The sequence below is a fragment of the Flectobacillus longus genome, from assembly GCF_030056705.1.
Taxonomy (GTDB): Bacteria; Bacteroidota; Bacteroidia; order Cytophagales; family Spirosomataceae; genus Flectobacillus; species Flectobacillus longus.
Genome location: NZ_JASHIC010000026.1, coordinates 1 through 57,671 on the forward strand (window position 1 = coordinate 1; position 57,671 = coordinate 57,671).

The window sequence follows — 57,671 nt, forward strand, 5'->3', positions numbered from 1 at the left end:
AGGAGAAAATACGCCTAAGAACCAGTCAAATCCTAGATCGAATCATGGATATTGCTGTTGGATTACATAATCTTAGAGTTACTTTCAGAACAATAAATAATAAACCGTGATAAAGTTTAATGCCTGATATTCTTTTGCCCAAATATTTTTAAAAAGTATTATTTAAGTATGAAGAGGTCTTAAATCAATAGTATATCTGAGATACAATTTGACTACAATCTTTTGATGATAGGTGTACTCTAATAACTAGTCTACGATTAACTAATAACGTCCTCTTATATCTGACTTTATTCAAATTTAACTTGAAATAGGATAGCGATTTATCCCTAAAAAACAATTGAAATGACACTTGGCGTTATTATTGGAAACAGAGATTTTTTCCCAGACAGTTTAGTCGAAAAAGCAAGAACTGAAATTATTGAGGTATTCAATAGTCTTAAAATTAAGCCTATTTTGTTGGATACCAACGATACAAAATTAGGAGGAGTAGAGACTTTTAGAGAAGCTCAAAAATGTGCAGATTTGTTCAAAGCCCATCGTGAGGAGATTGCAGGGATTTTGGTATTATTGCCAAACTTTGGGGACGAAAAAGGCGTAGCAGATACTCTCAAACTAGCCAATCTTAACGTGCCAGTATTGATTCAGGCGTACCCTGATGATTTGAGCAAAATGAACGTGGTCAATCGCCGTGACTCGTGGTGTGGTAAGATTTCGGTTTGTAATAACCTTTATCAATATGGCATTAAATATACACTGACTAGTCAGCATGTTTCGGCTCCGTCTGATCCAAATTTCCAAAGAGATTTACTAGATTTTGTGTCGGTTTGTCGAGTGGTAAAAGGCTTAAAAAGTGTTCGTATTGGTGCTATTGGCGCTCGTCCAAGGGCATTTAACACAGTTCGTTATTCCGAAAAAATCCTTCAAAGAAACGGTATCACAGTAACGACATTTGACTTGTCAGAAATTTTGGGACGTGCCAATAAATTAACAGGCAATGACGACAAAGTAAAACAGCATTTGGAATCTATCAACGCTTATGCGTCTAAAGGCAGAACGCCAAACGAAGCCATGATTCAGATTGCCAAATTGGATGTGGTTTTGAAAGAAATCATGGAGGAAAATGTCCTAGATGCGACTGCTATTCAATGCTGGACTTCTTTACAACAAAACTACGGTTGCAACGTATGTACTAGCATGAGTATCATGTCTGAAAATATGTTGCCTTCTGCCTGCGAAGTGGACGTTACAGGTACGCTTTCAATGTATGCGATGCAATTGGCATCAGGCTCGCCAAGTGCATTGGTTGACTGGAATAATAACTATGCTAATGACGAAGACAAATGTGTGTTGTTCCACTGCGGTAACTGGGCAAAATCATTCTTGCCAGATATTCAAATTAGCAATGCCCCAATTTTAGGAACTTCGGTAGGCGTCGAAAATACCTATGGTGCTTTGGACGGACGTACTCCTGCTATGCCATTGACCTATGGAAGAATTAGCACCGACGACCCTAAAGGTATTATCAAAGCTTATATTGGTGAAGGTGAGTTGACTAATGACCCATTAGAAACATTTGGTAACCGTGCAGTAGCTCAAATTCCTGATTTACAAGGACTCATGAAATATATTTGCCGTAATGGATTTGAACACCACGTAGTAATGAATGCTTCAAAAACAGCTTCAATTTTGGAAGAGGCATTAGGAAACTATATGGGCTGGGAAATCTACAAGCATTAGAAATAAGCGCTTACTGAGATTTGAAGTTTTATGGCAAGGTAGTATAAGTAATTGGGAGGAAAGGAAGAGGTAAGTACTTAAACTACCTTGATTGTTTACAGTGAATTATTTATCCAAAAACCAATTATACAATCTATCAAGATGTGCTCAAAAATCGGCTGTTTAAAACTAGCGAAGCTTTTCTGCTTGGCTATCCTAATGAATCTTGGCTTTCTATCGGTGAAAGTTGTAGCTCAAATTTCATCTAAAAAGGAAAAACCTAGAATCATTATAACAGCCGATCCAGAGCTTGACGACAACAATTCATTGATTCGTTTTTTGTTGTACAGCGACAATCTTGACATTGAAGGGTTGATTTATGCCAGCAGCGGATTCCACTGGAAGGGTGACGGAAAAGGTACTAAATGGTCTGTGCCGGGTAGAGAATATGTTCGTTTTGGCTTAAATCTTTGTCCATGCGAATCATGGCGATGGGCAAAAGATGAAAAGTTTATCCATGATATCGTGGGTGCTTACGAAAAAGCATACCCTAATCTTAAAGTACATAGCCCTGAATATCCTGCGCCAGCCACGCTGAAGTCTAAAATTAGATATGGCAATGTCGAGTTTGATGGTGATATATCCAAAGATTCAGAAGGCTCAAATTTGATTAAAACACTTATTTTGGATGATAAACCTGGGCAATTATTCATAACTGCTTGGGGCGGGCAAAGCACCATTGCAAGAGCCTTAAAATCAATTGAAGAACAATATCAGTACACCACGCAATGGGAAGCTATTCAGAAAAAAATTGTTAAAAAGGTAGTTTTATTACCTTCTGGCGACCAAGATGATACTTACGCCACCTATATCAAACCACATTGGCCTAATATCGAATATCGCCAATTTAAGGATGTTCCCAATTATGGGTATGGCGCTCAATTGAACGCTAAGGCAGAAGATGCTTCATTTTTGACTGCCAAATGGATGAACGAAAATGTAAGCAGTCGTGGTCCTTTAGGAGCTTTGTATCGTGTTTGGGGTGATGGAAAACAAATGGTAAAAGGAGATATCCTTGACTATTTTGGTTTTTCGGGCTTAACTAATGAAGAACTCAAGAAGAAAGGATATGCCGTTTGGATGCCTGTACAAGAAAAAGGTTCATGGTTGGGCGAAGGCGATGACCATACCTTTATGAATATGTTGGGTAACGGACTACGTGCTTACGAAGATGGCATTTATGGAGGATGGGGTGGTCGTTCGATTGCTAAAACGGAGACTTCCAATAATTTCTTTATGCTCTCAGATACTAGTGCAAACGCAATGGCAAACGTTTTGAGTAATGCCAACAAGCAAGCCAAAGAAAACACATTTCCTAACTTTTTTCCTCAGGCACAAAAAGACTTTTCGGCAAGAATGCAATGGTCAGTAACGCCAAAATTTACTAATGCCAACCATCAGCCGATTGTAAGAGTAGAGGGACCATTACAAATAATGGCTTCGGGTGGCGATAAAATTCGACTGAATGGATTTGTATCTGACCCCGACGGAAATGCTGTTCAGACAAAGTGGTGGCAAATGAATGTAGGAGCTTACACGGGTAAAATTGTGATTTCGAATCCTAATAGTACTCAAACTGAAATACAGATTCCAAAAGAGGTACAGGCAGGGCAAACCATCCACCTAATATTGGAAGCAACAGATAACGGGAAACCAGAGTTGACTAGTTATCAAAGAATTATCATTACCATTAGAGCAGCAAAATAATTAGCTGATACTTAAACGATATTCATTTCAAGAAGCTCAAACACTATGAACATCAAAGAATTAGAAGAGAAATCCAAAGCATATCGCAAAAAGATTCTCAAATATATCTACAATGCGAAGGCAGGACATACAGGAGGCAGCCTCTCGATTATTGACATTTTGAATGTGCTTTACAATAAGGTATTGAATGTTTCTCCTGAAAATTTTAATTCACCTGAAAAAGACATTTATATCCAAAGCAAAGGGCATTGTGTAGAAGCTTTGTATGTGGTCTTGGCCGACAAAGGCTTTTTTCCTGAAGATGATTTATTGACGCTTTGCCAGTATCAATCGCCCTACATTGGTCACCCAACCAAGAAAATTAAAGGAATGGAGCAGAACACTGGTGGTCTCGGACATGGTTTGTCTATTTGCTGTGGGAGTGCTTTGGCTGCCAAAAAAGATCAATCAGACGTGAAAGTTTACACCGTATTGGGCGATGGCGAAATGGCAGAAGGCTCTAACTGGGAAGCATTTATGTTTGCAGCGCATTACAAGCTCGATAACCTTTGTGCTATTTTGGATTATAACAAACTCCAAATTACCGCTCCGAATGCTGATGTAATGGGCTTGGAGCCACTCGATAAAAAACTAGAAGCTTTTGGCTGGGCGGTTCGACATGTTGATGGCAATGACGTAGAATCCTTGGTAAATACCTTTGATGCACTTCCCTTTGAGGCAGGAAAGCCTTCATTTATCATTGCTCATACGACCAAAGGAAAGGGCGTGAGTTATATGGAAAATGTCTTGAAATGGCATCATGGCGTACCAACAGCCGAGCAATACGAGTTAGCCTTGGCTGATATAGATGGCTAGATGACGTATAGTAGAATGAGTTAATAAGTAAAGGTCAGTGCTGAGTAAGTTTCAACTATTGCAGATATGGGATTTCTGATTTCGGAGTAAAGAGCGGTTTTAAAATATGAGCCTCAAAGTGGCTATACTTCCGAAATCCAACATCCGAAATGGCAACCGCAAGGGTTGCAGCTACACCCCAAAAAAACAATAAATAAGAACTCTGTTGAACAAAATAAAAACCTTCGTACAGCTCTAACTTACCATTCAAAATTATTACCTATTCGATGTCAATTTAGAGCATGTCTAAATTTTATAACTTATTAAAAATAAAAAAGTTTGTATTTGTTTTTCTGAAATCCTGTTGTTTGAGCCGCAGGCGAGTTTAGGATTTCTTGACTTTCTTTTGTTACTTTTCTTGTGTCAAGACAAGAAAAGTAAGGTGTGGCGAAGGGAAATTTTGTTTTTATAACAAATGCCAAATAAAATTTTTAAAAATACTCTAGTTAGCATTAAATATATCAAACACATAATAAGTAAATTTATGGGTCAAGAAATAACCAATATTCCGAAAGGAGTAGGGCTTGCCAATTTGGAGGTCTTCGCTTCAACCTTGGAATCACTCGCCCAAGCAGATAAAACTGTTTTTGCAGTAACCAGTGACTCTAGAGGCTCAGGTAAATTAGTGGCATTTGGACAAAAACTTCCAGAGCAAATTGTAGAAGTGGGTATTGCTGAGCAAAATTTAGTTGGCGTAGCCACAGGTTTGGCGAGTATGCGTAAGAAAGTTTTTGCGGTTTCACCAGCTTGTTTTTTGACGGCAAGAGCCTTGGAGCAAATCAAAAATGACGTTTGCTATTCTGACAATCCTGTCAAACTTATCGGTATTTCAGCAGGAGTAAGTTATGGTGCATTGGGAAGTACACACCATAGTTTGCACGACTACGCAGTTTTGAGAGCCATCAACAATATTACGATTATTGCACCAGCGGATAACTTCGAAACTGCTGAGGCTATTCGCCAAGCCGCTGCTATGGATTCGCCTGTTTATCTTCGTTTTGGGAAAAAGAATATGCCCGAAAAAATCGAAGAGGTTGAGCATGCGACAAGCTTCGAAGTGGGCAAAGGGCGTGTAGTAAAAGAGGGGTCAGATTTGACCTTTATCGCTACTGGTGAGGCCGTTTGGCCATGTCTAAAAGCCGCTCAAAAGTTGGCTGAAGAGCATCAAATTTCGGCTACAGTGGTAAGTATGCATACAATTAAACCCTTGGATCAAAGACTGATTTTGCAATTAGCTTCACAAAATACACCAATCATTACGGTAGAGGAGCATTCTGTGTATGGTGGACTCGGTGAGGCTGTTGGCTCGGTGCTTTTACAAAATGGTTGCCATAACAAATTCAAAATCGTAGGCTTACCAGATGAGCATACCGTTTCGGGTTCTCAAGGTGAGATTTTTGAACATTATGGAATTTCAGAAAAAGGATTGACACAATCAGCTTTAAACATTTTAGGCTAATATGAAAAAATACATCCTCATAACGGCATCGCTGATTTTAGGAGTTTTTCTGGTAAGTGCTTGTTCAAAAAGCCAGTCGAATGAAAAGAAAAAAGTAGCGGTAGTTATTTCTACGCTCAACAATCCTTGGTTTGTAATCTTAGCTGAATCGGCTGCCGAAAATGCTAGAAAACTAGGTTATGAAGCCAAGATATTTGATTCTCAGAATAGTCCTGCCGTAGAGTCAGACAATTTTGAAAACCTTATTTCTTCTGAGTTCGATGCGATTCTTTTCAACCCAACTGATGCCGATGGGTCGGTTTCCAACGTGCTTCGTGCCAAGGCTGCTGGTATTCCAGTGTTTTGTATGGACCGTGAAATCAATAACGATGATGCTGCTACCAGTCAAATTTTGTCAGATAACTATTCTGGTTGTGTCGAGGTAGGCATTGAGTTTGTAAAAGCCTTGAAAGAGAAAGGTACGTATGTCGAGATACTTGGTTTGGTGGGAGACAACAATACTTGGGCACGCTCAAAAGGCTTTCATTCGGTTGTTGACAAATTTTCTAATCTCAAAATGGTAGCTCAACAAAGTGGTGATTTTGACCGCAATAAAGCCATGGAGGTTTTGGAAACCATCATGCAAGCACATCCTAACATCGATGCAGTTTTTTGTGGCAACGATGCTATGGCACTCGGGGCGTATCAGGCATTGCAAGCCGCAGGGAAAGCCAATGTAAAAGTATTTGGTTTTGATGGTGCTTCGGAAGTCATCGAAAAGATAAAGGAAGGTAAAATCGTCGCAACAGGTATGCAGTACCCAAAAATTATGGCAAAAACTGCTGCCCAATATGCCGACGAGTATTTGAAAGGTAAGCGTGACTTTCCACAAAGAGTACCTGTGGAAGTAGAACTTGTGAATACTGCCAATGCGAAAAATTACAAGTAGCAACGGATTAGGTTAGTGGGCAAAATTAAAAGAATTTTACCCGCTTTAAGCACTAGGCTTTATACTGTAGGCTATAAGTTGAAAAGTATTTCTCATGAAATAATTTAAGCTTTTCGCCTAATGCTTACGGCTTACAACCTAAAGCATATTAACTACCAATATTTTACATTCACTGTTCAGCATTCAACCTTAATTAAGTCATTAAACCACATTATCGTGTTAGGTGGCTGTTCTCTCAAGAAACTTATAACTATGAAAAAAATTATCATTTCTTCTGTCTTGGCAGTTGTGGCTATCTACAACTCCATCTACATAGAAAGTTTAGATGATTTGAAGCAAAAAAAGGATTCGAATTTTGATTTTGCTAAATATTCACAAGACTTATATCAACAAATACTCGCCAAATCACAAGCGGTTGAGCTGTCGCAGTTGTTATCGTCCTTTGCTGAAAATGACCATGCCAACATTGCCAAATACGGCAATAGGTTAGGCATAGGAAGTTCGGCGTATTATCTGGTCAAATGCCAAGCCAAAATTTTGGAGGTTCAGGGAGATAGATTGAAAGTATTGGCAGCAGGCAACAGACTATTAGATATAGATACAAAGTTCATTTTTGGAAATGCCATTCGTGATGCTTCGGGTTTGGTAAAATTGACTGATTTCAAAACGACGGCTGAGTTCAACAAGATTTCAGAAAGCTTAAATACGATTATTCGTGAAAAAGCTATTCCTGAAGAACTCAAAACCGTGAAAGCAGGCGATACCATTGACATAGTTGGCGCAGTAAAGCTGGGAGAAAAGCAACATGACTTGTTGAATTTGAGTGTATTGCCCATTAAGATTTCTAAAATATAAGCGTTTCCACAAAACCATTCGCACGTGCTACAAGCAGTCAATATTTCAAAATCATTCCCTGGTGTGAAAGCATTGAAGGGCGTAAACTTGAATTTTTATCCTGCCAAAGTCAACGCCATTTTAGGAGAAAATGGGGCAGGGAAGTCAACGCTCTTGAAAATCCTCACAGGCGTATATCCCGATTACGAAGGCGAAATACATTTGAATGGACAAGTTGTAAAATTTAATCATATCAAAGATGCTCAAAAAGCTGGAATTTCGATTATTCATCAAGAACTAAACTTAATTCCTACTTTGACCATCGCTGAGAATATTTTTTTAGGTCAAGAAATTGAAAATCAGTGGGGAATGCTCGATTATTCAGGTATGAAAAAAGTTACGAATCAACTACTTCAAAGATTAGAACTGAAGCTTTCGCCTGATACTTTGGTACAAAACTTAAAAGTTGGTGAGCAACAACTCATCGAAATTGCCAAGGCTCTATTGATTGACGCACAGGTGATTTTGATGGACGAACCCACTTCGGCGCTGACTAATGCCGAGATTGATAACCTCCACCGTATTATTGCTGAACTCAAAAAAGAGGGTAAAACGATTGTGTATATTTCGCACAAGATGGATGAGCTTTTTCGAATTGCCGAAAAATACACCGTTATGCGTGACGGCTGTAGCGTAGCAGAAGGCGATATGTTCGATACTACAGAGCATGCATTGATTCGTCAAATGGTGGGTCGTGAGGTGACGATTGAGAAAAAAGCTAAAACTCAAATCTCTCAAGAGGTAATATTAAACATTCAAAATTTTACTCTTCCTCATCCTAAACTCAAGAATCGTAACTTATTAGACGATATTTCATTAAATCTTCACCAAGGCGAAATCTTAGGGATTTTTGGTTTGATGGGCGCAGGACGTACCGAATTGCTTGAAAGTATTTTTGGACTAAATAGTACTGCCCTGAAAGGTTCGATGGTCATACACCAAAAGCCTGTAAAAATTCAATCGCCCAAAGATGCCATTGCTAATGGGATAGCTTTTGTAACGGAAGACCGCAAAACAGAAGGCTTAGTACTGGGAATGAATATTGCCTCCAATATATCACTTACTACACTAGCTAGCGACAAATTGCTTGATACTCGACAAGAGCAACAAAATGCGCAAAGCTATATCGATTCGTTGGCAATTAAAACCCCTTCTTCACTACAACTTTGTTTGAATTTGAGTGGAGGAAATCAACAAAAGGTGGTTCTTGCCAAATGGCTGGCGACTAACCCTAGTATTTTGATGCTCGACGAACCCACCAGAGGAATTGATATTAATGCCAAAAACGAGATTTATGAATTAATCAAAAAACTTTCGCAAGAAGGGAAAAGCTTTATTGTAGTCTCTTCCGAAATCCCCGAACTACTAGCTTTGGCCGATCGATTTTTGGTTATGTCTGGCGGACGTATTACTGCTGAGTTGAGTGCAGAGGAGGCCAACGAAGATAAATTGTTGAAGGCTGCAATTTTATAAATTATCTTATTCGATTCTTTTTCAAATAGTTATAAAAATACAATGAACAAAGAACTATTAAAAAAATCACAATCACTGATTGCACTTCTGTTGCTCTGTATTGTCATAAGTATTCTTTCTGATAAATTTCTTTCTGCCAATAATATCTGGAATGTACTGCGTCAGATTTCGGTAAACGTCTGTATTTCCACAGGTATGACCTTAGTTGTCTTGATGGCAGGAATCGACTTGTCGGTTGGTTCTGTGTTGGCGTTTACTTCGGTGATTTGTGCAGGTTTGCTCAAAGACGGAATCACCATTGGAGCTCTGAATATTCATGTAGGTTTTACCATTTTTGGCGGTATTTTGGCCGCTATTATTGTAGGCTTGTTGATTGGACTTTTCAATGGTTTGGTGATTACCAAATTCTCCTTGCCACCCTTTGTGGCTACGCTTGCGATGCTCACCATAGCCCGTGGTGCAACCATGCTTTATACCCAAGGGATTCCTATTTCTAACCTAGGTCCCAAATTTGAATATATTGGTTCTGGTTGGTTGATTGGTATTCCTGTACCTGTCTGGATTTCGATTTTATTGGTATTATTGGTGGTGTTTATCAGTCAGAAAACGGCTTTCGGACGTCATATCTATGCGATTGGAGGTAATGAAAAAGCAGCTTTTCTGTCTGGAATCAATATACAAGTTACTAAACTTATCGTGTATGGTATTTCAGGAATGATGGCAGCAGTGGGAGGAATCATGGTTACTTCTCGACTTAATTCTGCACAGCCAAATGCGGGTGCAAGCTACGAACTCGACTCTATTGCAGCAGTAGTAATTGGTGGTACTTCGCTATCAGGAGGAATTGGCACAGTGACTGGCACTGTGATTGGTGCAGCGATTATTGGGGTGCTCAACAACGGCTTGGTGCTTTTGAATGTATCACCGTTTTGGCAACAAGTAGTAAAAGGTTTGGTGATTTTATTAGCCGTAATTATTGACCGTAAGAGTAAAAAATAATGAAATATATTTTAGCCATTGACCAAGGTACAAGCAGTACTAAATCTATAATTTTTGATAACCAAGGAAAAGTTATCAGTAAAGGTCATGCCGATTTACATACCAATTATTTCGATAATGGTTTTGTGGAACAAGACCCAGAAGAGATTTTTCAAAATGTATTAACTTCTGTGAGTCTGTGTTTAGAGGATTTTCAGCAAAAAGGATACAATCCCAAGGATATTGCTTCGTGTGGCATTAGCAATCAGCGAGAAACTTTTGTGCTTTGGGACAAAACTGGAAAAGCACTGTCGCCAGCCGTGGTTTGGGCTTGCAAAAGGTCTACGCAGGTTTGTGAAAATCTCATTAACCAAGGACAAAATGAGTTGATAAAACAACATACAGGTTTGATAATTGACCCATATTTTTCAGGAACCAAATTACTATGGTTACTGGAAAATAACCCTGATTTAAAGACTCAACTCGATCAAGGAGAGGTATATTTTGGTACAGTAGATTGCTGGCTTTTATACAAACTTACCGAAGGTAAATCGTATAAAACTGACCATACCAATGCGCACAGAACCCTTTTGCTCAATATCCATTCTTTGACTTGGGATAAAGAAATTTTAGCACTTTGGGGACTCGAAAAACTTCATTTACCAGAAGTACATCCTTCTTCTTACGATTATGGCAACTGGACTTATTCCGATGAAAAATCTGCTGTTGGAGTTTTAGCACAAAATCAATTGCCTATTACTGCTCTCATTGGCGATTCTCATGCGGCAACATTTGGGGAAGGCTGTTTCGAAAAAGGAACTGCCAAAGCAACACTAGGCACTGGCTGTTCGATTATGTCCAACATTGGTAGTGAACCATTAATCTCCTCAAATGGCATGTTAACCACCGTTTGCTGGAGTGTAGAGGGAAGAGTAGATTATGCGTTTGAAGGAGCTATTGTTTCATGTGGCTCAACGATTGAGTGGTTAAAAAACGAATTAAAATTTTTCACTCATCCTGCTGAAACCGATGATTTAGCCCAAAAAGTAAAAGATAATGCTGGCGTATATCTGATTCCTGCCTTTAGTGGCTTAGGTGCACCACATTGGCAAATGAGCCGAAAAGCTTCCATTCAGGGTATTACTTTTGGTACAAGCATCCATCACATTGTTCGTGCAGCCTTAGAAAGTATTCCTTACCAAATCAAAGATGTACTCGATGCTATGAGTAAGGATATGGGCAAAGACTTTAGTTCGATTTCAATCAATGGAGGTATTAGTCACAACAAATTTGTTACTACTTTCTTGGCTGATTTACTGGGTTTTTCCATCAAAAAACAAGCAAATCATGATATATCGGCATTAGGTGCTGCGTATTTGGCAGGTCTTAAAAGCGGTGTTTATCAGAGCATTGATACTTTGTCAGAACTTTGCAAAGCCAATATTACCAGCATCGAACCTGCTGACAATACCCTTGTACGGACCTATTATGAAGGTTGGCAAAAAGCTTTAAATGGATAAGAAATGAACTCTACGGAATAACGATATTTTTCTGTCAGGGTACGACAGAAGTATTGATACAGAATTATGAATGTATTTTTTTAATTATCAATATATTACATTCACTATTGATAAAATATTATTTTGCTTTAGTATATTATTTATATCCAAACAGAAACAAACACACCTTTCTTAACACCTCACTTTACAAAAGCTCCCATTAATTGACAATTGAGTTGCAACGTAAAATAAAGATTGAGTTGATTAGTATTTAGTATGCTGATTACGAGAATCTTATATTTAAAATTTGCGACTCACTATCCATCATTAATACTCACTATCCATGAAACACATTTTATTAACGATGACACTGCTGTTTGGAATGTTGCAAACGGGTGTAGCTCAAAATAAACCTCGTACTATCGTCACCACAGATGGAGAGATAGATGATGTTGATTCGTTTATTCGAATGCTATTGTATAGCAACGAATTCAATCTCGAAGGACTCATTTATAGTAGTTCGCAGTGGCATTATAAAGGTGATGGAAAAGGAACGGTTTTTACTTCAGAAATGGAAATGACCGCCAAGTTGTATGGTGCTAAAACGTCGCTTCGTTGGCCAGGAACGCAATGGATTCAAGATTTATTGAAAGAATATTCGAAAGTATATCCCAATCTGTTGAAGCATGATAAAGCATATCCAAGTCCAGCTTACCTGACAAAACTTATTCGTGTAGGAAACATAGATTTTGAAGGTGAAATGGAAAAGGATACAGAGGGGTCAAACTTTATCAAAGCCAAATTGCTAGATAATGACATGAGTCCTTTGTTTTTACAGATTTGGGGTGGTACCAACACCATTGCAAGAGCATTAAAGTCTATTGAGGATGAATATGGAAAAACTCCTCAATGGAAATCAATTTATGAGAAAGTTTGTAAAAAAACGGTACTTTATGCTGTACTTGACCAAGACGCTACCTATCGCAAGTACGTTTCTGTTAAATGGCCTGATATTAAAATTTTCTATAACTCGAATCAATTTTGGTGTTTTGCATATCCTTGGCCACGTGTAGTTCCTGAGGCATTGCAGCCGTATTTGAGGGGAGCATTTATGGGTAAAAATATTATCAAAAATCATGGTCCATTGTTAGAAAAATACTATTCATGGGGCGATGGACAAAAGCAAGAAGGCGACGACGATCATAAACATGGTACATTGGAGGAAATGAATAAACAGAAGATGACCCAATATGACTTTATTTCAGAAGGAGATTCGCCTGCGTATTTTCAACTGATTGATGTAGGTTTAATGAACAAAAATAACCCTGAGTATGGTGGTTGGGGTGGAAGAATGGTTCAATCTACCTCAAATCCACATCGTTGGGAAGATGGCAATCATGTAAAAGATTATAATCCTTATACCAAAAAAGAAGATACGGCTTTTCCACAAACTCGTTGGGTGGAAGCGCTGCAATTAGATTTTGCTGCTCGTGCAGATTGGTGTATCAAACCTTATGCTGAAGCCAACCATGCACCAAAATTGAGCCTCAAAAATGGAAACTTCAAGAAGGTAAAAGCTGGACAAAGTATCTTGTTGGAAGCAAGTGCTAAAGACCCCGACAAAAATCAAGTGGCTTTTACTTTTTGGCAGTATCCCGAAGCAGGTACATATCCTCAGTCTGTAACGATTAGTCCTGAGGGAAATAATAAAGTTAAAGTAGCTATTCCATCAGATGCCCAAAAGGGACAAACAATTCATATTATTGTAGAAGGTCGTGACAATGGAACTCCCTCTATTATTCGCTATCAAAGAGCAATTTTAAAAGTGGAATAATTCTTTATTTACGCTTAAAGTATTCTGTTTTATCCCCTAGTGCTGAGTTTATTAGCTCCACTAGGGGATTTTTGTAATTGGTAGATTGCCTTCATTTTTAGGAAGCTATCTTGAATATTTTTCTTGAAATAGATTCAAAAAAAGTGCGTACATTCAGCTATGACTTTTTATTGATAAAAGTAAATTAAGAAGCCTGAGGAGCTTATTTTTATAGGAGTGTCCAGAAAAAAACTCACATAAAAGCTTTGCAATTTTAAATAGTCCTATAGTTTTGTAAATCGAATTTATGAGAACTAATCATTAATAATTCTATTTAAGCCCATCAAAAACGCGCCAACACATAGCGATATAGAACTTTTTTCACTTCTTCAGGAAGGAAAATCAATGGCCTTTGACGAAATATATGAGCGTTACTGGTCAAAACTATATGCCTATGCCTACAATCGCTTGCGTGATAAAGAAACCTGTGAAGAAATCATCCAAGAAGTATTCGTGAGTTTGTGGGCCAATCGCAAAACGACCAAAATCGAAAGCTCTGTTTCTGGCTATCTCTATCAGGCGGTTAAGTTTCAGATGCTGAATTTTATGAAATCAGCAGAAGTTAGAAATAACTATCTAGCGCAATTTACCCATTTCCGAGAACAACTTTTTGACGATTCCAACAACGAGAGTATTGCCTTCAATGAACTTCGTATGATGCTGGAAAAAAGCATGAGCGACTTACCCGAAAAATGCCAAGAAGTATTTCGCATGAGTCGTGTGCAACATTTGAGCATTCAAGAAATTGCCCAGCAATTAAATATTTCACACAAAACCGTCGAAAACCACTTAACAAAAGCTCTCAAACATCTTCGTGAAGATTTAGGAGATTTCTTGATTTTGATGGTTGTATTTGGAATAATGGGATAGGAGTAGATGGACTTTCTTCAAAATTGAGAAATAATCACTTATTCACTCAATCAACAACCCCTCAATATCTAAGCATTTTTACTCAAAAATAAATTTTTATTAAATTTTTTTCTTTTGGAGTAGGTGTAATTGCATCTTCAATTTACTTCACTATTAGAAAGGAGTAAAATCATATTTGGTGTTTTTCGAAAATGTCCAAATATTCTTTGAGTCCTTTTATAGACTATCATAAATATATGCAAGACCGTAAATTATTAATTCTGTTTGAAAAATATCAGCAAGGAAAGTGTTCGACTGCTGAGAAAATCTTGATTGAACAATGGTTAGATTCATTGACTGAAAACACGGATGAATCGCTAGAAAAGGAAATCGCTAAAGAAGGTGCTTTGAAGAGGAAAATGTATCAACAAATTCAAGCACGTTTGAGCGAGGAAACCCCTGCTAGAATAATACCATTTGGATTCAATAAGATTGCCAGAATTGCTGCGTCTGTACTATTGGTAATGGGCGGTGTGTTTGCTTTGAGCCCAATGGGTTATGATACGTTTGATTTAAAAAATGAAACTTTTCAAGCCTTTTCGGTTGGTAAAACTAAAAAGGTGATATTGGAAGATGGCAGTATTATTTGGTTAAAGGGGAACAGTTCATTGACATATCCTGAGCATTTTGTGAATGCTACCCGTGAAGTAAATTTGATTGGAGAGGCGCTATTTGAGGTTGCCAAAGATGCAAGTCATCCTTTTATCGTTCACTCCAATGGCATGAATACCAAGGTGTTGGGGACAAGTTTTAATATTAGACCAGTTGGCAATCACGTGGAGGTGGTAGTATTTACGGGCAAAGTGGCAGTTTCGTTGGCAAACAGTAGTAAGCATATTTTGGTACTTCCATCAGAAAAGGCCATTTGTATGCCACAAGAAAAGGAGATTAAAGCAGCAACAGCAGAAAATACTGCTTCGTATTTGCTTAATACTGAGTATAATATGAGTTTTGAAGACGCTCGTATGTCGGATGTATTAGAAAAAATATCGACCAAGTTTGATGTAGATTTCGAACTTACTAATAATACGATAGGTAACTGTTTAATCACCGCAGATTTTACAGACCAGTCATTGGATAAAACCATGACGATTCTTTGTCAGATTATGAATGGCAGTTGTGTGATTGAGGGGAATAAAGTTTTTTTGAAAGCAGAAGGGTGTAGGTAAATTGTTGATTTTTGAGTTGGGGACAAGGATTTTTGGTTTGTGAATAAAACAATCTGTAAGATTGAAAAAGTTATAAAAGTATTTTGAATATGAGGGGCTCCTTAGAATATGTTTAAATTTTATAAGTCATTAAAAATGTTGTATTTGGTTTAATGAAATCCTATTGTTTGAGCCGCAGGCGAGGTGGGTCGCCACTTCGATTAGGATTTCTTGACTTTCTTTTGCGGCCGCCGCTGCGGTTACTTTTCTTGTGTTAGACGGGCACGCCTAGTGAAGAAAAGTAAGGAGTGGCGAAGGGAAATTTTGTTTTTTCGACAAATGCTTAATGGTTTTTTCAAACACGCTCCAATAACAGATATACCATTAACAAATAACATTCAACTACAGAATATTTTAATAAAGAATAATCAATCATTTAGACTAGTTCCAGTAGTCAAGATGAGAAGTTAGATAAATAGAAAGAATCATCGTTTTGATCTGAAAGAGATTCTTCCAGAATGAATTAGTGCAAAATAAGATTGTATCAATTTTTAATGTAAAATGCTAATAATTCAAAATTTACAATCACAACTCAGCACTAAAATTTTTATCACTCTAAAAATTAAATTTCCTTAACTAATTCGTCAACCCTTAAAGCCAAAACGTCAAATGAAAAAAATCCAAGCATAAAAAAAGACAAGAGTGGTTCCAGCACTCTTGCCCTCGAATTTATTTGTTTCGTCACACCGCTCGGCAGCGGTGGCGAGAAAATATTGTCTTATCCCTCCATTTCAAAAAAGAATAAAACCCAATCAAAGGTATGACAGAAAATTATCGAATCAAAGAATTAATCCTTCGAATTATGCGGTTTACGATGTGTCAGGCCATCATAATTATGGTGTTCACAGGAATTATTCACGCCCATGTAAATCTTGCACAAGGTGTTCTAAATCAGAATATTGCCGTCAAGGTAGAGAACGTGAAATTAAAGGCTGCTTTAACGCAACTAGAGAAAGAAGCGAAAGTGAAGTTTGTATATAGCAGTAGCCAAATCAATATCAATCAAATTGTTTCTATTAACTCTTCAAAAGAAACCTTAGGGAGTGCTTTAGAGGTACTTTTAAAACCTCTAGGTATCAAATTTTCGGTTCAAGACAATCGTATGATTATTTTGTCGAAGGTAGTAGACAACAATTTGAATTTATTAAAGGCAAACGGTTTACCCAACGCCCAAGCCGAAAGTAGCCAAGGAGAGGAAGTTACAGGAACCGTGGTCGCTGCGGAATCTGGTGAGCCACTTATTGGGGTTTCGGTGACAGCCAAAGGCACGCCTTTTGGAACAATTACTGATGAAAAAGGTAGATTTAGAGTCATGGCGAAAAAAGGCTATGTGCTACTATTTACCTACGTAGGCTACGAATCGTATAGTGTTACCGTTGGAAACGCGACCAATATCAAAGTTTCGTTGAAACAAGCACTTCGTTCACTAGACGAGGTAGTGGTAATTGGTTATGGTACTTCTTCAAAAAGAATCAATACTGGTTCGGTGACGTCGATTACTTCTGCAGAAATCGGCAAACAGCCAGTATCAAACGTATTAGCTGCTTTGCCAGGTCGTATTGCTGGTGCTCAGATTGCTCAAAACAATGGTTTACCAGGAAGTGCTGTCCAAATTCAAATTCGTGGTCAGGGGTCATTGTCATCAGGAACAATTCCTTTGTACGTGATTGATGGTGTTCCGTTTACCAATTTTAATGGTGGTAGCCCCGCAACTGATAACCTCAATGCTTTCGGTATTTCAGGTGCTAATGGCGGTATTAGTCCATTTAGCATGATTAATCCCAACGATATTGAGCGAATTGATATTTTGAAAGATGCCGATGCAACGGCTATTTATGGTTCTCGTGGAGCGAACGGTGTGGTATTGATTACGACTAAAAGAGGACAATCTGGCAAAACAAAATTTGATGTAAACGCTTCAAGTGGTTTTACAGAATTGAACCGCTTTATTCCGATGTTGAGCCCTGATCAATATTACGACCTCAGAACACAGGCATTCAAAAACGACGGTGTTACGCCCAATACCAGCAATGCCCCAGACTTGACAGTGTGGGACAGAACCAAAACTACCGACTGGCAAAAGTATTTCTTGGGAGGTACTGGTAAAGTTAACGATGTCCAAACGTCATTGTCTGGTGGTGATGCTTTTACCAAATTTATGTTCAATTTGGGATACCGCAACGAAACTACAATTTTCCCTGGTGATTACTCAAGCACAAGATTTTCGAGTAGATTGAATCTCGACCATAGTACCAGAAATAAGAAATTGAATTTTACCTTAGCGTTAAGTTATTCTAAAGATAAAACAAATTTGCCTCAAAGTGATTTGACTTCGGTGTATAACCTTCCTCCGAATTTACCTTTGTACGACGCCAATGGAAAGATGTTTTGGTCGAACAACTTCACCAATCCACTCTCAACTTTGATGCGTCAGAACAATGCTAACACGTCTAATTTGATTAGTAATGCAACCGTTCGTTATAATGTTACAAAAGGCTTAAACTTAAAGGCAAATTTTGGATATACTATTACTGATTTAGAGCAGAAAAACTTGACGCCAGCCTCGGTGTTGAATCCATCGTCGAACCCAACCAGTACTTTAAACTTTGCGGACAATAAGGCTCAAAACTATATTATTGAACCTACAGCGGAGTATGTGAAAGAAATTGGTAAAGGCAAACTTTTGGCAGTAGTGGGTGCAAGCTGGCAACATAATACCTCAAACGGGTTTTCGTTAACTGCAACTAACTATAGTACAGAGGCGTTGTTGAATACCCTTTCGGGTGCTGGATTAGTAACGGTAAACTACAACAATATTGTTGAGTACAAGTACAATGCAATTTTTGGACGTGTAAATTATGATTGGCAAGGCAAATATTTTGTCAATGCTACCTTCCGTCGTGATGGTTCTTCTCGTTTTGGGCCAAATAATCGCTTTGGTAATTTTGGCGCTTTGGGTGCTGCTTGGGTATTCTCACAAGAAGATTTTGCTAAAAGTATCCCAGCTTTGAGCTTTGGTAAACTACGTGCGAGTTATGGTACAAACGGTAACGACCAAATTTCTAACTATTTGTATTTGCCATTGTATAGTACTTCGACAACCTATTTGAGCAATCCTTCGTTGGTGCCAACAACCTTACCAAATGCAGATATTCAATGGGAAACAACTAAAAAGTTTGAAGCAGCTTTAGAATTAGGTTTCTTGAAAGACAAAGTTTTGTTTACCGCAGAATATTACAACAACCGTTCAGGAAATCAAATTGCTTATTTGAGACTACCAACGCAAAGTGGTTATAATGCTATTCAAGCTAACTTACCAGCGTTGATTGAAAATAGTGGTTGGGAATTTGAAGTAAATACGACCAATATCTCTCGTGGTGATTGGAAATGGACAACTACTTTCAACATTACTTTACCACAAAACAAATTGTTGAAATTTGATGGCTTGGAAAATACTTTTTCGAGTAGCTCGTATATTATTGGTCAGCCTATCAACTTTACCCGAGTATTGCATTATTTAGGCGTAGATCCTAAAACGGGAGCGGCTCAGTACGAAGACATCAATAAAGACGGTGTTGTTGATTTTAACGACAGATATGTAGCCAAAATCGGAACCCCATATTATGGAGGTTTGGGTAACTCTGTATCATACAAAGGATTCCAATTTGATATTTTCTTCCAATTCAACCATCGTTTCGGACAAACCAATATCATCAATACAAGACCAGGGGCGTTGACTAACCAAAATGCTTCGTATTTGAATATTTGGAAACAAGAAGGAGACATTACTACTATTCCAGGTGCATCGGCTACTGCTGGAACTGCTATTGCCAACTCTTACAATTTCTTTAGTTCGTCGGATGCTTTTTGGGGAGATGCTTCTTATTTGAAAATGCGCTCTGCAAGTGTTTCATACCAGTTTCCGAGTCAAATAGCCAAAGCTATTGGTATGACCAACTTTCGTGTGTTTGTTCAAGGACAAAACTTGTTTACTTGGTCAAAAAACAAATATATTTTGGATACAGAAACACAAGTTTCGGGTGGACCGACTGGTTTGGGAACAGGAACAATTGGGCAAGTATTGCCTCCACTTAGAACCATCATGTTAGGACTTAACTGCTCATTTTAATTGAATTTACTATGATTAATATACATAAATTTAAAAGTGGATTTTGGGCATCAGCCATCGCTATTTCGACTTTGTTTAGCTCATGCGAGTCGTTTGTCGATTTGGGTGCGCCACCGACACAAGTGGTATCGCAGGATGTTTTCAAAGCCGATGCCACAGCTACCAGTGCAGTACTAGGTTTGTATTCAATCGGTAACATGACAAGCTTTGTGCAGGCAAGCACTTTTTACCCAGGCTTATCAGCAGATGATATTCAGTACAATACCGTGAATGCGTCTTATGATGAATTTGAAAATAATGCTTTAACCAATACCAATTCTCTGGTAGAAAACTCGATTTGGTATATTGCGTATCAACAAATCAAAAATACCAATAATGCAATTTACGGATTGAATCAATCTCAAACGTTGACGCCATCCTTGAAAGACCAATTGTTGGGAGAAGCAAAGTTTGTTCGTGCTTTGACTTATTTCTACCTAGTCAATTTGTTCGGAGATGTGCCAATGCCATTAACTCCTGACGCAGATTATGCAACGAATGCGACTTTGCCTAGAACGCCTGCGGCTGATGTTTGGAAACAAATTATTACCGATTTGAAAGAAGCACAAGCGCAACTTCCTGCCACTTATGCTGGAACGTTTAAGGCTAGAGCCAATAAATATGCCGCTTCGACTTTGCTGGCAAGAGCGTATTTGTACACAAAAGACTGGGCAAATGCGGAAACTAGCGCTACCTCGGTGATTAGTTCACAAGCCTATACATTGCCAGCTTTGGCAGATGTATTTGTGAATACGAGTAACGAAATTATTTGGCAACAGGCTAATGCTTCAGGAGTATCAACTTTCGGAGGCAATTTCTTGGCTGCTTCTGGTGTGATTCCAGCTTTTACTTTAGTAGATACTCTGTATAAGTCTTTTGAGGATGTCGATTTAAGAAAAACTAACTGGACAGGTGTTACGACTGTTGGTGGTGTAAAATATTACTTTATCAATAAGTACAAAGTAAGAACAGGTACAGGAAATGAATACAACGTAGGTTTGCGTTTTGCAGAATTGTATTTAATTGATGCGGAGGCTAAAGCGCAACAAGGTAAAATCGCTGAAGCAAAAGCCGACGTAGATATTATTCGTAAAAGAGCAGGATTAGCCGCTTTGACGAGTACTATTACCAAAGACCAATTGTTATTGGCAATTGAAAAAGAGAGAAAGTTAGAGTTATTTGGTGAATGGGGACATCGTTGGCTTGATTTGAAACGTACAGGTCGTGCTGATGCTGTTTTGGGAGGAATTAGAAAAAGTACTTGGAAATCGACCGCAGTATTGTACCCAATTCCAGAAAACCAGCGTGCTGCCAACAAAAACCTAACTCAAAACCCAGGGTACTAGGTGCTGATGTAGAATGGTGAGTTAGTAGTATATCCATTTCGGATATCGGATGTTGGATTGCGGAAGTATAACCTACTTTTTTTACCCCAAAAAATGAAGGTACTTTCAGTATTTCCGCAATCAACAATCCTAAATCCGCAATTGTTTGTAACCTTTCAAATAGGTCTAACTCACAATTCCGCACTAATATTCCATGATACCTATTCTTGTTTCAGAGATGTTTTGTAATTTTCTTTTTGAAACAAGAATAGGATTTATGAAAAATTTTGGAAATGCTTTGTTGTGGCTACTTTGGGTCAGTTCAACCGTTTTGGGACAGAAACAACATGAACAAACCCCAAAGTATCAGATTAGTGGTAAAATAGAAGGGCTCAAAAAACGAAAAGTCTTTTTAAAAAGCTATTTCCACGAAAAGGAAATCATTGACTCTGTTTTCTCACAAGATGGAAGTTTTCGCTTTCAAGGAAAATTAGCATATCCTCAAACTTTCACACTATATCTTAGTCCCATGACGGACGAACGAAAAATAGTGGTACAGGCTGGGAATATGCTGGTAACCGCAAAAGCAGGCGATTTGGAACATGCTCAAATACAAGGTTCAAGTGCCAATGATGACATGGATATTTATCAAGAACAGATAAAACTGGGACGAAAATTTGCCAAAGGAGTCAGCGCAGTGGAGTCAGATAATACGCTGACATCCACCGAAAAGCAAAGAAAGATATATGGCATTTTTACCAAAGTGGAATCTTTTTATGACAGCGTGACTACCGAATTTGTAAAATCTCATCCCAATTCGATCGTAAGTGCGATGGTTATCAAGTCTAGGTTTATACAGGCAAATAATGAAGCCAAAGCCCGTGAGAGTTTTGAGGTTTTGACAGATGTTGTGAAGAAATCATTTTATGGAAAAACGATTCAATCTTATTTGTATGAAAATGAAAAAGTGAGTGTTGGCAAAATAGCCGCTGAAATTACGATACGGGATGTAAACGGAAATCCATTCCAATTATCGTCGTTGCAAGGAAAGTTTGTGCTCATTGACTTTTGGGCTAGTTGGTGCGGACCTTGTCGCCAAGAAAACCCCAATTTGGTACAAATGTATCAAGCGTTCAGAGAAAAGGATTTTGAGATTGTTGGCGTTTCGATTGATGATAACATAAAGAGTTGGACAAAGGCCATAGAGACGGATTCGCTCGAATGGAAACAGGTTTGCGATGGAAATGGGATGGAAGGAGAAGTAGCTAAACGCTATTTCATCTCGGCGATTCCTACTAACTTTTTGCTAGATAAAAGGGGCAAAATTATTGCCAAAAATTTAAGAGGCGAAGAGCTCAAAAAAGCATTAGATTATTTTATTAAATAGACAAAATTATGAAGTTGGGGCGATACTATTAGGTAGGAGTGCTGAAACTGTTTATTTGGGATATCGGATTTTGGATTTCGGAAGTGTAAGCTTCTATATTTCCGAAATCAGAAATCCCAAATCTGAAATTGTTTGAAATCCTTCGTACACTACTAACTCACAACTCATAATTCATCATTTTCAAAGTTTAACCAATTCTTTTATGAAAAAAATAGTATTGGCAATGAGCATCAGTATGCTCGCTGTCACAGGGCTTTTTGCGCAAAAAAAAGCTGTAGCTACCGAAAAATACCATATTTCTGGTAAAATCTCAGGTCTTAAAAATGAGAAAGTGTATTTGTCTACTTACAACGGGAAAGGCTTTGACATAGATTCATTGATTAGCCCAGATGGAACTTTTACCTTTCAAGGAGAAATCAAACACCCTGCGATTTACAATCTATATCTAGTTCCTAAAAAAGAGAGTGCTCGAATTTTTGTTCAAAGTGGAAAGATTACGGTTGTTGCCCAAAAAGACTCTATTGGTAAAGCCACGGTAAAAGGATCAAAAATTCATGAAGATTGGATGATTCACCGTAAACAAATGGAAGGCGCTCATGCATTAATGGGTAAGGCTGATAAAATGTTTTGGGAAACAAGACAAAACAAAACGCCTGATAGTTTGGCTATTAGAGAAAAAGCTAGCAAACTCTTCCGTCAAGGTGAAAGTTACGCTGACAGTGTTTGTAAGCAATATATTACTACTCGCCCCACTTCATTGATTAGTCCTTTTATTATTTACAGCTATTTTACAAGACCAGGTTCAGAGGAAAAAGCCAAAGAATATTTTAATTATTTAGCGAAAAATGCGAAGGATTCCTTTTACGGACAAGAAGTAAAAACCTTTTTGGATAAAGCAGCCAAAGTAGATGTGGGTCGTATGGCACCTGTGTTTACCATGGCAGATTCAACAGGTAAAGCCTTCAATTTAGCGTCTTTGAAAGGTAAATATGTGCTGGTAGACTTCTGGGCTAGCTGGTGTGGACCATGTCGTAAAGAGAACCCGAATGTTGTGAAGGCGTATAACCAATACCGTGATAAAAACTTTGAAATCGTAGGGGTTTCTTTAGACGATAAAAAAGCCAATTGGATGAAAGCAATTGATGCCGATAAACTCACATGGATTCATGTTTCTGACCTAAAAGGCTGGCAAAATGAGGCGGCTAAAATGTATGCAGTAGCAGCAGTACCAATGAATTTTTTGCTAGATAAAAACGGTAAAATTATCGCCAAAAACTTACGTGGTGAAGATTTAGAGAAAAAACTAGCTGAGTTAGTGAAAGAATAAAACTAAAAAGGTAAAGTGTTGTAAGTCAAGTATTAGGTGCTCATATACAATGCTTTATCCCTTTTTTTAAACCGTATGCAATAGGTGCTTGATTGGACGAACCTGACAATTAATCCTCTAAAATCAGATGAATAACACATTTGAGAAGTTTATTCATTGTACTGTTGCTACGGTTTAAGAGCATGTTTAAATTTTCTAGGTCATTAAAAATAAAAAAGTTTGTATTTATTTTTCTGAAATCCTGTTGTTTGAGCCGCAGGCGAGTTTAGGATTTCTTGACTTTCTTTTGTTACTTTTCTTGTGTCAAGACAAGAAAAGTAAGGGGTGGCAAATCGAAATGTCTTTTTTAAAAGATAATAAATAATGTTTTAAAGCATAGTTTGAGATTATGAAGCTGTTTAAACTTTTCAAAAAACATATTTTATTGATTAATTCTTCGTCTTACTTTTTGTCTTGATACAAAAAGTAACAAAAAAATCAAGAATTTATAAACTCGCTTCGCTCAAACAGTATAAATTCATTGCTTACGCGAGCAAGTTTATGAAAGTTTAAACAGCTTCAGCTTCTAAATTAAAATAGACTATCATTTTCGATAAATTATCTGATATTACCCCAGTGCAACTATTCTTCTCATTACCTTTTTGAATTATGCTTCCATCAACAATCAATCCTGCTATTAGTAAGGATTTACAAGAAAAATTTAATCACCTTTGGCATTTGGTGGGCAATACCCCCATGCTGGAGATTTTTTATACCTACAAAGGACAAAAACGCTCTTTGTATGTAAAATGTGAACAATACAATCTCACAGGAAGTATCAAAGACCGAATGGCTTTGTATATCCTGCAAAAATCTTATGAGGAAGGCAAAATCAACCCTGACGACATTATTGTAGAAGCCACAAGCGGTAGTACAGGTATTTCATTTTGTGCTATTGGTCGAAGTCTCGGACATCCCGTACAAATCATTATGCCAGATTGGTTGAGTAAAGAACGAATGGATATTATTGCCAGTTTTGGAGCAGAAATCACCTTGATTTCGAAGGAAGAAGGAGGTTTTTTGGGCAGTATTCGACTTTCTGAAAAAATGGCAGCCTTGAACGATTCGGTGTTTTTACCAAGGCAATTTGCTAATACATACAATGCAGATGCGCATCAAATGACCACAGGGAAAGAGATTTGGTTACAACTGCAAAGCATAGATGTATCACCCGATGCCTTTGTGGCGGGCGTAGGTACTGGAGGTACTGTCATGGGAGTGGGTAGGTATCTAAAATCTCGAAATAGACATATCAAAGTACATCCTCTCGAACCTGCCGAGTCGCCAACACTTTCGGTGGGACGCAAAATTGGGTCACATCGTATTCAAGGAATTTCGGATGAGTTTATTCCCGATATTATTCGATTCGAAGAACTCGATGAACCCGTTCAGGCTAGTGATGGCGACTCGATTATTTTGGCGCAAAAGTTGGCTCGCCAACTAGGTTTGGCGGTAGGTATATCGTCGGGTGCTAACTTGATTGGCGCTATTAAGGTGCAAGATGAACTAGGAGAGGAGGCAAGAGTAGTAACGATTCTTTGTGATGATAACAAAAAGTATTTGAGCACAGATTTGATGCGTGAAGAACCCGTGAAAGATGGATACTTGTCGCCCGAAATAGAGTTTGTCAACTATCGCCCTATCAGTAGGTTGGCATTTCCTTCTCCACGAATGGGTTAACTAGCTTTTCTGAAAAAAAATCACTAAATCGTTCATTGATAAACCTTTATACACAATGAAAAAAATCTTCACCTTGTTTTTGCTCTGTCTAGCTTTTGTAGCGGAGGCGCAAATCAAAAAGCCCGTAAAGTGGTTATTTAAAGCTACTTCTTTGTCAAATAAGGAGGTTCAGTTGACCTTCATCGCCACTATCGACAAGCATTGGCATATTTACTCGCAACACATTGCAGAGGGCGGTCCTGTACCCACAAAGTTCAAATTAACGCCTTCGCCAGATTTTGAACTGATAGGTGGGGTTTCGGACGATAGTAAAGTAGTAAAAGCGTTTGACCAAACTTTTGGCATGGACTTACTGTGGTTTGAAAAATCAGCGAAGTTTTCTCAAAAGATTAAGGTCAAAAGTACAACGACGACCGTCAAAGGTTCGGTGGAGTTTATGGTGTGTGACGACACCCAATGTCTTCCTCCCGATGAGTTGGAGTTTTCGATTCCTGTGAAAGTAGAGGAAGAAAAAAGTACGAAGAAAGACACGAGTCTTGTACCAACTCCTCAAAAAGATACAGTTATTCAAGAAGCTAGTACTGCGACTCTTCCTGTTGCCAGTGTAGATACAGCCAGTAAGGTACAAAGCATTTCAGTAACATCGCCTCCCAAACAAGAGCAACAAGCCTTGTGGTTAACCTTTTTAGCTGGTTTATTAGGTGGTTTTGCCGCTTTGTTGATGCCTTGTATTTTTCCGATGTTGCCTATGACAGTAAGTTTTTTTACCAAACAAGCCAGTTCAAAATCAAATGGCATTACCAAATCATTGGTTTATGGGCTGTCAATTATTGTGATATATGTTGCCTTGGGATTATTGATCACTGTATTTTTTGGTGCAGATGCCTTAAATGATTTATCTACCAATGGAATCTTTAACCTCGTATTTTTTGTGATGTTGATTGTTTTTGCAGCTTCATTTTTTGGGGCATTCGAAATCATGTTACCAGCATCATGGCTCAACGCTTCGGATAAAGGTGCTGATAAAGGAGGCTATTTAGGTATTTTCTTTATGGCAACAACGCTAGCCTTAGTTTCATTTTCATGTACAGGACCTATCATCGGAACGCTATTGGTACAAGCAGCCACAATGGGTCAATTATTAGGACCAGCCATCGGAATGTTTGGGTTTGCCTTGGCTTTGGCATTGCCATTTACCTTGTTTGCGATGTTTCCAGCATGGATGAACGCTTTGCCTAAATCAGGGGGATGGCTAAATTCTGTCAAAATTGTTTTAGGCTTTTTGGAGATAGCCTTAGCCTTGAAATTTTTGTCAAATGTTGACTTAGCCTATCATTGGCAATGGTTCGACCGTGAAATATTTCTGACACTCTGGATTACTATTTTTGCTTTATTGACGCTCTATCTTTTGGGCAAAATTCAATTTTCTCACGATTCACCTGTGGCGTATTTATCAGTGCCACGCTTGTTTTTGGCTATTATTTCTCTAGCATTTACGGTTTATATGGTGCCAGGTTTGTGGGGTGCGCCACTTGACTCGATTGCCGCATTTTTGCCACCACAGCATACCCAAGACTTTGATTTATATACACAAAAAATTGGTGCAGGTAATCCACAAACGAACCAACATCCAGCTCGAAAATATGGTGAAATTTTTCATGCGCCACTCAATCTTGACACTTTCTTCGATTATGAGGAAGGAATGGCGTATGCAAAAGCCAATCATAAGCCTGTTATGATAGATTTTACGGGTCATGCTTGTGTCAACTGTCGTAAAATGGAGGCAACAGTCTGGTCAAAACCTTCGGTACTGAACCGACTACAAAATGACTATGTGATTATTCAGTTATATGTAGATGACAAAACCGAATTGGCGAAGTCAGAGCAGTATTTTTCTACTTATAGCCAAAAACAAATTACGACTATTGGTAAAAAATGGAGCGAAATGCAGGCAAAGCAGTTCAATACTAATTCTCAACCTTATTATGTCTTGCTAGACAACGAAGGAAAGACATTGGTAAAACCACAAGGTGCTAATTATGACGAAAACAACTTTTTATCTTTTCTTGAAAGTGGTTTAAAAGCTTTTAAAAAATAATATTAGTCCAATGAAAAAACACATCGTTTTAGCACTATTTGCTTTTGCAAGTAGTCAGATAACTATTGCCCAAACTAAACTCGTAGAAAAGATTACAAAGAAAGGCAATGAGTTGGTGATTCCTTACGAAAAATACAAACTTCCAAATGGGTTAACTTTAATTATCCATGAAGACCATTCAGATCCGATAGTCCATGTAGATGTCACCTATCATGTAGGTTCTGCGAGAGAGGAAATTGGAAAATCTGGTTTTGCTCACTTTTTTGAACACATGATGTTTCAAGGTTCAGACCATGTCAAGGATGAGGAGCATTTTAAATTAGTCACCGAAGCTGGCGGAACGATGAACGGCACCACTAATCGTGACCGAACCAATTATTTTGAAACCATTCCAAGCAACCAGCTTGAAAGAGCTTTGTGGTTAGAAGCCGACAGAATGGGCTTTTTGTTGGATGCAGTTACTCAACAAAAGTTTGAAGTACAGCGTGCGACAGTCAAAAACGAAAAAGGACAAAACTACGATAATCGACCTTATGCGGCTGGTGCTGAGTATGTTGCACGTACACTGTATCCTTATGGACATCCTTATTCTTGGCTTACAATTGGCTACGTTGAAGACCTCAATAGGGTAGAAGTGAGCGATTTAAAGAACTTTTTCCTTCGTTGGTATGGACCAAACAATGCCATTCTGACGATTGGAGGAGATGTAAATCCGAAAGAGGTAATCAAACTTGTGGAAAAATACTTTGGTTCTATTCCCAAAGGTCCTGGGGTATCTCCAACCGTTTTGGCGCCATTTTCTATCAACAAAGATAGATATGTGAGTTATGAAGACAATATTCGTTTTCCTATGTTGCAAATGGTATTTCCGACAGTACCATCTTTTCACAAAGACGAGCCAGCCTTGGATGTTTTAGCGGAGATTTTAGGCGGAGGAGCTACTTCTTTATTCTACAAAAATTTTGTAAAAGCACAAAAGGGCATACAAGCTGGCGTGTATAACTCCACTTCTGAATTATCAGGGGAGTTTACCATGACCGTGCTTGGATTACCTAACACTCCTTTGAACCAACTTGAACAGATGGTCAGACAAACCCTTGAGGAGTTTGAAAAAAGAGGGGTAACAGAAGACGATTTAAAACAATTCAAGGCGAGATACGAATCGAATGTTGTAAAATCACTTTCGAGTGTGTCTGGAAAAGCTTCACAATTAGCCCATTGCCAGACGCTGGGAGGCGATGCCAATTTGTTAACCAAAGAACATAAGGCTGTTTTGGCGGTGACAAAAGAGGATGTTTTGAGAGTATATCAACAATATCTGAAAGGTAAGTATGGAGTTATTTTAAGTGTTTATCCCAAAGGCAAAAAAGAGCTGATAGCGGCACCAGATAATTACACAGCTTCTCATGAAAAGTATCAAGCACCCGATTATGGATACAAAGGCTTGAAATATGTAAAAGCAAAAGATACGTTCGATAGAAGCAAAAAACCTGAAGCTGGCGCAAATCCGTCTTTAAAGATTCCTGCATTTTGGAAAGAAAAACTCTCCAATGGAATCAAAGTTATTGGTAGTTATTCCAATGAGATTCCTTCGGTAACACTATCGTTTTCTATCAAAGGAGGACATACGATTTCGGCAACTGATTTGTCTAAAGTCGGAGTTGTACCGTTGGCGGTGGCGATGATGAACGAGGCTACGCAAAAACATACTGCTGAGCAATTGGATGGCATGTTGAGAAAATTAGGAAGTTCGGTGTCGTTCAATGCAGGTGCTGAGGCGATTTATGTCCAAGTGAGTTCATTGACCAAAAATCTCGATGAAACCTTAGCCATTTTACAAGAAAAATTGTTTGAACCCAAATTTGCTCCAGAGGATTTTGAGCGTTTGAAAAAACAACAACTAGAAAGTATTGCTAATCAAAGTACTCAGCCTGCTGCTATTGCAGATAAAGCTTACGGTAAAATTTTGTTCGGCTCCGAAAGCATCCAGTCATATCCTTTAAGTGGAACAGTTGAAACGGTGAAAAATGTCACGTTAGAGGATGTTAAAGCACTTTATCAGCAATATTTTGCTCCAAACGTAACGAGTTTGGTTGTGGTCGGAGATATGACAGAAAAAGAGTTTTTACCGAAAATACAATTTTTAGAAAACTGGAAATCAAAAATATTCAATTTGCCAAAGATTGCTCCAAAGCCTAATACCTTGAAGCCTACTTTGTATTTGGTCGACAAAGAGAAAGCTCCTCAATCCGAAATTCGCATAGGTTATCTCACAGACTTTGCTTACACACCCGTAGGAACATATTATGCTGCTGAAGTAATGAATTATGTTTTGGGAGGAGCATTTAACAGTCGCATCAATTTGAATTTACGTGAAGAAAAAGGATACACTTATGGCGCACGTTCGGGCTTTGGTAATTCTAGAATCGCCAGCAATTTTACCGCACAAGCTAGTGTAAAAGCAACGGCAACCGATAGTTCAATTGTTGAATTTATCAAAGAAATCAAGCAATACGCAGATAAAGGGATTACGGATGAGGAATTGACTTTTACCAAAAAATCTATCGGTCAAAGTGATGCCCTTAAATATGAAACACAGGCACAAAAAGCTTCCTTTTTAGGTTTGGCACTGGAGTTTGAAGAAATGGGAGATTTTGCAGAAAAAAGAAAGCAATTATTAACCAGCCTGTCAGCCTCTGAGATTAATGTGCTTGCCAAAAAATACTTACCCTACAACAATATGATTATTGTGGTGGTGGGTGATAAAAAAAGTCTAAAACCTAGTTTAGAAAAATTAGGCTATCCAATCATTGAATTAGACAAGTAAATTTTAAAGGTAATTTAGTTAAGTTTAGATGAAGCAAAAAGCTACTGCTATGATATAGTGTAGCTTTTTTTTATGCAAAAGTTTTAAAAATGAGTTACTCTAATGAGTGGTAATTTTTAATATGAAATTTACTTGTAGAGACGCAATGCTTTGTGTCAAAAGAGGTGTTATTATAAAATATAGTACTAAAAAGGGCGGTCGAAAAACTAATTTCGACCGCCTTCTTGATTAACTGTCAATACTCTTATCTTCTTAGCAAGTTTTAGCTACTTACTTTGTATTTTCTTTGACGATTTTTAAGATTTCTTCAAACCTATATACGGCAATACTGCCATCACTAATTTGAAGCTTAATATAATTATTTGGGATTTGCTCAATAATTATTCCTTTGACAGTACTCCCATCTTTGAGATATACAACATCAATGAGTGTTTGTGGATTAGAAATAATTTCATCCTGATGGAAATTCTGACAAGCACCATAATTAACCGTATAAACATACGTTTTATAATCCATCTTACTAACGCCAGGTTCATGCTCATCAGGCTTATATAGGGCTCCAGAAGCAAGGTCGATTACAAGACCATAAGGAATAGGGATTCCTGCTATACCTGTAAAAAATACTAGTGAGGAGGCAAAAGCCCAGCCTCTAAGTTTCCGCCCTTTAAATGGGATATGTTTAGTGTCACAACCATCCGCTTTAAGAGAAATAACGACGTTATTAGCGTTTTTTCGGCTCATTTTTATGATTCCTTGACCCCGACCAGCATATACATCACTCACAAAAATTTGAGCATTAGGATTATCTACAACACGGATATGAGCGGTGTATTTGGATGAGCCAATGATAGATGCGCAACTAGATAATAAAGATTGAGCAATAACTAAGGTAGAAAAGAGATAAATTGTAGATTTTTTCATGTTTTTTAAAATTGTGGTATGTTGTAGCAGAGGCTGAACAAGAGCAGAACACTAAAACATAGATGATTTATGTAAAAGCAAATAGCGTTTTAATAGATGTTTGAAATTAGTAAAAAAGAAATATTAAATAGAATAACTATGATAAATATTTAGGTATAGAATAAGAAATAATTTTGCACATATCAATGACGATTTTTCAAAGATGAACCTCGCACAATTAATTCTGAACGAACAACTAAGGTGCTGATTTGGTTAATTTTTGTATCTTCTGCTAATTGCTCAATCAAACTTTTGGCGGCAATTTCTCCCATGTCTATGCCAGGGTAATCTATCGTGGTAAGTTGTGGCTCAATAATTTTGCCGACGGCATCATTATTAAAGCCAACAATCGCAATATCTTCAGGAATATTAACGCCGTTTTCCTTAAGCGTTTTCATACACACTGCTGCAGAAAAATCATTGGTAATAAATGCTCCATCGGGGCGAGGATTCATTTGTAAGATATACTCTGCTGCTTCAACGCCACATTGTTCACTCAAATCTTTAATCAAAACATTGCTCTCAGAAAATGGTAAGCCCGCTTCATCAAGTGCATCTCGATAGCCTTTATAACGTTGTTGGTAAACGTTGCGTGTTAAACTGGCGGTTACCAGCACAATGTTTTTGCAACCCTGTTCTATCAGATGTTTAGTTGCTTGATAGCCACATTTATGATTATCGATAATCACTTTGGCGCTATCCGAACGCTCTTCGACACGGTCAAAAAAGATGACTGGAATATGTTTGTCGTGATATTGTTTATAATGATTGAGATTGGTCGTGTTAAGTGCCAATGAAGCTATTAATCCATCTACTCTTTTGTGAAAAAGGTTTGTAGCATTGGCAACCTCCTTTTCATAACTCTCATAAGAGTGCGCAATAATCAAATCGTAGCCTGCTTCAGTGGTGATTTTTTCAATTCCTGCCAATACCGAAGTGATAAAGTTGCTATTTAGCTCGTGCACAATCACGCCAATCGTATTGGTTTTTTGTCTGCGAAGATTACTAGCAATAATATTTCTGCGGTATCCCAATTCGATGGCTGTCTCCAAAATCTTCTTTCGAGTCTCCTTTTTAATCGCTGGATGATCTTGCAATCCACGACTAACAGTCGCCGATGAAATGTTCAATTTTTGGGCAATATCGTATATAGTTGTTTCTTTCTTTGTGTTCTTCATATCGCAAACGTTTGCGTAAAAATACTAAAAAAAATCTTTTCTCTATGGAAGACTCAGGATAAGTCATTCTACCTAATTTTGAAATAACTTTTTTTAAGTTTAAAAACTCTATTTTTGATGTAATGCTCTGATTGTTAAATTGTTATATATTGGTTTTGGTTATTTTTTTATTGTAGAGATAGAAAATGTATCCGATTGCATAAAATTGTACTGAATTTTTCATTTTTACTTAAATAATGAGGATTTGAATATAAGAATAGTCCAAATGTAATATACTCTTATTTTGACTTTTTAGAGGAATTAATAAAATTAATCTCTTAATAATTATCAATAATCAGACTTTTTTAGGGATTAATCAAGAAAATAGTAAAATTTAAAAATTTATGCAATCGGTTGTATTTTTGTGGTTTTTATTTAATTTTGCATTCGTTGGTTTTGTACAATTTTGAAAATTCACGTTTTCTCAGTGCCTTTTACAAAATCTATCAAGAATTGTTTTCTAAACTTGGATTTATGACTTTGAAAATATGTTGGCTTCGAGCTGCCTTTAGCTCTATGCTATTGAGTTTGCGGTCTTCTATTTCATCTTTTGCTCAAACCTCAGAGCGATATTTTGAGAGGTTCGAAACGTCACATGGTGATGTTCATCTCAATGTCTTCAAAGTATATTCACTGAATATATTGACGATTTTGTTCCCAACTAAAAATCCACAGAGTCTCTAATTGTGAAAGGTGTTGAATTTTAAATCTATCATTATGTCAAATATTGTTAAATGCCTTTTGGGAATAAGTTTGTGTTTGTTTACTCAGTTGAGTTTTGCGCAAAATATGTTTGTGTCCAAATCTGGTTTTCCCCTCACTCAGTCAGTCATATATGTAGATAATTCAGAAACGGAGTTAGTAAAAACGTCTGCTTCTTTGTTACAAAAAGATATTGAAGCAGTTACAGGTAAAAAACTCGAAATAGTTTCGGATTTTAAAGGCATCAAAACCAACGCTGTTGTCATTGGTACTTTTGACAATTCGGCCTTTCTAAAAACGCTTATGGCGAAGAAATCGCTGAAGCCTCATTCGATTGCCCAACAATGGGAGGGAAGTTTGATTCAGACGATGCAAAACCCACAAATGGGAATATCAAATGCACTGATATTGGCTGGAAATGACCGCCGTGGAGTGGCTTATGCCGTTTTTGAACTGTCTAAACAAATGGGTATTTCGCCTTGGAATTGGTGGGCGGATGTACCTGTTGTGAAGAAAAAGGAACTGTATTTCAAAACACAATTTATACAGACAGATGCACCAAAGGTAAAATACAGAGGTATTTTCTTGAATGACGAAGCACCTGCACTTTCGGGATGGGCGAAAGAAAAGTTCGGAGGATTTAATCATCATTTTTATGAAAAAGTATTTGAACTTCTACTACGTTTGAAAGCCAATTATATTTGGACTGCCATGTGGGGAAATGCTTTTTATGCGGATGATTCTTTAAATATCAAAACGGCAGATAAGTATGGAATAGTCATCGGAACTTCACATCATGAGCCATTGATGCGTGCGCACGATGAGTGGCGTAGATTTGGTTCAGGACCTTGGAATTATGAAGCCAATGCTGAGAAATTAAGAGCATTTTGGAAAGAAGGGATGAAGCGTGCTTGGAACGAAAAAATTGTGAGTATCGGAATGCGTGGTGATGGAGATGAACCTATGTCGAGAGAAACGGCTACGGCTTTGTTAGAAAAAATCGTAGCAGATCAGCGCAATATCCTTGCTGATGCTACTGGAAAACCTGCCCAAGAAACGCCACAGCTTTGGGCTATTTATAAAGAAGTTCAGGAGTATTATGATAAAGGTATGCGAGTACCAGATGATGTGACATTGCTATTTTGTGACGACAACTGGGGGAATTTACGCAAACTTCCTAAGCTTACCGACGCACCCAGAAAAGGTGGTTACGGGATATATTACCATTTTGACTATGTAGGCGGACCTCGTAATTATAAGTGGTTAAATACCAATGCTATTCCTCGTATTTGGGAGCAAATGCATTTAGCTTGGGAACATCAAGCAAGAAATATATGGATAGTGAATGTAGGTGACCTAAAACCGATGGAATATCCTATTTCGTTCTTTTTGGACTATGCTTGGAATCCTGAAAAAATACAGGAAAATGACTTGACTAAATATGCCAAAAACTGGGCTAGTCAACAGTTTGGTCAAGAAAATGCTCAAGAAATTGCGGAACTTTTGAGACTATATACCAAGTATAATGCTCGTCGCAAACCAGAATTGTTGGACGATAAAACCTATTCATTAGAGACTGGTGAATGGGCAAGTGTAAATCAGGAATATCAACATTTGCTGTCTCGCGCGGAGATTGTGAAAAGTAAACTTTCTCAACCGTATCAGGATGCTTATTTTCAATTGGTTTTGCACCCGATTAAAGCCTGTGCCAATTTATATGAAATGTATTTTCAGGTAGCATTAAACAAAAAAGCTTTTGCCGAAAAATCCATTAAAGCAAACCAATATGCTGACAAGGTAAAAGAACTATTTGCCAAAGATTCATTGATTACCAACGAATATCATGGATTGAATCAGGGTAAATGGAATCATTTGATGAGTCAAACACATATTGGATATACCTATTGGCAACAGCCCGAAAAACAAAAAATGCCTGAGGTTAAATACCTTAATGTAAATGAAGCTTTGCCAGAAAAGCCACTTGAAAATAGTTTACAGACAAGAACACAAGTTATTTTAGAGGCAAATCAATTTTCAAAATTGATAAATACAAAAGAAGTTACTTGGAAAATTTTGCCTGACCATGGTCGGACAGGCTCAGCTATTACGACTTTTCCTGTAACAGCAACAACACAAAGTTTGAGTGCTAATTCTCCTCATGTAGAATATGAGATAGAAACTCAACAAGCAGGAGAAGCTATTGTAAAAGCCTATTTCTCACCAACGTTGAACTTTCATGCAACGGAAGAAGGACTTCAATATGCAATTTCAATAGACGATGAAACTCCCCAAATTGTGAGTCTTAACAAAGAAGATAAAACAAGTGATAAAGGTATCTGGAATAAATGGGCTGCCGAAAATATCAATATCAAGACAACAAATCATAGCATACTAAAAGCTGGTAAACATACTATCAAATATTGGATGATTAGTTCAGGAGTGGTTTTACAAAAAATTACCCTAGATTTTGGAAATACACCGAAGACTTATTTAGGAAATTGATTGTTAACACTTTCTAAGTCTCGAACTAGGCATAAAATAATTTCAATCTATCACGAATTTTAAATAAATAATTGAAAATTAGATAATTAAAATGAACTGTCTCAAGAAGAAATAAATTTCACTCTGTGCCTCTGTGCCTCTGTGCCTCTGTGCCTCTGTGCCTCTGTGCCTCTGTGCCTCTGTGCCTCTGTGCCTCTGTGCCACAACCCTGTACCCCGAAAAGCAAACTTATTTAACTATGAACCAACAATCATCAGAAAAACTATCTGTTCTCGAAAAAATTGGATACAGTCTTGGAGACTTAGCTGCCAATTTAATTTTCCAAACCTTAATGGCTTTTTTAGCCTTTTTTTACACAGATATTTATAAAATTCCTGCTTCCAAAGCGAGTTTGGTTATGCTAACAGGCGGTATCGTTGGTGCGATATTCAACTTGGCAATGGGCGCTATTGCTGACCGCACCGTTACCCGTTGGGGGAAATTTCGTCCTTGGGTATTATGGACAGCCATTCCATTTGGAGTGATGGCATTGTTAGCATTCTCAACACCAGATTTAGGCGATTCTGGGAAGTTTTTATATGCCCTTATTACCTATATTTTTTTGGTGGTTATTTATTCAGCCAACAATTTACCTTATTCTGCTTTGAGTGGCGTAATGACAGGCGATATGAAAGAACGTAATAGTCTTTCTTCTTATCGTTTTGTGGCGGTAATGTTGGCACAATTCATTATTCAAGTGATTTTGCTTCCTGCCGCTATTGCTGTAGGACATGGCGACAAAGCCGTTGGATTTGAAAAAGTTATGTTGATTTTTGCTATCACAGGTGTCCTTTGTTTTTTAGTAACATTTTTTACCACTAGAGAAAGAATTGTACCTGATGTAACGCAAAAAACGCCAATAGCCGAGGATTTAAACGATTTGCTTAACAACCGACCTTGGATTATCATGTTGGTACTTACGGTATTGGTATTCATTACTTTAGCCTTGAAAGGTGGAATGAATATTTACTTTTTTAGATATTACCTTACAGAAAGTAGTCAAGTGACATTTTTAGAAACGGTAGGTTTTCCTTCTTGGATTAAACAGTTGAGTGAAATTTTTGGAGCAGAGGCTTTCTCAGAATTTAGCCAATCTAATAGCGCTCCCTATGCAACCTCTAGTATTATCAATGCCTCTAGTACGATTGCGATGATTGTGGGTATTTTCTTCTCGAAACCACTTGCTGACAGATTTGGCAAACGTAATATTTTTGCTATGTTCTTATGTCTTTCAGCACTTTGCTTGTTGTCCCTTTACATGTTATCCAATGAATCAGTATCAGCAGTTTTTATGATTCAAACTTTACATGGTTTGTTGTATGGAGTGACTATTCCATTGTTATGGGCTATGATTGCAGACGTAGCTGATTACAGCGAATGGAAAAATAACCGTCGTGCTACTGCGATTATTTTCTCTGCCATGATTTTTGGGCTAAAAGTTGGTTTAAGTGTTGGAGGTGCTATTTCAACTTGGATGCTAAGTATCTTTGGCTATAATGCCGATGCTCAGCTGCAGACAGAGAGTGCCATCAATGGTATTAAATTACTCGTAAGTGTAATTCCTGGAGGATTATTTATCGTAGGAGCAACCTTGTTATTGGGATATATGATTGATAAAACTATGGAATTAACCATCGAAGCAGATTTGAAGGAAAGAAGAAAGTAAGTAGGAGTGCTGAGTTTTGAATGTAAAGCATTGATATTTAAAAATCTAAATTCACAACTCATACTTCAGTTAGTAGGTAAAATTAAAATAATTCTACCTACCATAGATATTATGCTAAAAGTGTTTCTAATAAAACCATAAATACATTTTTGCCTAAGGCTTACAGCCTAGAGTGCATGAATACCATTTTATTAAAAAACTATTGTCATGCCAGAAAAACCAATAGATCATATCGATTTTGATACGATAGATTCAAAAGCAATCTCACAACCTTTAGTAAAGCATATTTATACTGCCGATCCTTCGGCGCATGTTTTCAACGGGAAGATTTATATTTATCCATCGCACGACATTGAAGCAGGCATTCCTTTTGATGACTTAGGGAGTCATTTTGCCATGGAAGATTACCATGTGATTTCTTTGGATAATCCTGATGCGGATGCAGTAGACAATGGCATTGCGTTGCACGTAAACGATGTGCCTTGGGCAAAAAAGCAAATGTGGGCACCCGACGCAGCAGAGAAAGACGGGAAGTATTACCTGTATTTCCCAGCCAAAAATCAAGAGGATATTTTCCAGATTGGAGTAGCCGTAAGCGATTCTCCAGTTGGACCTTTTGTAGCACAACCAGCGCCAATCAAAAATAGCTATTCGATTGACCCAGCTGTTTTTGTTGATGAGGATGGTTCGGCTTATATGTATTTCGGCGGTATTTGGGGAGGGCAATTGCAGTCTTATCGCAATAACACTTATAGCCCAGAAAACCTCGAACCTACAGCAAATGAAATTGCGTTGGGGCCAAGAGTTGCCAAATTGACCAATGATATGTTGGAGTTTGCTGAAGAAGTTCAAGAGATTTTTATTTTGGACGAAAACGGTGAAAAACTGTTAGCTGGCGACAACGATCGAAGATTTTTTGAAGCAAGCTGGGTCCATAAATATCAAGGGAAATACTATTTTTCCTATTCGACTGGCGACACGCATTTCTTGTGTTATGGCATTGGCGATAACCCTTACGGTCCATTCACCTATGCAGGACGCATCATGAATCCTGTAATTGGCTGGACAACGCATCATTCTATTTGCGAATACGAAGGAAAATGGTATCTGTTTTACCATGATTCTACTCTATCAAAAGGAGTAACGCATTTAAGAAGTATCAAAATGACAGAGATTCATTACGATGAAAATGGGTTGATTCAACTAATAGAACCATATCATATTTAACTTACTAGAGGCGTCTATTGGGCGTCTCTATCGCTTTATTTACTATGAAAAAAGTCTTTTTTCTGCTATTTTTTGTGAGTTTTTACTTAAAAATAAATGCTCAATTACGCTTACCCAAATTAGTAAGTGACGGTATGATTTTGCAAAGACAAACGCCTCTTAAAGTTTGGGGTTGGGACAACGAAGGAGCAAAAATTCAAGTAAAGTTTCAGAATAAAATATACAAAACAGCTACTTCTAAGTCTGGTAATTGGCAATTGACTTTACCAACTTTTGAAGCTGGTGGACCCTATCAGATGGAAGTGAGTGATGCTAAAACTAAAATTACCATCAATGACGTGTTAATCGGTGATGTTTGGTTTTGTAGTGGTCAAAGTAATATGGTGCATCAGCTCAATATTCATGATGTAACCTATGCCAAAGAAATTGCGGAGGCAAATTTCCCACAAATCAGACAATTTTGGGTACCGACCTTAACCAATACTGTTTCAGCACAAGAAGATATTCCTAATGGTCAATGGAAAAAGGCCGTAGGCGAGGAGGTAAGACCGTTTTCGGCAGTGGCATATTTTTTTGCAAAAAAGCTTCATCAGAAATATCAAATTCCTATTGGCATCATCAATGCAAGTGTTGGAGGGACGCCAATTGAAGCTTGGATTAGTGAAGGTGGTTTGCCCGAAATTCCCAATATTAAAGAATTGGTAAACAAGAATAAGGATACTTCCCGAATCAATGAAATCAATCGTAAAAGTCAGGAATATAGTCGCTCGTTGCCACTACCAAGCGATGAAGGTATGATGGGTAAGTGGTACGAAACGACTTACGTACCCAAGAACTGGAAAAATATCAATGTCCCAGGGTATTGGGAAGACCAAGGTATTCGAAATCTAGATGGTATTGTTTGGTATAGAAAAGAGGTAAATATCCCAGCTTCTATGATTGGGAAAAAGGCTAAGGTATTTCTAGGAAGAATTGTCGATGCAGATGAATTGTATATCAATGGGAAAAAAGTGGGCTCGACAGGTTATATGTATCCACAGCGGAGATATGCAGTAGCATCGGATATTTTGAAAGAAGGAGTAAATACCTTTGTAGTTAGAGTAACCAACAATGGCGGAAAAGGCGGTTTTGTACCAGATAAACCTTATTGTATTTTTTCAGAAAAGGATACCGTTGATTTGAAAGGAACTTGGCAATATAAAGTTGGGGTAGTATTTCAAAGACAAAATAACCCCAATGCTGTCTCGCCAATAAGTCTACAAAATCAACCAACAGCCTTGTATAATGCCATGGTGGCACACGCTATTCCATACGCTATAAAAGGAATTTGTTGGTATCAAGGTGAGACTAATACAGGGAAATCTGTCGAATACGCACAACTATTACCAGCCTTAATCAAAGATTGGCGCCAAAAATGGAATAATACTTCATTACCATTTTTGTATGTACAATTGCCTGGCTTCATGGATTACGACTACCTTCCTTCCGAAAGTAGCTGGGCAGTATTAAGAGAGTCACAAGCCAAAGCCCTATCTGTTCCAAATACTGCGATGACCGTTGCCATCGACCTTGGCGAATGGAACGATATTCATCCAGATAATAAAAAGGATGTGGGAGAACGACTAGCTTTATCAGCCTTGAAATTGGCGTATCATGAAAATGTTATTCATTCTGGTCCGAGTTTACTTTCTTCAGAAATAAAAGATCAACAGATTATCCTAACATTTGATAACATTGGTAGTGGATTAAAAACGAAGGATGGCGAGCCAATCGGAGATTTAGCGATTGCGGGTGCGGACAAGAAATTTGTATGGGCAAAGTCTAGAATAGAAGGAAACAAAATAATTATTTGGGCTGAAAGTATTTCAAATCCCAAATTTGTGAGATACGCTTGGTCTGATAATCCTATCAATCCAAATTTAGTAAACGCTGAAGGATTACCAGCGTCACCATTTAGAACGGATAATTAGGGTGTTTGACGCTATTTCAAATTGAGTGATTTGTGATTAAGTGCTTATGTTAAAATTTGTACATTACCAGTCTAAAGATGTGTTCTCCAATATGGTAGTATCAAAAAAAGTGCCTGTAAAGTAATTTTCAAACGCTTTTTTATGTGAAATTTTAATAATAACCCTACCATCAAGGTTGGGATAACTTAAGTAATAAAGCAAAATAAAATTGTATTATTCTACTTTAGAATATATGCCGTAGGCATTAGGCAAAAAAGCTTCTATTATTTCATAAGAAAAACTTTTTAACTTTTAGCCTACGGCATAAAGCCTAGTGCTTAAAGCGGATAAAATTATTTTAATTTTGCCCGATAATCTAAGTATTAATACAAAATTAAGTCGAACGAGTAACGAGAAAAGGTATTAGTAATCAAGATTTATACTCACAATTCAGCATTCACATGTAATGTTTCCTTACCGAACTTTGCCTAGTCATTAATTCTGTTTCCAGAATCACCTCGTTGATTTTAGGGATACCATTATTTTTTCGAATATCGTCAAAATAAACACGGGCTGCTCTGATGCCTAATTCCTTACTTTTTTGGTCAACTGAGGATAAGGATGGATTCATGATGGCAGTGAAAGTTTCGTTGGCAAAACCAAAAATACCTAAATCTTGGGGTACTCTAATACCCATTGATTCAGCTTTTTGTAAAACAGCTACTGATTGATGATCAGATACGGTAAAAATAGCATCTGGTCTATTTGCATCCCGTAAAAGTTGGTCGATAACTTCGGTAACAATACTCAAATCAAAAACATCATCAAATAATAAGGGTGTTCTATTTGAAAAGGCAGAATCTTCCCAAGCCTGTAAAAAACCATCTCTACGTTGTTTGAAGGTCGTTAAATGAGTGGGACCACCCAAAAAAGCAATGCGTTCATAACCTTGTCCAAAAAGACTTTGCATGACATCGTAAGCTGCTTTTTTGTTGTCATTCAGGACTTTACAACTATTTAATTGGTCGAGATAACGGTCAATTTGAATTAATGGAATGTTATGTTGCGCTATGCTCTCTAAATGTTCAGTTGTGGTAGTTTCGGCGGCTACAGAGAGAATAATACAATCTACATTTTGACGTACCAAGGTATCTACAGCCAAACATTCCCTTTGAAAAGATTCATGTGTTTGACAAATAATAAGGCTGTGATTATGTTCGAAACAGATTTCTTCAATTCCTGCAATAATTTCAGAGAAAAAACTCTGATTGATATGTGGTACAATTACACCAAGGGTTTTGGACGAACCTTGGCGCAAATTAGCGGCATGAGAATTAAGCTTAAAATTCAATTCCTTCGCTTTTTTCTTTACCGCTGCGACTACTTCTGGGTTAATGGAAGGGTGTTCGTTTAGAGCTCTCGACACATAAGATGCCGAAATACCCATGGCTCTCGCCAAATCATATATGGTTATTCTTCTTTGACTCATTTTCTAAAATAACAGATTTGTGGACTGTTAGAGGGATAGTTATTCAGTAAAGTTACGCTTTATTAATATCTACCTAATACTTTTTAGTTATCAGACAAAAAGATAATAAAATATATGAATAATAATATTTCAAATTGTTTGTTTAATCTTGATTACATTATTAACTTTGTTACATATCAAGTAACAACTTTGGGCTGTCTATGACTTGCCTTTTATTTTACCTCTAAAAGTGTCAAATTGACACATTGTAAAAACTGACTTATGTTAAAAAAAATTATTACCTCTTTTTTCCTATTTACGAGCTTCTGGACTGAAGCACAAAGTGAAAAAGCGCAAAATCCAATCATTTTTGCAGATGTGCCCGACATGTCGATGATTCGGGTAGGTGATACCTACTACATGAGTAGTACTACTATGCACATGGTACCAAACGTACCGATTATGAAATCCAAAGACTTAGTGAATTGGCAATTGGTGAGTTATCCTATAGATACACTTGCAACTATTGATGAGCTGAATTTAACAAATGGAAAAAGTACCTACGGACGTGGTTCTTGGGCAAGTAGTTTAAGATTTCACCAAGGTACCTATTATGTAACTACATTTGCTCAAACTACCAATAAAACTTACGTTTTTACTACGAAAAACATAGAAAAAGGACCTTGGAAAGTTCATTCTTTTTCGCCTTCTTACCATGATCATACCTTATTCTTTGATGATGACAAGGTGTATTTAATTTACGGTGGAGGAAAATTAAACATTATTGAACTTAAAAGTGACGCTTCTGGCGTGAAAGAAGGGGCTGTTCCTCAGGTTTTGATTGAAAATGCAAGTGCACCAGCAGGTACATTGGGCTTACCATCTGAGGGTTCTCAGTTATTCAAAGTAAATGGGAAATACTATTTGTTTAATATTGCTTGGCCAAGAGGTGGTATGCGTACTGTTGTAGTTCACCGTGCTGATAAAATTACAGGACCATGGGAGGGCAAAGTAGCATTTCAAGACAAAGGCGTTGCACAAGGTGGTTTGATTGATACCCCAGATGGAAGATGGTTTTCTTATTTGTTTAGAGACTACGGCGCTGTCGGACGTATTCCTTATTGGGTACCTGTAACATGGGAAAATGGCTGGCCTGTATTGGGCGAAAATGGTAAAGTTCCTGCCACACTCGATTTGCCAGCAAGCAAGGGATTAATTCCTCATTTGGTAAACTCAGATGAGTTTACACGTAAAAAAGGAGAACCCTCGTTTCTGTTAGTTTGGCAATGGAATCACAACCCTGATAACCAACTCTGGAGCTTGACTGAAAGAAAAGGATTTTTACGTCTCAAAACTGCTCGTATAGATACTTCGTATTTACAGGCAAAAAATACTTTGACACAAAGAACTTTCGGGCCGACTTGCTCAGGAGAAGTTTTAGTTGATGTTTCTCAGTTGAAAGAAGGAGATTTTGCTGGATTAAGTCTTTTACAAAAGATATATGGTCAAGTGGGAGTAAAGATTAAAAATGGCAAGAAAGTCATCTCTATGGTTAGTGCTAATACTGGCAAACCTGTAGTAATAGAGGAGGTTGTATTGACTCAAAATCAAGTTTACTTAAAAGCGAGTTGTGATTTTACAGAATTAAAAGATACCGCAGCGTTCTTTTATAGTTTAGATGGAAAAAGTTGGACTAAGATAGGTGAGCCTCTCAAAATGAAATATACCTTGCCACATTTTATGGGATATCGTTTTGGCTTATTCAATTATGCCACCAAAGAAACAGGAGGTTATGCTGATTTTGACTATTTCAGAATTAGTAAAGACCTATAAAAATATGATTGAAAAAGAGTTTTGATGCAAGCAATTGCGGAATGGAGGATTTTTGATTTCGGAAATTGAATTTTACTGTAAAATATCTATAATCGAAATTCAAAACTCATGATTCAACACTCTTAACTAAAACAGTGTATTAATTATTTTGGATAGATAATGAATAGTTAAGATATGCTCCAAGAATTTCTTGGAGCATACTTTTTATAAAGGATTATAATGTCATCTTTAGTTGAATGAAATAGGTTATTACCCAAAGCTCCCAATGATTCGGGAAAAGTGTTCTTAAAGTAGTCATCGACTTTTGTAAATGATTGGATACAGATTGCTTGTTAATATTCATCAAATCTGCAATTTCATCATGACTAAGCCCTTGATAAAATTTCAAAAAAAGCACTTCTCTTTGGCGTTTAGGTAATAATTCTAGGGCTTTTCTAATGCGTTGCTCATTTTGAGAGTATATTTCTGTCGAAATCCACTGGTCTTCAACATTGGTTTCGTCTGCAATATTTGCTTCTTCCAAATCGACATCAGTACTAAATTCTTGCCATTTATTTTTGCGCATCTGATAAAGTAAATTGTTGCGCAAAGCTCTTATCAAATAAATACTCATGACATTGATAGTACCAATGGTATTTCTTTTTTCCCATAATTGAAGAAACAAGTCTTGAATAGCATCCTTAATCGCTTCTCTGTCTGTAGTGAAGTTCACCGCATAATTGAACAATAGACGATAATGTGCCTCGCACAATTTACTAAACGCTGCACGATCACCTAGCTGAGTTTGTTCCCACAAGGATACATACAACTCATTGTTTTTTGATAGAGAAGCTGACTTCATCATAAGTTTGCTTAATTGATTAAGCAAATGTAACAAAAAAAATAAATAATGATATATTTTTATGAAAAAACTTTGTGAATTATATAGGATATAAAGAATCTTAAAGACATTTAGAGTACAGTACCGAGAAAAGATTAAACGTTTAATTAGTGGTTCTTACTGCCTCCAGAGATATTGTCTTTTCAAATAGTTTGGATATATGTAGACTTTCTTTTTAAAAAAGTTTTAAAAAAAGAGTATCTCAGGAGTATTCTTACATCTTATGATTGAATAATAAAAAAAGTGCAATAAATCCTATGCAAGATTATAGACAATATAAGCCAATAGATTTTATTTCGGATGATTCTTTCCGAGCATGTGTTTTGGAAAACTCGGAAGAAGAAACGGCCTTTTGGGAACAGTGGATGCTATTGAATCCAGATAAAAGAGCTGATATTTTGGAAAGTAAAGGCATTTTATTTTCGATTTACAAAGCTTTTGACAACGTGAGTGATACAGAAGTAGCTTTTGAAATAGAAAAACTCAATGCCCAATTGGATGAATCTGAGACGCAACATAATGTAGTTCGCTGGCCATGGAACAAAATTTTCTATGCTGCTGCTTCTATATTGCTCATCATAGGAATAATCTGGTTGAATCAGCGCCATGAAGCCTCGCAACAAATAGAAAATAGGATTGCTTTGGCACAAGGCTCAGCATTGAAATGGATTACCAAGGAAAATACCACAAACAATCAAATGACTGTTAACTTGGAAGATGGAAGTACAATTGTTTTACAAAAAAAGAGTAAGATTCTTTATCCAGAAAAGTTTGAAAAAGAACAACGGAAGGTAATTTTGATAGGAGAGGCATTCTTTGAAGTCGCCAAAAATCCATCAAGACCATTTTATGTTTTTGCCAATAAATTAGTAACTAAAGTGCTGGGTACAAGTTTTTTAATACAAGCAAATGACGCAGATAAAATAGTAAAAGTGGTTGTTAAAACAGGGAAAGTATCAGTTTTTGAAAATACAGAAACTAATCTAGATGAGCATACTACCCATAAAAAATTACAAGGATTGGTACTAACACCCAACCAACAAGTGGTGTTTGATGAAACCGATAGGAGAATGATCAGAAGTCTGGTGGATTCTCCTAATTTACTGAAGGTACCTATTCAGAATCAGGTATTTGAATTTAATAATGTGCCTATTTCTGAAGTTTTCAAAACCTTAGAAAAAGCTTATGGAATCAATATTGTGTATGATGCTGAAGTCATGAAAAACTGTTATTTGACCGCTTCTTTAGATGATGAACCACTTTTTGAGAAACTTAACTTAATCTGTAAAACAATTGATGCCAAATACGAACAAGTTGATGCGCAGATTGTGATATACTCTAACGGTTGTTATTAAACGTCGAAGGTTGTCAATTTTAGTATTAAAAAAGTAAACCTTATTATTATGTAAAAAACTTGGCTTCTAGCCACAAAAAAAGAAGCGAAGGTGTTCCCGCACCCTCGCTTCAGAACTCCCTATCTTCTTTGGCAATGATGATTCACACTCAAAAAGTGTGCTGGGGGAGTATTTGCCGATTCGAATACGACAAATCAAACAAAAGTATGAAAAACAAAGTACTATTTCAAAAAACAATCCTAAAAGTCATGAGGATAAGTTTCTATCAGGTGCTTATTGCGATGATCTGTACAACCATAGCCGAAGCCAGAGAAGGCGTGGCTCAAAGTGCATTAAATCAGAGACTAAGTGTTCAAAGCAATAACCAATCGGTTGTAAGCATTTTACATAAATTAGAAAAATTGTCGGATGTACGATTTATGTACAATCCACAAATCTTTGGTGGTGATGCCACCTCAAGCATTTCGGCAAAAAATGAAACACTAGATAATGTTTTGGCACATTTGCTTAAACCTTTAAGGGTTGATTATGAGATGGTTGGCAATAAAATTATTCTGAAAAAGAATATGATGTTATCGACTATTTCTAACCTCGAAACTCGCATCAATACGACAATTATACTCGGTGACCAAACTGTAAAAGGAAAGGTTGTGGACGAAAACGGACAGCCTATTCCTGGCGCCAGTGTCATCATCAAGGGTACAACGAAGGGGACTACCTCTGACGAAAAAGGAGAATTTAGTATTGTTGCACCAGAATCTGGAGCACTTATTATTTCGTCGGTAGGTTTCAACAAAAAAGAAATCAATATTACCAAACGTGTATCTATCAACGTTACTCTCGAATCAGACGTAAAGTCCCTCAATGAAGTCGTTGTTGTAGGTTATGGTACTGCCAAAAAGGCTACCTTGACGGGTTCGGTGGCTACTGTATCTGCTCAAACTTTTAAAGATCGTGGACCTGTATCGAGTCCCTTAGCTGCCTTACAAGGTCAGGTTCCAGGAGTGACAGTTACCCGCAACTCAGCACAGTCGGGGCGTGAAGGTTGGAATTTTCAAATTCGTGGTGCAGCTTCAGTCAACTCTACCGAACCTTTGGTAATTGTAGATGGGGTGCCAGTGCCAAGTGTAGGTACATTGAACTCTTTTAACCCAAATGATATTGACAATATCTCTTTCTTGAAAGATGGTGCTGCGGCAATTTATGGTTCTAGAGCTGCGGGTGGAGTTGTATTGATTACCACAAAAAGAGGTAAATCAGGTAAAGTGGTGATTGATTATAATGGTTCAACGTCCATCAAACGAGTAGGTTTATTGCCTAAATTGGTTGATATCAACGGCTGGGCTCCGCTTGTGAAAGAGGCTCGTGCTACAGATGGTTTTCCTGTAACAGATATTTGGTATAACTACGGCTATGTGGCCGAAAAAGCGTTGGCGGCAGGAAAACAATGGTTGACCAAAGCTGAATACGATGCTATGAGTACCACAGGTTCGGGTTTGTTTGGCGACGTAAAAGACTTTACTTTTTTCAATGGTACTGAGCAAGATATGCTTTGGGGTAATGCTACTTCTACCGAGCATCAACTAAGTATTTCGGGAAGTTCAGAGAAATCTGGCTATCGAATTTCAATGGGGTATTTGAGCGATGGAAGTTTATTAAAAGTAGGAAATAATTATTCTAACCGTTATAACTTTCGTTTGACACACGACTATAAGTTCTCAAGCAAATTGGCTTTGGCAACTAACTTTTCCTACGAAAAACAAGATATTATTCAACCTACTTATTTAGGAGATGTGTTGAATAATGGAAATCAGCCTGGAAAGCCACTCAACGGAGAAACTATCAACGGAAAACCTTACGTTTGGGGCTCAGGACTTGGAAATGCTTCGGTCAACAAAATTGCTGATTTGGGCGGAGATAATAAAGAATACAACAATCGCTTGAATACCAACTTTAATTTAACATATACTTTTAGCCCGAAACTCAAGGCTGTTGGTTATGCGGGATATTACAACTTGAATACAGATATTCGTACGCAAGGCAACTCGATTGGCTGGTATGATTATTCGGGTACAGTGCTAATTTCGAATTTACCTTCAAGAAGCTTCTATCAACGTTCTTCTCGTTTAGAAACCAATTACAATCTAAATGGATACTTAGAATACGAAAATGAACTGTTGAAAGACCATCATTTTAAAGCAGTGCTAGGGGCGCAGTACGAACGTTACGAAAACAATATTTATATCGCCAAGACCTTTGATGTATTAGCTAATGTTCCGCCTTCATTGTCGTTAAGTACTGGCGATCCAACCTCTAAAACGGTCACCGAAAGTCAAACACACACGGCATTAGGAGGGTATTTTGCTCGTTTGAACTACAATATTGCAGACAAGTATTTTGTTGAAGGAAATGCAAGATATGATGGCTCGTCAAAATTTAGACCTGAAGACCGCTGGAAATTGTTCTATGGAATCTCTGGTGGTTGGAGAATTGGTCAAGAGAATTTTATCAAAGACTTAAACATTTTTGATGAACTAAAATTAAGAGGTTCTTATGGTGTAATGGGTAATCAAAGCGGTATTTCGAACTATGATTATATCCAATTTTTGAATCTTGCTTATTCTACCAGCTCAACAGATGCCAGCTATCCGATTATCGGAACAAGTCCAGTGGTGAGAGTATCACCTACCAGTACACTCGTGGCGTATGACCGTTCTTGGGAGCGCCTAGAAGCCAAAAATTTAGGACTTGATTTTACGGTTCTCAACCGAAGATTATCAGGTACTTTTGAATATTTCTGGAAACGCAACGGCAATATGTTACTTAGCCGTACTTACTCGGCAGTAATGGGAGCAAATGCACCGACTGGGAACAATGGAGATTTGAAAGTTTGGGGTTGGGATTTCTCTTTAAACTGGCGTGATAAAATTGGCGAACTAACATACAATGTTGGTTTTAACCTTTCAGATAACCAAAATAAACTGGTCAATTTTGGAGGACAAACTTTGATTAGTAGCAACAACAGAGGTTTCAATGGAGCTGTTGAGGGTTATCCTATCAACTCATACTTTGGTTTGGTGTATGACGGTCGAATCCAAACACAGGAGCAATTGACCGCCTATCGCAAGTATATCACTGGAAATAATATTGGAATGCCATCTGGAGCCGAAAATGCACAAGCCAACAACCGCTTAGCCCTTGGCGATAATATGTATAAAGATGTGAATGGTGATGGCAAAATTACTTTTCCAGAAGATGCCGTTTATTTGGGTACAGACAACCCTCGCTATACTTATTCGTTCAACGCAGGTATTCAGTTTAAGGGTTTTGATTTTAATGCTATTTTCCAAGGTGTAGGGAAAAGAACTATTATTCGTGATGGCAACTGGCGAATTCCAGCGGCGGTTATTTTCCAAGCGCAAAACTCAGCATTCCTAAATCAATGGTGGACTCCTGACCATACAGATGCTCGTTTACCACGTATTTCGTCTACAGGTACGATCAACAACTATAACTATTTCCCTTCTGACTGGGTAGCAGAGGATGGTTCTTACTTAAGGTTGAAAAATTTAGTGATTGGATACACCATTCCAAAAGCAATTACACAAAGAGCTAAGATAGAAAGACTTCGTGTGTATTTTTCAGGAAATGACTTGTTTGAATTTACTAAAATCAACGATGGCTGGGATCCTGAAGCACCAAGAACAGTATCAAATGCAGGCGATTCGAACAACCTGAATGTGAGTACTACAAGTCAAAGATTCCCTTTCTATCGCTATTTTACATTTGGGGTAAATTTAACTTTTTAATGAATGTTTTCATTGTGTAGAGTGCAATTATTTGATTATCAAGAATGTATAAAATTGAAAATTGTACTTATTTAAAATAGATAAAGAAAATGAAAAGTAAAAAGATATATATCAAAATAGCCCTAGTGGCGCTTTTATTTACGGGAGTAAGTTGCAACGACCTCGTAGATATGAAACCAATCAATGAGATTTCGGATGCGGATTATTGGAAAACACCAGACCAATTTAGGCTAGCAGCCAACGAGTTTTATACTTACTTAAGAAGCTTCTCAGATATTTTGAACGACATGCCACATGCCGATCGTCGTTCCGACATTATGTATGTATCTGGAGGTTCTACTTTTAGTAATGGCTCAAACACTGTTCCTTCTTCGGATGGCAATTGGAATACAGCTTATACTCGTATTAGAGCAACCAATTATCTTATCGAAAAGGCTAGTTCATATTCGCAACCTAATGATATTAAGACCTTTGTTGCCGAAGCGAAGTTTTTTAGAGCGTACACTTACTTTGATTTGTTACAACAATTTGGAGAAGTGCCAATTGTTACCAAAACGTTGACGACAACCTCCTCAGAACTAACATCTCCACAAAATTCTAGAGAAGAAGTAGTCAACCTAATCGTTCAAGACCTTGAAGCGGCTATTACAGATTTACCTCTTGAGAATGCGATTGCCGCTTCGGATAAAGGTAGAATTAGCAAAGGTGCAGCACAAGCTTTTTTGAGTAGAGTAGCTTTATATGAAGGTACTTGGCAAAAGTTTCGTGGAAATACCGCTAGAGCAAATACCTTGTTGGATAAGGCTATTTCGAGTGCTGATGAGGTAATCAAAAGTACACAATATGAACTTTTTGCGCCTACAGCCTTGGGCGACTCGGCGCAGAAATATATGTTTATCCTAGAAAACCAACAATCCAATCCTGCAAATATTACCAAAGCGGCTAACAAAGAATATATTTTAGCCAACCGTTATGACTTTAACTTGCGTCAAATTCGTATGAACGTGACCAAAGCAACGCTCAATAATGTTTACTGGGTAACGCGCAAATTTGCCAGTATGTACCTTTGTTCTGATGGTTTACCAATAGAAAAATCTCCACAATTTCAAGGATTCAAAACCACTACTTCTGAATATCAAAATCGTGATAATCGTATGCAATATACAATGATGGTCGATGGACGATATTATTGGAATAACCAAAACCCTGGGGCTCGTGTTACTTGGAAAGGAGATGCAATTGATATTGCCAATTCTAATGGTAAATACAAATCGAATTCAAACACAGGTTATGCTACCCAAAAATGGGCTACCGAAAGACGTCTTGATGATAACCAAGAAGCCTATGATTATCCAGTAATCAGATATGCAGAAGTGCTTCTAAACTATGCAGAGGCAGTTTATGAAAGAAATGGGACAATTTCAGACTTAGATTTAAACCGCTCTTTGAATGTAGTGCGAAACCGTGTCAATAAATCAATGCCTAAACTTAGCAATGCTTTTGTAGCCACAAATGGTTTGGATATGCGTACCGAAATCCGTCGTGAAAGAACCATTGAGCTATATTTTGAAGGATTTAGAAGAGATGATTTGATTCGTTGGAAAACTGCCGAAATAGAGATGCCTATCGACATTCAAGGGATTCAATGGACAGGAACAGCCTACGAAACTTATTGGCCAAGCATCAAAAACAATGTGGTAAATGGTGTTTACAGAATAGAAACAGGCAGAAAATGGCAAGAAAAAAACTATTTATTGCCTATTCCTTCTCAACAAATACAATTGAATCCTAATTTGAAGCAGAACGCAGGGTGGTAAGGTTTATTTTAATTGTTGATGTCTCGAATCGAGTAGTAAAATCATAACCTTTACTTTTGTACTATGAAGATAGCATTTGCTGGGTTTGCCCAGCTAATCCTTCAAAATAGATCAGGTTTTTACGGATTCGAGAGTCTTTTTGAGGCTCTCGAATTTTATTTTATAGTTTCCAGTGTCTCTCGAAATACTTGCTTACGAGCTTAACTTTTACCCTGTAAAAACTTTTTACTTATTTTTCCTCATAAAAGGGTATCAAATTCAAAAAGTGGCATCTTTTTATTGTGGACTGCTTAGAAATTGTACTAAGAGTATATGATTCATTATAAAATCAATAATATTTCATAGATTTTTAAGAAAAAGTAGAAATACAGTCTGTGGAGAGGATGGATGTTTTTTCAAAAACTAGGTTTTTATATGAGAATAATCGTTTAACTTGTATTTTACTTCCCCAAAAACTTTAAACGATTGTGTTTGTAGATGAAAAAAATGTCTATTAAAGAAGTAGCAAGTGCGCTTCAAATTTCTACTGCTACGGTTTCATATATCCTAAATGGAAAAGCCAAAGAAAAACGAATTAGTCCTGAATTAACCAAAAAAGTAACAGCTTTTATTGAAGAAAATAACTTCAGACCTAATCATTTGGCGAAAAGTCTTCGTACAGGTAAAACGAATGTGATTGGCTTGATTGTAGAAGATATTGCCGATCCGTTTTTTGCTAGTGTTGCAGGACATATCGAAAATGTGGCTTACGAAAATGGTTACAAAATTATTTATAGCAGTACCAAAAACGACCCAAAGAAAGCCAAAGAACTTATTGACACTTTTAGAGATCGTAACGTGGACGGGTATATCATTACCCCCACAGAAGGCATTGATAAGGAAATTAAACATCTGATTGATAGTAAGTTGCCAGTGGTTTTGTTTGATAGAAATTGCAACGATTTGGATGTTAGTTATGTGGGAATGAACAATTTTGAAAGCGCCTATCAAGCAGCGAAATACCTCATTTCTCAAGAGTATAAAAATATCGCATTTGTGACGCTCGACTCTGTCCAGCCGCAAATGATAGACCGTTTGTTAGGCTATGAAAGAGCGATTTATGAAAACCGTTTGACTTCTTATGTCAAAAAAGTAGAGTATCGTGCCGCTAAAGAGCATTTGATTATGGCGGAAATCGAGAATATGCTAAAAACAGAACCTCATATTGATGCATTATTTTTTGCGACTAACTATCTAGCAATCACAGGAATAGAATTGCTAAATCGTATGGGTGTAAAAATAGGAGAGGAGCTAGGGATGATGGTTTTTGATGATAACGATTTGTTCCGTATTCATCAGCCTTCTATCTCGGCGATTGCTCAACCGATTCAGGAAATGTCCCAGCAATTAATTAATGACCTGTTGGAGCACATGCAAGATACTAACGAATATGCCAATAGAATAACCGTTTTACCTGCTCATCTTATTATCAGAGATTCATCGAGCAAAATGCGCAAAAATGCTTAAAGGAATACTGAAGTTGTAGATAGAAATTAATAAAACAAGGCTGTAAACATTATCGCTTAAGGCTTACAGCCTACAGTCCTCGAATATAGATCCCTTTTTTTAAAAGCAAGCTTAATCCTTTAAGCTTGTGAATTTACTATGAAAAAAATACTTACTACTTGCTTATTTATTTGTTTAGTTTGGTCGGTCCATGCACAATTTAACCCTCAAAAAGAGATTGACTATTGTGCCAAACAAGCTCTTAAAACAATCAACTCTTTACCACCCGATGGTCAAGGGAGCAATATTCCAAGAAGTATCGATAAGGATAAAACAGCTTGGCGTTTAGTCGATTACAAAGATTGGTGCAGTGGTTTTTGGTCTGGTGCTTTGTGGTATTTGTACGAGGGAACCAAGAATCCTGTCTTTAAAGTACAAGCAGAAAGATTCGATAAACAACTAAAACCTCTATCCCAAGAAAAGGCCTACGATCACGACCTTGGGTTTCAGATTTTTTGTAGTTATGGTAATGGTTATCGATTGACCAATAACCCCTCTTATAAAAACGTGATTTTAGCCACTGCTGATACATTGGCAACGCTTTATAACCCCAAAGTAGGGACGATATTGTCATGGCCAAGAGAAGTGAAAAAGTTTGGTGCGCATAATACCATCATCGACAATGTGATTAACCTAGAGTTGTTGTTTTGGGCTGCTAAAAATGGTAAGAATAAAAATCTGTATAAGATAGCCGAGCAACATGCGCTAACTACGATGAAAAATCATTTTAGAGACGATTATACCTCTTATCATGTGGTGTTGTATGACACTTTAACAGGACAGAAAATCAAAGGAATAACGCATCAGGGATACGCTGATAACACGATGTGGGCTAGAGGTCAGTCATGGGCAATTTATGGTTTTACGATGTGTTATCGTTTTACAAAAAATCCTCAATTTTTGGATTTTGCACAGAAAGTGACGGATGTGTATTTGAAAAATTTACCCGATGATTCCTTGATTCCTTACTGGGATTTCAATACGCCAGAAATTCCAAATACAACTAGAGATGCCTCCGCTGCTGCTGTGACAGCATCTGCTTTATTTGAATTGTCAAATTATGTAAAAAATCCAAAAACAAAAGCGCGATATATCAGCAAAGCAAAGAAAATGTTAGAAAGTCTTTCTTCGTCAGTGTATCAGAGTCGAGAGATAAATGATGCCTTTTTGTTGCATTCGACAGGAAATCGCCCTATCAATGGCGAAGTAGATGCCTCGATTATTTATGGAGATTATTATTATATCGAAGCATTGTTGAAATACAAGAAATTGCTCAAAATGAAATAACACATTTGGTCATATCAACCATCTTAAATTAGTTCAACTCTAAATGTTTAGTATTTAACACAATTTCACAATGAAAAATCTTATGCTTATTCTTTGGATGATACTTTGTAATGGAGCTGCTTTTGCCCAGAAAGGACTCATTCCAGAAACGCTACAAACCGTTAAATCGCCAGACGGAAATTTGGTATGCCAACTTTATCAAAAATTAGATAAAAAAGGACATAAAGCCATTTTCTATACCTTGACCTATAAAAATTCGCCAATCATTTTGGAGTCAGAGCTTGACATTCAGTTAGACAATCATTTGTCTGAACTAGCCATGGCCTTAAAAGTTGATAAAACTACCAAATGGTGTGAGGATTTGGAATTTCTCAAAGCGAGTACATCGGAAGTAGATTCAGTTTGGAAACCTTTGTATGGTGAACGTTCTGTTATAAAAAATCGCTATTCATCAGCTACGCTCTCTTTTCAAAAGAGTAGTAATCATGATTATAAAATGGATATTCAGGTGAGATTGTATAACGAAGGTTTGGCTTTTCGCTATTATTTTCTTGAAAATCCCAAAGGTTCTTATTATCAAATTACTGCTGAGAATACAGAGTTTACTTTACCTACAGGAACAACTGCTTTTTATACACAATGGGCACAAGGTAAATATCAAGAACTTCCTTTAAAAGATTGGGTTGATTCGGGAGAAAGACCAATGCCATTAAGACTTGCAAATGGTTTGTGGGCGTGTTTGGCAGAAGCCGAAATGGTTAATTATGCACGTGGTAAATTTACGTTGAGCAAAACCAAGAAAAATACAATTCAAACAAGTTTGTATGGAGGAGTAGATGCTATTACCTATTTTGGTACACCTTGGCGGGTTATCATGGTAGCGAAATCGGAAGGACAACTCATTGAAAATAATGATATTCTTTTGAACCTAAATCCTGCCAATAAAATTGCCAAAACAGATTGGATTAAGCCAGGGAAAATTATTCGTGAAATGACCCTAACTACACAAGGTGCCAAAGATGCGATTGATTTTGCAGCCAAAAATAACCTTCAATATATTCTTTTCGATTGGAAATGGTATGGACCAGCATTGACTTGGGATACTGATGCGTCTAAAGTGGTAGCACCAATAGATATGCCTGCTGTAGTGGAATACGGAAAGCAAAAGGGTGTGGGTATTTGGTTGTATGTAAATCTTCAATCTTTGGTTAAACAAGCTGATGAGATTTTCCCACTTTACAAAAAATGGGGTATCAAAGGAATCAAGTTTGGTTTTGTACAAGTTGGCTCTCAACATTGGACAAATTGGGTTGAGGAGGCTATCAAGAAATGTGCAGCCAATGACTTAATGGTAAATATACACGACGATTGGCGTCCAACGGGTGAAATGCGAACCTATCCCAACCTCATGACTGCCGAGGGTATAAGAGGAAACGAAGAAATGCCTGATGCAACACATAATGTCACGTTACCATTTACCAGATATATAGGTGGCGCTGCTGACTATACGATTTGTTATTTTACCAATAGAATTAAAACTACTCATACACATCAGTTAGCGATGGCGGCCGTGTATTATAGTCCGATTCAGACCTTGTTTTGGTACGACAAACCATCTCAAAGTAAAGATGAATCAGAACTAGAATTTTGGCAAAAAATTCCAACCACTTGGGATGAAACAAAAGTGGTAAATGGTAAAATTGGCGAATATGTCACTATCGCACGTAAATCAGGGAATGACTGGTTTTTGGGATGTATGACCAATAACGATGCACGCAAGCTGACGATAGACTTTAGTTTTTTAACAACGGGTAAAAAGTATAAGGCTCATTTGTACTACGATGATCCAAGCGTAAATACTGCCACCAAAGTAGGGATGAAAACTATTAACGTGGATTATACAAGTAAGTTGGATGTAGATTTGTTGGCATCAGGCGGATACGCCATTTGGTTTGAGGAGGAAAAATAGTAAAGAGAAACATGGTAATTATGAAACATATAGGAGTTGATATTGGGGGCTCGCATATTACGGCTGCTCAAGTGGATTTGAATGCGGGAAAAGTTATTCCCTCTACAGTTGTCAGAGCAAAGGTGTATCCTCATGGTAATGCCGAGGAGATTTTGGGTACATGGGCAAAAACTATTGCTGAGGCTTGTGGAGAAGTGATAGATTGTCAATTGGGTATTGCCATGCCTGGACCTTTTGATTATTTAACGGGTATTTGCTTAATGAAAAATGTCAATAAATATGAAGCATTATATGGACTCAATATCAAGCAAGAACTCTCAGAAAGGTTGGGGATTGATACCCAAAATATTGTTTTTCGGAATGACTCAGAAGCCTTTTTGGCAGGCGAAATGCGTTTTGGTGCTGGCAAAGGCTTAGTACGTGGTATAGGTATTACGCTTGGTACTGGACTTGGAACCTCGATTTATCAGAATTGCGAAGCACAGGATATGGCTTTAGGAATTAATTATCCAATGCTAGAAGGGGTAGCCGAAGATTACATTTCAACTCGCTGGTTTGTAGATACATATCGCTTGAAAACTCAGAGCTCAATTGAAGGTGTAAAGCAGTTGGTACAATTATATCCTACAGACGTAATTGCTCGTGAGTTATTTGAAGATTTTGGTCAAAATTTGTCCTCTTTTATTCGAGGATTTATCAAACAATTTGAGCCAGAAGTCATTATTATCGGAGGAAATATTGCTCAGGCTTCTGAGAAGTTTTTCCCAACAATCATTCAACAATTATCAGCTAACCCAACTATTCAACTACGAAAAGCCATTCTAAACGAAGAAGCATCACTTTTAGGTGCCCTTAGTCATAAGTGATTAATGAATTAATCAAAGATTATTGCTATCGGTTTCTATCCTAAAGCTTTCCTAAATCATGTCCAAAATTAAAGCCTCTTTAACGGAGCGAAGGTATTTAGTTACTTTCGCTTTCGTTACCTCATTGTTTA

At 37.5% G+C, this 57,671-nt stretch carries 36 protein-coding genes (1 of these 36 running past the window's edge); 32 read left to right on the forward strand and 4 right to left on the reverse strand.

All coding sequences use genetic code 11. The annotated features are described in order from the left end of the window. Positions 1–342: 342 nt before the first annotated feature. From QM491_RS18850 to QM491_RS18940, 19 genes are all read left to right on the forward strand, one after another. Entirely contained in the window at positions 343–1,737 is a 1,395-nt protein-coding gene (locus QM491_RS18850) for an L-fucose/L-arabinose isomerase family protein (RefSeq protein WP_283329090.1), read from the forward strand. A gap of 198 nt (positions 1,738–1,935) precedes the next feature. Further along, positions 1,936–3,483 (forward strand): DUF1593 domain-containing protein, encoded by a 1,548-nt coding sequence (locus QM491_RS18855; protein ID WP_283329091.1) that lies wholly within the window; start codon positions 1,936–1,938, stop codon positions 3,481–3,483. Between the two features lie 45 nt (positions 3,484–3,528). Next, positions 3,529–4,338 (forward strand): transketolase, encoded by an 810-nt coding sequence (locus QM491_RS18860; protein WP_283329092.1) that lies wholly within the window; start codon positions 3,529–3,531, stop codon positions 4,336–4,338. A 523-nt stretch (positions 4,339–4,861) separates the two neighbouring features. Then, a complete protein-coding gene (locus QM491_RS18865) occupies positions 4,862–5,836 on the forward strand; it encodes a transketolase family protein (protein WP_283329093.1) in 975 nt (324 codons plus the stop codon). 1 nt (position 5,837) lies between these two features. After that, entirely contained in the window at positions 5,838–6,764 is a 927-nt protein-coding gene (locus tag QM491_RS18870; protein ID WP_283329094.1) for a D-ribose ABC transporter substrate-binding protein, read from the forward strand. A gap of 252 nt (positions 6,765–7,016) precedes the next feature. Next, entirely contained in the window at positions 7,017–7,619 is a 603-nt protein-coding gene (locus QM491_RS18875) for a DUF2291 family protein (protein WP_283329095.1), read from the forward strand. A 24-nt stretch (positions 7,620–7,643) separates the two neighbouring features. Further along, positions 7,644–9,131: a sugar ABC transporter ATP-binding protein gene (locus QM491_RS18880; protein WP_283329096.1), complete on the forward strand. Its 1,488-nt coding sequence runs from the start codon at positions 7,644–7,646 to the stop codon at positions 9,129–9,131. Positions 9,132–9,173: 42 nt separating this feature from the next. Further along, positions 9,174–10,130, forward strand: a complete 957-nt coding sequence (locus QM491_RS18885) for an ABC transporter permease (RefSeq protein WP_283329097.1) — start codon at positions 9,174–9,176, stop codon at positions 10,128–10,130. Further along, positions 10,130–11,629 (forward strand): FGGY family carbohydrate kinase, encoded by a 1,500-nt coding sequence (locus QM491_RS18890; RefSeq protein ID WP_283329098.1) that lies wholly within the window; start codon positions 10,130–10,132, stop codon positions 11,627–11,629. The genes QM491_RS18885 and QM491_RS18890 overlap by 1 nt, the downstream gene beginning before the upstream one ends. Before the next feature lie 322 nt (positions 11,630–11,951). Next, a complete protein-coding gene (locus tag QM491_RS18895) occupies positions 11,952–13,442 on the forward strand; it encodes a DUF1593 domain-containing protein (RefSeq protein WP_283329099.1) in 1,491 nt (496 codons plus the stop codon). Between the two features lie 348 nt (positions 13,443–13,790). Then, a complete protein-coding gene (locus QM491_RS18900; RefSeq protein WP_283329164.1) occupies positions 13,791–14,351 on the forward strand; it encodes an RNA polymerase sigma-70 factor in 561 nt (186 codons plus the stop codon). Positions 14,352–14,542: 191 nt separating this feature from the next. Beyond that, positions 14,543–15,559, forward strand: coding sequence for a FecR family protein (locus tag QM491_RS18905; protein ID WP_283329100.1), 1,017 nt, complete (start codon positions 14,543–14,545; stop codon positions 15,557–15,559). 799 nt (positions 15,560–16,358) lie between these two features. Next, entirely contained in the window at positions 16,359–19,727 is a 3,369-nt protein-coding gene (locus tag QM491_RS18910) for a TonB-dependent receptor (protein WP_283329101.1), read from the forward strand. Between the two features lie 11 nt (positions 19,728–19,738). Beyond that, positions 19,739–21,112 (forward strand): RagB/SusD family nutrient uptake outer membrane protein, encoded by a 1,374-nt coding sequence (locus tag QM491_RS18915; protein WP_283329102.1) that lies wholly within the window; start codon positions 19,739–19,741, stop codon positions 21,110–21,112. A 256-nt stretch (positions 21,113–21,368) separates the two neighbouring features. Beyond that, positions 21,369–22,478 (forward strand): TlpA disulfide reductase family protein, encoded by a 1,110-nt coding sequence (locus tag QM491_RS18920; RefSeq protein WP_283329103.1) that lies wholly within the window; start codon positions 21,369–21,371, stop codon positions 22,476–22,478. A 202-nt stretch (positions 22,479–22,680) separates the two neighbouring features. Beyond that, positions 22,681–23,805 (forward strand): TlpA disulfide reductase family protein, encoded by a 1,125-nt coding sequence (locus QM491_RS18925; RefSeq protein ID WP_166551889.1) that lies wholly within the window; start codon positions 22,681–22,683, stop codon positions 23,803–23,805. A 648-nt stretch (positions 23,806–24,453) separates the two neighbouring features. Then, complete coding sequence (locus QM491_RS18930; protein ID WP_283329104.1) at positions 24,454–25,524, forward strand: PLP-dependent cysteine synthase family protein; 1,071 nt, start codon at positions 24,454–24,456, stop codon at positions 25,522–25,524. 55 nt (positions 25,525–25,579) lie between these two features. Further along, entirely contained in the window at positions 25,580–27,622 is a 2,043-nt protein-coding gene (locus tag QM491_RS18935) for a protein-disulfide reductase DsbD family protein (protein WP_283329105.1), read from the forward strand. A 10-nt stretch (positions 27,623–27,632) separates the two neighbouring features. Then, complete coding sequence (locus tag QM491_RS18940; protein ID WP_283329106.1) at positions 27,633–30,449, forward strand: M16 family metallopeptidase; 2,817 nt, start codon at positions 27,633–27,635, stop codon at positions 30,447–30,449. Positions 30,450–30,719: 270 nt separating this feature from the next. Here QM491_RS18940 and QM491_RS18945 read toward each other — a convergent pair whose 3' ends face one another. Both QM491_RS18945 and QM491_RS18950 read right to left on the reverse strand, forming a co-directional pair. After that, on the reverse strand, positions 30,720–31,370 hold the full coding sequence (locus QM491_RS18945; protein WP_283329107.1) for a hypothetical protein: 651 nt from the start codon (positions 31,368–31,370) through the stop codon (positions 30,720–30,722). 182 nt (positions 31,371–31,552) lie between these two features. Further along, positions 31,553–32,587, reverse strand: coding sequence for a LacI family DNA-binding transcriptional regulator (locus QM491_RS18950; RefSeq protein WP_283329108.1), 1,035 nt, complete (start codon positions 32,585–32,587; stop codon positions 31,553–31,555). 756 nt (positions 32,588–33,343) lie between these two features. Between QM491_RS18950 and QM491_RS18955 the strand changes: the two genes are divergently transcribed. The 4 genes from QM491_RS18955 (at position 33,344) to QM491_RS18970 (ending at position 40,732) form a co-directional block, all read left to right on the forward strand. Further along, positions 33,344–35,830 (forward strand): glycosyl hydrolase 115 family protein, encoded by a 2,487-nt coding sequence (locus QM491_RS18955; protein WP_283329109.1) that lies wholly within the window; start codon positions 33,344–33,346, stop codon positions 35,828–35,830. Positions 35,831–36,068: 238 nt separating this feature from the next. Next, positions 36,069–37,535, forward strand: coding sequence for an MFS transporter (locus QM491_RS18960; RefSeq protein WP_283329110.1), 1,467 nt, complete (start codon positions 36,069–36,071; stop codon positions 37,533–37,535). 207 nt (positions 37,536–37,742) lie between these two features. Next, complete coding sequence (locus QM491_RS18965) at positions 37,743–38,762, forward strand: glycoside hydrolase family 43 protein (protein WP_283329111.1); 1,020 nt, start codon at positions 37,743–37,745, stop codon at positions 38,760–38,762. A gap of 44 nt (positions 38,763–38,806) precedes the next feature. Continuing rightward, positions 38,807–40,732 carry a sialate O-acetylesterase gene (locus QM491_RS18970; protein ID WP_283329112.1) on the forward strand — a complete coding sequence of 642 codons (1,926 nt, stop codon included), beginning with the start codon at positions 38,807–38,809 and terminating at the stop codon, positions 40,730–40,732. Between the two features lie 436 nt (positions 40,733–41,168). Here QM491_RS18970 and QM491_RS18975 read toward each other — a convergent pair whose 3' ends face one another. Then, positions 41,169–42,200 carry a LacI family DNA-binding transcriptional regulator gene (locus tag QM491_RS18975; protein WP_283329113.1) on the reverse strand — a complete coding sequence of 344 codons (1,032 nt, stop codon included), beginning with the start codon at positions 42,198–42,200 and terminating at the stop codon, positions 41,169–41,171. A 261-nt stretch (positions 42,201–42,461) separates the two neighbouring features. Here QM491_RS18975 and QM491_RS18980 point away from each other — a divergent pair, with 261 nt between their 5' ends. After that, positions 42,462–44,012, forward strand: a complete 1,551-nt coding sequence (locus QM491_RS18980; RefSeq protein ID WP_283329114.1) for a glycoside hydrolase family 43 protein — start codon at positions 42,462–42,464, stop codon at positions 44,010–44,012. 214 nt (positions 44,013–44,226) lie between these two features. On the opposite strand, the gene QM491_RS18985 is transcribed toward QM491_RS18980, so the two are convergent. Beyond that, positions 44,227–44,856 (reverse strand): RNA polymerase sigma factor, encoded by a 630-nt coding sequence (locus QM491_RS18985; RefSeq protein WP_283329115.1) that lies wholly within the window; start codon positions 44,854–44,856, stop codon positions 44,227–44,229. A 293-nt stretch (positions 44,857–45,149) separates the two neighbouring features. Here QM491_RS18985 and QM491_RS18990 point away from each other — a divergent pair, with 293 nt between their 5' ends. The 8 genes from QM491_RS18990 to fucP form a co-directional block, all read left to right on the forward strand. Next, positions 45,150–46,247 carry a FecR family protein gene (locus tag QM491_RS18990; RefSeq protein ID WP_283329116.1) on the forward strand — a complete coding sequence of 366 codons (1,098 nt, stop codon included), beginning with the start codon at positions 45,150–45,152 and terminating at the stop codon, positions 46,245–46,247. 206 nt (positions 46,248–46,453) lie between these two features. Then, a complete protein-coding gene (locus QM491_RS18995; RefSeq protein WP_283329117.1) occupies positions 46,454–50,056 on the forward strand; it encodes a TonB-dependent receptor in 3,603 nt (1,200 codons plus the stop codon). An 89-nt stretch (positions 50,057–50,145) separates the two neighbouring features. Continuing rightward, positions 50,146–51,873, forward strand: a complete 1,728-nt coding sequence (locus QM491_RS19000; RefSeq protein WP_283329118.1) for a RagB/SusD family nutrient uptake outer membrane protein — start codon at positions 50,146–50,148, stop codon at positions 51,871–51,873. A gap of 477 nt (positions 51,874–52,350) precedes the next feature. Further along, complete coding sequence (locus QM491_RS19005) at positions 52,351–53,379, forward strand: LacI family DNA-binding transcriptional regulator (RefSeq protein WP_283329119.1); 1,029 nt, start codon at positions 52,351–52,353, stop codon at positions 53,377–53,379. Positions 53,380–53,517: 138 nt separating this feature from the next. Continuing rightward, positions 53,518–54,705 carry a glycoside hydrolase family 88 protein gene (locus QM491_RS19010; RefSeq protein ID WP_283329120.1) on the forward strand — a complete coding sequence of 396 codons (1,188 nt, stop codon included), beginning with the start codon at positions 53,518–53,520 and terminating at the stop codon, positions 54,703–54,705. A 70-nt stretch (positions 54,706–54,775) separates the two neighbouring features. Further along, positions 54,776–56,674 carry a glycoside hydrolase family 97 protein gene (locus QM491_RS19015; RefSeq protein ID WP_283329121.1) on the forward strand — a complete coding sequence of 633 codons (1,899 nt, stop codon included), beginning with the start codon at positions 54,776–54,778 and terminating at the stop codon, positions 56,672–56,674. 20 nt (positions 56,675–56,694) lie between these two features. After that, positions 56,695–57,540 (forward strand): ROK family protein, encoded by an 846-nt coding sequence (locus tag QM491_RS19020; RefSeq protein WP_283329122.1) that lies wholly within the window; start codon positions 56,695–56,697, stop codon positions 57,538–57,540. Positions 57,541–57,598: 58 nt separating this feature from the next. Further along, positions 57,599–57,671, forward strand: partial view of an L-fucose:H+ symporter permease gene (gene fucP / locus QM491_RS19025; protein ID WP_283329123.1) — the beginning only. 1,142 nt of this gene lie beyond the right edge of the window; 73 of the gene's 1,215 nt are visible here — the first part of the coding sequence; its start codon is at positions 57,599–57,601; its stop codon lies off the right edge, out of view.

Excerpts from the sequence above, each read along its gene's own strand:
- QM491_RS18850 (WP_283329090.1), top strand. The coding sequence starts at position 343 with ATGACACTTGGCGTTATTATTGGAAACAGAGATTTTTTCCCAGACAGT.
- QM491_RS18855 (WP_283329091.1), top strand. The coding sequence starts at position 1,936 with ATGAATCTTGGCTTTCTATCGGTGAAAGTTGTAGCTCAAATTTCATCT.
- QM491_RS18860 (WP_283329092.1), top strand. The coding sequence starts at position 3,529 with ATGAACATCAAAGAATTAGAAGAGAAATCCAAAGCATATCGCAAAAAG.
- QM491_RS18865 (WP_283329093.1), top strand. The coding sequence starts at position 4,862 with ATGGGTCAAGAAATAACCAATATTCCGAAAGGAGTAGGGCTTGCCAAT.
- QM491_RS18870 (WP_283329094.1), top strand. The coding sequence starts at position 5,838 with ATGAAAAAATACATCCTCATAACGGCATCGCTGATTTTAGGAGTTTTT.
- QM491_RS18875 (WP_283329095.1), top strand. The coding sequence starts at position 7,017 with ATGAAAAAAATTATCATTTCTTCTGTCTTGGCAGTTGTGGCTATCTAC.
- QM491_RS18885 (WP_283329097.1), top strand. The coding sequence starts at position 9,174 with ATGAACAAAGAACTATTAAAAAAATCACAATCACTGATTGCACTTCTG.
- QM491_RS18890 (WP_283329098.1), top strand. The coding sequence starts at position 10,130 with ATGAAATATATTTTAGCCATTGACCAAGGTACAAGCAGTACTAAATCT.
- QM491_RS18895 (WP_283329099.1), top strand. The coding sequence starts at position 11,952 with ATGAAACACATTTTATTAACGATGACACTGCTGTTTGGAATGTTGCAA.
- QM491_RS18905 (WP_283329100.1), top strand. The coding sequence starts at position 14,543 with ATGTCCAAATATTCTTTGAGTCCTTTTATAGACTATCATAAATATATG.
- QM491_RS18910 (WP_283329101.1), top strand. The coding sequence starts at position 16,359 with ATGACAGAAAATTATCGAATCAAAGAATTAATCCTTCGAATTATGCGG.
- QM491_RS18915 (WP_283329102.1), top strand. The coding sequence starts at position 19,739 with ATGATTAATATACATAAATTTAAAAGTGGATTTTGGGCATCAGCCATC.
- QM491_RS18920 (WP_283329103.1), top strand. The coding sequence starts at position 21,369 with ATGAAAAATTTTGGAAATGCTTTGTTGTGGCTACTTTGGGTCAGTTCA.
- QM491_RS18925 (WP_166551889.1), top strand. The coding sequence starts at position 22,681 with ATGAAAAAAATAGTATTGGCAATGAGCATCAGTATGCTCGCTGTCACA.
- QM491_RS18930 (WP_283329104.1), top strand. The coding sequence starts at position 24,454 with ATGCTTCCATCAACAATCAATCCTGCTATTAGTAAGGATTTACAAGAA.
- QM491_RS18935 (WP_283329105.1), top strand. The coding sequence starts at position 25,580 with ATGAAAAAAATCTTCACCTTGTTTTTGCTCTGTCTAGCTTTTGTAGCG.
- QM491_RS18940 (WP_283329106.1), top strand. The coding sequence starts at position 27,633 with ATGAAAAAACACATCGTTTTAGCACTATTTGCTTTTGCAAGTAGTCAG.
- QM491_RS18945 (WP_283329107.1), bottom strand. The coding sequence starts at position 31,370 with ATGAAAAAATCTACAATTTATCTCTTTTCTACCTTAGTTATTGCTCAA.
- QM491_RS18950 (WP_283329108.1), bottom strand. The coding sequence starts at position 32,587 with ATGAAGAACACAAAGAAAGAAACAACTATATACGATATTGCCCAAAAA.
- QM491_RS18955 (WP_283329109.1), top strand. The coding sequence starts at position 33,344 with ATGTCAAATATTGTTAAATGCCTTTTGGGAATAAGTTTGTGTTTGTTT.
- QM491_RS18960 (WP_283329110.1), top strand. The coding sequence starts at position 36,069 with ATGAACCAACAATCATCAGAAAAACTATCTGTTCTCGAAAAAATTGGA.
- QM491_RS18965 (WP_283329111.1), top strand. The coding sequence starts at position 37,743 with ATGCCAGAAAAACCAATAGATCATATCGATTTTGATACGATAGATTCA.
- QM491_RS18970 (WP_283329112.1), top strand. The coding sequence starts at position 38,807 with ATGAAAAAAGTCTTTTTTCTGCTATTTTTTGTGAGTTTTTACTTAAAA.
- QM491_RS18975 (WP_283329113.1), bottom strand. The coding sequence starts at position 42,200 with ATGAGTCAAAGAAGAATAACCATATATGATTTGGCGAGAGCCATGGGT.
- QM491_RS18980 (WP_283329114.1), top strand. The coding sequence starts at position 42,462 with ATGTTAAAAAAAATTATTACCTCTTTTTTCCTATTTACGAGCTTCTGG.
- QM491_RS18985 (WP_283329115.1), bottom strand. The coding sequence starts at position 44,856 with ATGATGAAGTCAGCTTCTCTATCAAAAAACAATGAGTTGTATGTATCC.
- QM491_RS18990 (WP_283329116.1), top strand. The coding sequence starts at position 45,150 with ATGCAAGATTATAGACAATATAAGCCAATAGATTTTATTTCGGATGAT.
- QM491_RS18995 (WP_283329117.1), top strand. The coding sequence starts at position 46,454 with ATGAAAAACAAAGTACTATTTCAAAAAACAATCCTAAAAGTCATGAGG.
- QM491_RS19000 (WP_283329118.1), top strand. The coding sequence starts at position 50,146 with ATGAAAAGTAAAAAGATATATATCAAAATAGCCCTAGTGGCGCTTTTA.
- QM491_RS19005 (WP_283329119.1), top strand. The coding sequence starts at position 52,351 with ATGAAAAAAATGTCTATTAAAGAAGTAGCAAGTGCGCTTCAAATTTCT.
- QM491_RS19010 (WP_283329120.1), top strand. The coding sequence starts at position 53,518 with ATGAAAAAAATACTTACTACTTGCTTATTTATTTGTTTAGTTTGGTCG.
- QM491_RS19015 (WP_283329121.1), top strand. The coding sequence starts at position 54,776 with ATGAAAAATCTTATGCTTATTCTTTGGATGATACTTTGTAATGGAGCT.
- QM491_RS19020 (WP_283329122.1), top strand. The coding sequence starts at position 56,695 with ATGAAACATATAGGAGTTGATATTGGGGGCTCGCATATTACGGCTGCT.